Genomic DNA, 57671 nt, shown 5'->3' with positions numbered 1-57671 from the left:
CCTTGTAGACCACGTTGGAGGAGCAGTGCGGCACGTTGTGGTCGACGAGGAGGCGGTGCTCCTGGTGCTGTCCGGCGTCGGTGAAGTACAGCCCGAAGAGCTGGGCCTCGCCGCCGGGGCCGGCGTACCGGACGCGCGGGTGGAGCCGGACGAGGTCGCCGCCGAAGGTGACGACGACGGACTTGAAGGTGGCGTCGCGGCCGATGAGGGCGTTGTGCTGGGAGACGTGGACGGCCTTCTCGTCCCAGTCCTGGAGGGAGACGACGGTGAGCCGGGCCCCGTCGCCGACGACGAAGTCGACGTTGGAGGCGAGCACCGCGTCACCGGTGTGGTCGATGACCACGACGGCCTCGGCGAAGGCGCCCAGCTCCACCACCTGGTGGCCGTAGGCGACGCCGCCCTCGCCGTGCACGGCGATGCGGATGGGCTCGGTGAGCACCGTCTCCTTGGGGACGGTGACCACGCCGGCCTGTTCGAAGGCGGAGTACGCCTGGGCGGCGACCCGGTCCACCGGGATCCCGGCGGAGCCGAGCCGGGCGTCGTCGCGGCCGACGGTCTCGACGGTGACGCCCTCGGGGGCCTCGACGACGACCTTCACCCCGGTGCCGGTGGCGATGGCGGTGCCGTCGTGCAGCCCGCGCAGCCGCTCCAGCGGGGTGAACCGCCACTCCTCCTCGCGGCCGTGCGGGACCGGGAAGTCCGCCACGTCGAAGGAGGGGGGCGCGCTCATGCGCGTGGCGACGGTCGACAGGGCCTCGGCGGCCACCGCGATCGCACCGGCGGTGGTGGAGCCCACCGGGGGTCCTCCCGCTCGGCCGGAGGTGGGAGTGGAGGAGTTCTGAGCCTCAGCCATGGCTGTCGTGGTGCTCTCTTTCCGTACGTGAGGGGGCTGGGCGGTCGGTCCCGGTCGGGTCAGCCGACCGCGCCTTCCATCTGGAGCTCGATCAGCCGGTTGAGTTCGAGCGCGTACTCCATCGGCAGTTCCTTGGCGATGGGCTCGACGAAGCCGCGCACGATCATCGCCATCGCCTCGTCCTCGCTCAGGCCGCGGCTCATCAGGTAGAAGAGCTGGTCCTCGGAGACCTTGGAGACGGTCGCCTCGTGGCCCATGGACACGTCGTCCTCGCGGACGTCCACGTAGGGGTAGGTGTCCGAGCGGGAGATGGTGTCGACGAGGAGCGCGTCGCACAGGACGTTGGACTTGGAGCCCGGGGCGCCCTCGCCGATCTCGATGAGTCCGCGGTAGGAGGTGCGGCCGCCGCCGCGCGCCACGGACTTGGAGACGATGTTGGAGGACGTGTTCGGGGCCATGTGGACCATCTTGGCGCCGGCGTCCTGGTGCTGCCCCTCGCCCGCGAAGGCGATGGAGAGGGTCTCGCCCTTGGCGTGCTCGCCCATCAGGTAGACGGCCGGGTACTTCATCGTCACCTTGGAGCCGATGTTGCCGTCGACCCACTCCATGGTCGCGCCCTCGTAGGCCACCGCGCGCTTGGTGACCAGGTTGTAGACGTTGTTCGACCAGTTCTGGATGGTGGTGTAGCGGCAGCGGGCGTTCTTCTTGACGATGATCTCGACGACGGCGCTGTGCAGCGAGTCGGACTTGTAGATCGGGGCGGTGCAACCCTCGACGTAGTGCACGTAGGCGCCCTCGTCGACGATGATCAGGGTCCGCTCGAACTGGCCCATGTTCTCCGTGTTGATGCGGAAGTAGGCCTGGAGCGGGATCTCCACGTGCACGCCCTTCGGCACGTAGATGAAGGAGCCGCCGGACCAGACGGCCGTGTTCAGCGCGGCGAACTTGTTGTCACCGGCGGGGATGACGGTGCCGAAGTACTCCTTGAAGAGCTCGGGGTGCTCCTTGAGGGCGGTGTCGGTGTCGAGGAAGATGACGCCCTGCTCCTCCAGGTCCTCGCGGATCTGGTGGTAGACGACCTCCGACTCGTACTGGGCGGCGACGCCCGCGACCAGGCGCTGCTTCTCGGCCTCGGGGATGCCCAGCCGGTCGTAGGTGTTCTTGATGTCCTCGGGGAGGTCCTCCCAGGACTCCGCCTGCTTCTCGGTGGAGCGGACGAAGTACTTGATGTTGTCGAAGTCGATGCCCGAGAGGTCGGAGCCCCAGTTCGGCATGGGCTTCTTCTCGAAGAGGCGCAGCCCCTTGAGGCGGAGCTTGCTCATCCACTCCGGCTCGCTCTTCTTGCCGGAGATGTCCCGGACCACGTCCTCGTTCAGGCCGCGGCGCGCCGACGCACCGGCCTCGTCGGAGTCGGCCCAGCCGTACTCGTACTTGCCCAGGCCCTCGAGTTCGGGGTGGGCAGTCTCCGTGGGGAGAGTCATGCGGGGTTCCTCCCGGCCGTGTTGTGCGGGTGCGTAGGGGTCTGGGACATCGGGGTTCGGGGCATCGGGCCGGGACGGCTAGGCGGTCCGCGGGACCCCGCCGGGTCCGGCTGCGCGGGCGGGCCCGGCCGCCGGGGCGGGTTTCCCGGCCCTGGGCACGAAGGTGGTGCAGACGCCGTCCCCGTGGGCGATGGTGGCGAGCCGCTGCACATGGGTACCGAGCAGTTCGGCGAAGAACTCCGTCTCCGCCTCGCAGAGCTGCGGGAACCGCTCGGCGGCGTGCGCGACCGGGCAGTGGTGCTGGCACAGCTGCTCGCCCTGCTGGGGGTGGGGCGCGCTCCGCGACATGGCAGCGTACCCGTCCGCGCTCAGGGCTTTCGCCAGCGCTTCGGTCCGCCGTTCGGGTGCGACGCCGTCGAGCGCCTCGCGGTAGGCGCCCGCCTGGGCCGCGATGCGGGCGCGGGCGAAGGCCGTCACGGCCTGCTCCCCGCCCCCGTGCTCGGCGATCCAGCGCAGGGCGTCCAGCGCGAGCCGGTCGTACTCGTGGTGGAAGGCGTCGCGTCCGCAGTCGGTCAGCGCGAAGACCTTGGCCGGCCGCCCGCGCGTCCGCGTGCCGTAGACCCGCTGCTCACGGGCCTCCACCACGTCGTCGGCGGCGAGCGCGTCGAGGTGGCGCCGGACGGCGGCCTGGGTCAGGCCCAGGCGTCCGGCGAGATCCGCGACGGTCGACGGCCCGTGGTCCAGGATGGAGCGCGCGACCCGGTTGCGGGTGGACCGCTCCCCGGTCGCGAGTTCCTCCTGCGGAGCCTCGCCAACGTTTTTCACAACGCCATTGTTGCGTAATTCATCGGGGCCGGGCAAGCCGCCTCCGGATCACACGGGGTGCCCTGCATCACTTAGGCAAACCTAAGCTGACCTGCGGAAACGATCTACCGCCTCCGGGAGCGCGGAAACCGGGTGGCGCCCCCGGCGGGGCACCGGTCACACTCCGGTCCATGCCCGCACCCCCTCCCGCAGGCCCCCTCGCCACCCGCGGCACCCTCGCCGCCGACCTCCGCGAGCTGGGCGTCCGCCCCGGTGAGACACTCCTCACGCACTCCTCGCTCAGCTCCCTGGGCTGGGTCTGCGGAGGGCCGGTCGCGGTGGTGCGGGCCCTTCTCGACGCGCTCGGACCCGACGGCACCCTGGTCGTGCCCACCCACACCGGCGACCTCTCCGACCCGGCCGACTGGACCGCCCCTCCGGTGCTCGAGGAGTGGTGGGACACCATCCGCGCGGCGATGCCCCCCTACGATCCGCGGACCAGCCCCTCCCTCGGGGTCGGCGTGATCCCCGAGACGGTGCGCACCTGGCCCGGCGCCCTGCGCAGCGCGCACCCCCAGACCTCCTTCGCCGCCCTCGGCCCGCGCGCCGCCGAGGTGACCGACGGCCACGCCGCCGACTGCCGGCTCGGCGCCCGCAGCCCCCTGGGCGCGCTGGAGCGGATGGGCGCCCGGGTCCTGCTCCTGGGCACCGGCTACGACACCTGCACCTCCTTCCACCTGGCCGAGTACCGGATCCCGGGCCCCCTGGTGGAGGTCGGCCGCCCCGGGCCGGACGGCTGGGAGACCCCCGTCGAGGTGTCGGTCAGCGCCGAGCGCTTCGCCGAGCTGGGCCACGCCTTCGAACGGGACCGCCCGGTGACGCGCGGCACGGTCGGCGCGGCGGTGGCGCGGCTGTTCCCGGTGGCCGACGCGGTGGACTACGCCGAGCGGTGGCTGCCCGAGCACCGGCCCCGCGGCGAGGGGAGCGGGCACCCCCGCTCCTGAGCGCCCCGCCGCCTCCCTAGACTCGTGACCCATGCGAAGCGAGCCCGTGGTCCAGGTCCGGTCCCTGGTGAAGCGGTACGGCACCAGGACCGCGGTGGACGGCCTCGACCTGGAGGCCCGGCCGGGCGTCACCGCCGTCCTCGGCCCCAACGGGGCGGGGAAGACCACCACCGTCGAGACCTGCGAGGGATACCGCCGGCCCGACTCGGGGACGGTGCGCGTCCTCGGCCTCGACCCGGTCGCCCAGGGCGACGAGCTGCGCCCCCGCATCGGGGTGATGCTTCAGTCCGGCGGCGTCTACTCCGGCGCCCGCGCCGACGAGATGCTGCGGCACATCGCCGCGCTGCACGCCCATCCGCTGGACGTGGACGCCCTGATCGAACGGCTCGGGCTCGGCTCCTGCGGCCGGACCGGGTACCGGCGGCTCTCCGGCGGCCAGCAGCAGCGGCTGGCCCTGGCCATGGCCGTGGTCGGCCGCCCGGAGCTGGTCTTCCTCGACGAGCCCACCGCCGGCCTGGACCCGCAGGCCCGGCGCGCCACCTGGGACCTGGTCCGGGACCTGCGCGCCGACGGCGTCTCGGTGATCCTCACCACGCACCACATGGACGAGGCCGAGCGGCTCGCCGACGACGTCGCCGTGATCGACGCCGGGCGGGTCATCGCCCAGGGCTCCCCCGAGGAGCTGTGCCGCGGCGGTGCCGAGAACACCCTGCGCTTCACCGGCCGCCCCGGGCTCGACGTGGAGTCGCTGCTCAGGGCCCTGCCCCCGGGCAGCTCGGCCGCCGAGTCGGCGCCGGGCTCCTACCGCGTCGACGGCCTGGTCGACCCGCAGCTGCTGGCGACGGTGACCTCCTGGTGCGCCCAGCACGGGGTGATGCCGGACCGGATCTCGGTGGAGCGGCACACCCTGGAGGACGTCTTCCTGGAGCTGACAGGCAAGGAGCTGCGCTCATGACCACCACGACCCCCGGCGGGCCCGGCACCTACGCGCCGCGGCCCGGTGCCGCGCCGCTCGGCCGGATGATCGCCGCGCAGGCCGCGCTGGAGACGCGGATGCTGCTGCGCAACGGCGAGCAGCTGCTGCTGACGGTGATCATCCCGACGCTGCTGCTGGTGCTGTTCAGCTCCGTCGACATCATCGACACCGGCGCCGGGAAGTCCGTCGACTTCCTCGCCCCCGGCGTGCTGGCGCTGGCCGTGATGTCGACGGCGTTCACCGGACAGGCCATCGCCACCGGGTTCGAGCGCCGCTACGGGGTGCTGAAGCGGCTGGCCGCCTCTCCGCTGCCGCGCTGGGCGCTGATGACCGCCAAGACCCTGTCCGTCCTGGTCACCGAGGTCCTCCAGGTGGCGCTGCTGGCCGTGATCGCCCTCGCGCTGGGCTGGTCGCCGCGGGGCGGCCCGCTCGCCGTGCTGCTGCTCCTGGTGCTCGGCACGGCCGCCTTCTCCGGCCTCGGCCTGCTGATGGCGGGCACCCTCAAGGCCGAGGCCACCCTCGCCGCCGCCAACCTGGTCTTCCTGCTGCTGCTGGTGGGCGGCGGCGTGATCGTGCCGCTGGACCGGTTCCCGGACGCCGCGCAGCAGGTGCTGGGCCTGCTGCCCATCTCGGCGCTGTCGGACGGGCTGCGGGAGGTCCTCCAGCACGGCGCGGGCATGCCGTGGGGCGATCTGTCGATCCTGGCCGTGTGGGCGGTCGCGGGGCTGGCGGCGGCCGGCCGCTTCTTCCGCTGGGAGTAGCCCGGGAGAGCGGGCCGACGCCCGGCGCCCGAACGCCCGGCGTCGGCCGGGCCCGGCCCGGGAAGGGGCACGGGCCGGGCAGGGGTCACGGGACGGACAGAGGGCCCCGGGCCGGGAGCGGAGGCCGACCCGGGGGGGGGGGCACGGGCGTCCCGCTCGGGGAGGGTGCCGGGCCGGGAAGCGGCCCCCGCCGCACCGGAGGCCCCGGCGCACCGGGCGACCCCCTCGTGAACGCGTGCACAAGCGGCGGCCTACGATGGACGGCGTGCCCAACGTGACCCGTGCCGACGCCGCAGCCTTCGCGCGCAACCCCCTGGCCTTCATCGCCGCCCGCTGGACCCCGAGGCCCGTGACCGTGCGCCGGTCCGCGTTCGGCGCCCTGGCCATGACGGTGATCATCGTCGTCACCGGCGGCGCGGTCCGCCTGACCGGCTCCGGCCTGGGCTGCCCGACCTGGCCCAAGTGCACGGACGACTCGCTCACCGCCACCAGCGCCATGGGCGTCCACGGCGTCATCGAGTTCGGCAACCGCCTGCTGACGTACGTGCTGTGCGCCGCCGTCGGCTGGGCGATCGTCGCCGCGCGGTCGCAGAAGCCGTACCGGCGCGGGCCGGTCCTGCTGGGCTGGGCCCAGTTCTGGCTGGTCATGGGGAACGCGGTGCTCGGCGGCATCGTGGTCCTGGTCGGCCTCAACCCGTACACCGTCGCCGCCCACTTCCTGCTCTCCACGGCGCTGATCGCGGTCGCGACCGTCATGTGGCAGCGCACCCGGGAGGGCGACGGGGCACCGCGCCCGCTCGTCGGCACGTCGGTCGCGCAGCTCGTGTGGGTCATGGTCGGGGTCTCGGCCGTGCTGATCGCGGTCGGCACCGTGGTGACCGGGGCGGGGCCGCACGCGGGCGACTCCAGCGACGTGCCGCGGATGCCGCTGGACTGGGAGACGGTCAGCAAGCTGCACGCCGTGCTGGCGTGGATCGTGGTGTCGCTGACCTTCGCCACGTGGTTCGTCCTCAAGGCCGTCGACGCCCCCGCCGGCCCCCTGGCCCGCACCCGTGACCTGTTCGTGGTGCTGCTGCTCCAGGGCGCCGTCGGCTATGTGCAGTACTTCACCGACCTGCCCGAGATCCTGGTCGGCCTGCACATGTTCGGCTCCTGCGTCATGTGGATCGCGGTGCTGCGGCTGCTGCTGTCGCTGCGCGAGCGCCCCTCGGACGCGCCGGTGCCGCCCGCTCAGGAGTACGACTCCACCAGCCTGTCGATGGCCGGGCCCAAGTAGGCCCGGGTCAGCCCGGCGCGGCGGGCGGTGCCCGGACCCGCGTCCGTCCCGGGGGTGCCGTAGCGGCGCCGGACGATGTCCTCGACGACCTCGGCGGGCGCCCCGAGCCCCGGCAGTTCGTCCAGGGCCCGCCGCTTGGTGATGAGGCTGCCGTCGCGCAGGGTGGCCGTCGCGCGGGCGAAGGTGAGCAGCCCGAGGTCGACCCAGACGTCCTGGTGCCAGAGGTCGGGGCGGCGCACGGCGGGCCGCCAGAAGTCCCGCTGGTCCCGGACGACGGACGCGGCCAGCTCCGCCGGGTCCACCGGCGGCAGCAGCTCCCCCGGCTCCGCGCCGTGCAGAACGCGTCCGAAGGCGTGCAGCTCGGCCCGGGTGACGGGGCTGACGGGCCGGGTGAAGAGACCCCCGTGGGCCCAGGTGGCGTGGCGGCGCGCGGGGTCGTCCAGGCTGCCGGGCACCGGATAGCTGCAGTGCAGCAGCCCGGCGAGGGGCGCGGTGCGCAGCCGGGCGTGGAGCACCCCCAGCCGCCAGGCGGTGCGCGGGGTCAGGGGGCCGTCCAGCACGGCGATCAGGTCGAGATCGCTGCGCCCCTCCTGGTAGTCGCCTCCCGCCAGTGAGCCGTGCGCCCACACGGCGGCGGGGGTGAGGGGGGCCAGGGCGTCGAGGAAGCGGTCGAGCAGGACGTCGGTCTGCATCGGCCCAGTCTCCCCCGGCCCGGGCCGGGGGCGTAACCCCACGCGGCACCGGACACCCCGATCGCTCGCGGTCCCGGCGCCCGCCCGGTCCGGCGTCCCGCCGTCCGACGCCCCCGCCGTCCGGCACCCCGCCCGGTCCCGGCGTCCGCCCCCTCCCGGCGCCGCGGCCGACGGCTCAGGCGCCGCTCGCCCCGCCCAGTTGGAGCCCGGCCATCCGCGACCACTCGTAGGGCCCGGTGCGCACCTTGGCCGCCATCTCCCCGTCGAAGTCCTCGCGGAGGGTGATCCCGGCCTTCTCGACCGCCCGCCGGGCGTTGTCGTAGGAGGTGGCGACGAGGTCGCCCCAGATGCCGTCCGCGCCGACGAGGACGATCCGGGCGCCGCGCTGCCCGAGGTAGGCCACCTGGGCCTCGGCCCCGCCGTGCGCCCGGGAGAAGGCGCCGATCCACCGGGCGAGCCGCGTCACCTGGCGCCCGGCCTTCGCGTCAATCTGCTGCGTGTCTGCCATGGGCAGGATGCTACCGACGGGTAGAGCGGACGGCGACGGGCGGGGTCCGTGGCCCGGGCCACGCACTCCCGCCCGCAGGATGCCGGGGTGGGTCCGCTCAGCGCAGGAAGGGGTCGACCGCGACGGCGAGGAAGAGCACCGACACATAGGTGATCGACCAGTGGAACAGCCGCATCTCCTTGAGCCTGGAGCCCGTCACCTCGGCCTTGGCGCGGTTCTGCAGCCCGTGCGCCTCCCACAGCCACATGCCGCCGGCCAGCAGGGCGACGGCCGTGTAGAACCAGCCGGTGTAACCGAGCGGGGTGAGCAGCAGCGAGACGGCCACCATCACCCAGCTGTAGATCACGATCTGCCGGGCGACGACCTTGTTGGAGGCGACGACGGGGAGCATCGGGACGCCCACGCGCGCGTAGTCCTCCTTGACCTTCATGGACAGCGGCCAGTAGTGCGGCGGGGTCCAGAAGAACATCACCAGGAAGAGGACGACCGGGGCCCAGGACATCGAGTTGGTCACCGCGGACCAGCCGATCAGCACCGGCAGGCAGCCCGCGATGCCGCCCCAGACGATGTTCTGCGAGGTGCGGCGCTTGAGGATCATCGTGTAGACGACGACGTAGAAGAGGAGCGCGCCGAGCGACAGCCAGGCCGACAGCCAGTTGACCGTGAGGCCGAACAGCAGGGTGGAGACGACCGCCAGGGCGATGCCGAAGGCCAGGCACTCGCGCGGCCCGACCATGCCGGTGACCAGCGGGCGCTGCGAGGTCCGCTCCATCAGGGCGTCGATGTCGCGGTCGATGTACATGTTCAGCGCGTTGGCGCCGCCCGCGGACAGATAGCCGCCGAGGCAGGTCAGCAGCACCAGCCTCAGATCCGGCACGCCCTGTTCGGCGAGGAACATCACCGGAACGGTGGTGATCAGCAGAAGCTCGATGATCCGCGGCTTGGTCAGCGCCACGAACGCCTTGACACGGGCCCCGAACGGCCGGTGACTCGGGCTCTGGCTCGTCCCGATAACCCCCGCAGGACGGGATTCAACGGCCGTCACGCACACCCCTGACAGAGACATCCCAGCGAGCCACCCTGTGAAGTGCCGGTGAAGGCTCGCGCGTACCACGCCACTTTAGACGTTGCCCATACCCCGTTCTCCCCGGGGGTGGGGTCGTGTTGACGGGGGTGCTCCGACGTGCGCGGCGAAGATCGTTCGAGCGGTCAGATGAGCGGCTCCGCATTCACCTGCTGAACCGGCTTCCGCCCAGTCGGCAGGCGGTTTCCGAAGAGTCCCGTCAGTCTTGATTCCGGGGGAAAACGCACGTCCTCCCAAGGGTAGGCTCGGCAGCGGCCGGCCGACGCACGACCAGGCGCCGGCAGCCGGTGACGCGGCCACGCGCACCGGCATCCGACATGTGGAGAGGAGCCCTGACCCAGGGTGAGCATCAAGCCGACCACCACAGACCTCGACTGGACCGAGCTGGACCAGCGGGCCGTGGACACCGCTCGTGTCCTGGCCGCCGACGCCGTACAGAAGGTCGGGAACGGCCATCCGGGAACGGCGATGAGCCTGGCACCCGCGGCCTACACCCTCTTCCAGAAGGTGATGCGGCACGACCCGGCCGACGCGAACTGGGTCGGCCGCGACCGCTTCGTGCTGTCCGCCGGCCACTCGTCGCTGACCCTCTACACACAGCTCTACCTGGCCGGTTTCGGTCTGGAGCTGGACGATCTCAAGGCCTTCCGGACCTGGGGCTCCAAGACCCCCGGCCACCCGGAGTACGGCCACACCACGGGCGTGGAGACCACGACCGGGCCGCTCGGCCAGGGCGTCGCCAACGCGGTGGGCATGGCCATGGCCGCCCGCTACGAGCGCGGTCTGTTCGACCCGGAGGCCGCCGAGGGCGAGTCCCCCTTCGACCACTTCGTGTACTGCATCGCCGGTGACGGCTGCCTCCAGGAGGGCATCTCCGCGGAGGCGTCCTCCATGGCGGGCCACCAGAAGCTCGGCAACCTGGTCCTGCTGTGGGACGACAACCACATCTCGATCGAGGGCGACACCGAGACCGCCGTCTCCGAGGACACCGTCAAGCGCTACGAGGCCTACGGCTGGCACGTGCAGCGCGTGGAGCCCAAGGCGGACGGCGACCTGGACCCGGCGGCGATCCACGCGGCCGTCGAGGAGGCCCGGCGGGTCACCGACCGGCCGTCCTTCATCGCCATGCGCTCGATCATCGCCTGGCCCGCCCCGAACGCGCAGAACACCGAGGCCTCACACGGCTCGGCGCTCGGCGACGAGGAGGTCGCCGCCACCAAGCGCGTCCTGGGCTTCGACCCGGAGCGGACCTTCGAGGTCTCCGACGAGGTCATCGGCCACACCCGCGGCGCGCTGGAGCGCGGCCGGGCGGCCCGCGCGGTGTGGGAGAAGTCCTTCCGGCAGTGGCGGGACAACAACCCGGAGCGCGCCGCCGAGTACGACCGGGTGGCCGCGGGCGAGCTGCCCAAGGGCTGGGAGGAGAGGATCCCGGTCTTCGAGGCGGGCAAGGGCGTCGCCACCCGCGCCGCGTCCGGCAAGGTCCTCCAGGCCCTCGGCGCGGTGATCCCGGAGCTGTGGGGCGGCTCGGCCGACCTCGCGGGCTCCAACAACACCACCATCGACAAGACCTCGTCCTTCCTCCCGGCGGGCAACCCCCTGCCGGAGGCGGACCCCTACGGGCGCACCATCCACTACGGCATCCGCGAACACGCGATGGCCGCGGAGATGAACGGCATCGCCCTGCACGGCAACACGCGCATCTTCGGCGGCACCTTCCTGGTGTTCTCCGACTACATGCGCAACGCGGTGCGGCTGTCGGCCCTGATGCACCTGCCGGTGACGTACGTGTGGACCCACGACTCCATCGGCCTGGGCGAGGACGGCCCGACCCACCAGCCGGTCGAGCACCTGGCCTCGCTGCGCGCCATCCCGGGCTTGAACGTGGTCCGTCCGGCCGACGCCAACGAGACGGCCATCGCCTGGCGCGAGATCCTGCGCCGCTGGACCAAGGAGTACGGCAAGGGACAGCCGCACGGCCTGGCGCTGACCCGCCAGGGCGTGCCGACCTACGAGCCCGACGAGAACGCGGCCCGCGGCGGCTACGTCCTGTTCGAGGCCGAGGGCGGCGAGCCGCAGGTGCTGCTGATCGCCACCGGCTCCGAGGTGCACCTCGCCGTCGAGGCCCGGGAGCGGCTCCAGGCCGAGGGGGTGCCGACGCGGGTGGTGTCCATGCCGTCGGTGGAGTGGTTCGAACAGCAGGACCAGGGGTACCGGGACGGCGTCCTGCCCCCGTCCGTGAAGGCGCGCGTCGCGGTCGAGGCCGGGATCGGCCTGACCTGGCACAAGTACGTCGGGGACGCGGGCCGCATCGTCTCCCTGGAGCACTTCGGCGCGTCCGCGGACGGCAAGGTCCTCTTCCAGGAGTACGGCTTCACCGCCGGCAACGTGGCCGCCGCCGCGCGGGAATCCCTCGCCGCGGCTCAGCGCTGACGCCCGTATACGACACGTAGGAGATGCATTTTCCATGACAGACGCACTGAAGCGCCTTTCCGACGAAGGCGTCGCGATCTGGCTGGACGACCTGTCGCGCAAGCGGATCACGTCCGGCAACCTCGCCGAGCTGATCGACCAGCAGCACGTCGTGGGCGTCACCACCAACCCCTCGATCTTCCAGAAGGCCATCTCGCAGGGCGACGGCTACGACCGTCAGCTCGCCGACCTCGCCGCGCGCCGGGTCACCGTCGAGGAGGCCATCCGGATGATCACCACGGCGGACGTCCGCGACGCCGCCGACATCCTGCGACCGGTCTTCGACGCCACGGAGGGCAAGGACGGCCGGGTCTCCATCGAGGTGGACCCGCGCCTGGCGCACGACACCCGGGCGACGGTCGCGGAGGCCAAGCAGCTCGCCTGGCTGGTGGACCGGCCCAACACCCTGATCAAGATCCCCGCGACCGAGGCCGGGCTGCCGGCCATCGCGGAGACCATCGGCCTGGGCATCAGCGTCAACGTCACGCTGATCTTCTCGCTGGAGCGCTACCGCGCGGTCATGGACGCCTTCCTCACCGGTCTGGAGAAGGCCCGGGAGCGCGGCCTGGAGCTGTCGAAGATCCACTCGGTGGCGTCCTTCTTCGTGTCCCGCGTGGACACCGAGATCGACCGGCGGATCGACGAGCTGGGCACCGACGAGGCCAAGGCCCTGCGCGGCCGGGCCGCCGTCGCCAACGCCCGGCTCGCCTACCAGGCGTACGAGGAGGTCTTCTCCTCGGACCGCTGGAACGACCTGGAGAAGCTGGGCGCCAACCGCCAGCGTCCGCTGTGGGCGTCGACGGGCGTCAAGGACAAGGCGTACAGCGACACCATGTACGTCACCGACCTGGTCGCGCCCAACACGGTGAACACCATGCCGGAGGCGACCCTGGTGGCCACCGAGGACCACGGCGAGATCACCGGCGACACCGTCACCGGGACGTACGAGCGGGCCCGCGCCGACCTGGACGCGGTCGAGAAGCTGGGCATCTCCTACGACGAGGTCGTCCGGCTGCTCGAGGACGAGGGCGTCGAGAAGTTCGAGACGGCCTGGAACGACCTGCTGGAGTCCACGGAGGCGGAGCTGAAGCGCCTCGCTCCCTCGGAGGGCTAGAAATTGTCGAGCAGCAATCCGCTGCGTGACCCCGCAGACCGACGGCTCCCGCGCATCGCGGGGCCGTCGGGCCTGGTCATCTTCGGCGTCACCGGCGATCTGTCCCGCAAGAAGCTCATGCCCGCCGTGTACGACCTCGCCAACCGCGGTCTGCTGCCGCCGGGCTTCTCGCTCGTCGGGTTCGCCCGCCGGGACTGGGAGCACGAGGACTTCGCGCAGGTCGTGCACGACGCCGTCAAGGAGCACTCCCGCACGCCGTTCCGCGAGGAGGTCTGGCAGCAGCTCATCCAGGGGATGCGCTTCGTGCAGGGCACCTTCGACGACGACGACGCGTTCGAGCGGCTGCGCGCCACCATCGACGAGCTGGACAAGGCCCAGGGCACCAGCGGCAACTTCGCCTTCTACCTCTCGGTGCCGCCGAAGTCGTTCCCCGTGGTCATCCAGCAGCTCAAGAAGCACGGGCTCGCCGACCAGTCCGGCGGTTCGTGGCGGCGCGCGGTGATCGAGAAGCCGTTCGGCCACGACCTGCGGTCGGCCGAGGAGCTGAACGCCATCGTCCACGAGGTCTTCGCCTCGGACCAGGTGTTCCGCATCGACCACTACCTCGGCAAGGAGACCGTCCAGAACATCCTGGCGCTCCGCTTCGCCAACACGATGTTCGAGCCGGTCTGGAACCGCTCCTACGTCGACCACGTGCAGATCACCATGGCGGAGGACATCGGGATCGGCGGCCGGGCCGGGTACTACGACGGCATCGGCGCCGCCCGCGACGTCATCCAGAACCATCTGCTGCAACTGCTGGCGCTGACCGCCATGGAGGAGCCCGCCTCCTTCGGCGCGGACGCGCTGGCCGCCGAGAAGACCAAGGTGCTCGGCGCCGTCCGGCTCCCCAGGGACCTGGGCCGGGACACGGTGCGCGGGCAGTACGCGGCCGGGTGGCAGGGCGGCGCGAAGGCCGTCGGCTACCTGGAGGAGGAGGGCATCGACCCCGCCTCGAAGACCGACACCTACGCCGCGATCAAGGTCGGGATCGACAACCGCCGCTGGGCGGGCGTCCCCTTCTACCTGCGCACCGGCAAGCGGCTGGGCCGCCGGGTGACGGAGATCGCGGTGGTCTTCCAGCGGGCCCCGCACTCCCCCTTCGACACNACNGCNACNGAGGAGCTGGGCNNGAACGCNNTCGTNATCCGCGTCCAGCCCGACGAGGGCGTCACCGTCCGGTTCGGCTCCAAGGTGCCCGGCACCTCGATGGAGATCCGGGACGTGTCCATGGACTTCGCCTACGGGGAGTCCTTCACGGAGTCCAGCCCGGAGGCGTACGAGCGCCTCATCCTGGACGTGCTGCTCGGCGACGCCAACCTCTTCCCGCGCACCGAGGAGGTCGAGCTGTCCTGGAAGATCCTCGACCCGATCGAGCGGTACTGGGACGAGAACGGCACCCCCGCGCAGTACCCGGCGGGGACCTGGGGCCCCGTGGAGGCGGACGAGATGCTGGAGCGAGACGGACGGAGCTGGCGCCGGCCATGAAGACAGACCTCACGGACACCACGGCCAGCAAGATCAACAAGGCGCTGGTGCTCGGCCGCAGGGCCATCGGCACCCCGGCCGTCGGCATGGTGCTCACGCTGGTCATCGTCACGGACGAGGAGAACGCCTACGACGCGCTGAGGGCGGCGAGCGACGCCGCGCACGAGCACCCCTCGCGCACCCTCGTCGTCATCAAGCGGGTCTCGCGCTCCCCCCGGGACCGCACCCAGTCCCGGCTGGACGCCGAGGTCCGCCTCGGCACCGACGCCGGCACGGGGGAAACGATTGTCCTGCGGCTGTACGGCGATGTGGTGGACCACGCCCAGTCGGTGGTCCTGCCGCTGCTGCTGCCGGACGCCCCGGTGGTGGTCTGGTGGCCGGTGAACGCGCCGCTGCACCCCGCCCGGGACCCGCTGGGCGCGCTGGCCCAGCGCCGGGTCACCGACACCTACGCCTGCGAGGACCCGGTGGGCGAGCTGGTGGCCCGCGCCGACGCCTACACCCCGGGCGACACCGACCTGTCCTGGACCCGGATCACCCCGTGGCGCTCGATGCTGGCGGCGGCGCTGGACCAGGTCGACTGCACGGTGCAGGGCGTCGAGGTGGAGGGCGAGGAGTACAACCCGAGCTGCGAGCTGCTGGCCATGTGGCTCGCGGACCGGCTGGAGGTGCCGGTGCGGCGCACCGCCTCCGGGGGACCGGGGCTGACCGCCGTCCGGATGGAGACCGACTGCGGTCCGGTCGTGCTGGACCGGGCGGACGGCTCGCTGGCCACCCTGTCCATCAAGGGGCAGCCGGCCCGCGCGGTGGCGCTCAAGCGCCGCGAGACGGCCGAGCTGATCGCGGAGGAGCTGCGGCGCCTGGACCCGGACGACACCTACGCGTCGGCGCTGCGCTACGGCGTGGACCGGCTGGCCGCGCCGGACGCGCCCGGCGGGACGGACGCCGGGGACGGCTCCGGCTCCGCGGACGCGAGCGGTGACGGTGCCGGGGGCTCCGGCAGGTCCGGCGGGTCCGGGGACTCCGCGGACGACGCCGCGGCCGCCGAGGGAGCGGCCGGGGACGACGCGAAGGCGCCCGCGAAGGCCCGGAGGAAGACCCCGGCGAAGAGGACGGTGGCCAAGTGAGCACTCCCCAGGTGGTCGTGCACCGGGACAAGGAGCTGATGGCCGAGGCCGCGGCGGCCCGTCTGGTCACGAGGATCGTGGACGCCCAGGCGGCCCGGGGCTCGGCGTCCGTCGTGCTGACCGGCGGCCGCAACGGCAACGGGCTGCTGGCCGCCCTCGCCTCGTCCACGGCCCGGGACGCCGTCGACTGGACCCGCGTCGACCTCTGGTGGGGCGACGAGCGGTTCCTGCCGTCCGGCGACCCGGAGCGCAACCTCACGCAGGCCCGCGAGGCCCTGCTGGACGCGGTGCCGCTGACGCCGGAGCGGGTGCATCCGATGCCCGCCTCGGACGGCCCGTACGGCACCGACGTGGAGGCCGCCGCGGCGGCCTACGCGGCGGAGCTGGCCCGGGCGGCGCGGCCCGGGGACCCCGTCGCCGTGCCGTCCTTCGACGTGCTGCTGCTCGGGGTCGGCCCGGACACCCATGTGGCCTCGCTGTTCCCGGAGCACCCGGGGGTGCGGGAGACGGAGCGCACGGTGGTCGGGGTGCACGGCTCGCCGAAGCCGCCGCCCACCCGGATCTCGCTGACCCTGCCCGCCATCCGCGCCGCCCGCGAGGTGTGGCTGCTGGCGGCGGGCGAGGACAAGGCGAACGCGGTGGCGATGGCCCTCTCGGGCGCGGGCGAGGTCCAGGCCCCGGCGGCGGGCGCCCGGGGCGGCTCCCGCACTCTGTGGCTGCTGGACTCGGCGGCGGCCGCGCGGCTGCCGAGGTCCCTGTATCCGCCGGCGTCGGCGTAACCGGCCGCGTCGCGGCGAAGGGCCGGGGCACCGGGGTTCTCCCCCGGCGCCCCGGCCCTTCGCCGTTGGTCCCGCGTGCGGTCCGGGCCGCCCCGGCGCGGTCCCGTCCGGGGCCCGCCGCGTCCCGCGTCCCGCCGTCGTCGGGGCCGGCCCCGCTCAGGGCCCGCCGCCTCCGTGGGCCCGGGTGCCCCGCCGGGCCGGGGCCCGCTCCCGCCCGCTCCCCGGCCGGGTCACCGCCCGTACGGGTCGCGTCCGTAGGGGTTGCCGTGGGGCGGGACGCCGTAGGGATCGCCCTGCGGCGTCCCGTAGGGGTTGCCCGGGGGTGGAGCGTACGGATTGCCCCGGGGCCGGTGTCCGTAGGGGCTGCCCGGCGGCGGGACACCGTACGGCGGGGGCACGGGCGGCACCGGCGGGGGCATCGGAGCCGTCGGGGGCATCGGGGGCGGCATCGGCGGCATCCGCCCCGTGAGGGGCCCCGTCGGGGCCGGGTGGGCGGCGAGCCGGATGCCGTAGTGGCGCCGCAGCCGCCCCGCCTCCAGCAGCGCGATGCAGGTGACCGTCACGGGCGCGCCCAGGATGAAGACCACGCCCATCGTCAGGCTCAGCCCGTGCAGATCGCCCGTGACCAGGTCGGGAACGGCCATCAGCCAGGTCGTCACGGTGGCCAGCAGCGGCGGCAGGCAGCGGTGCACCCCCGCGGTGCCGAAGAAGTTGCCGGAGACGTGCACCGCGCCCCGGGCCACCACGACCAGCAGCCACAGGGCGAGCGGCCCGAGCAGCAGCGTGTAGAAGCCCATCGAGATCTGCAGCAGGAAGACCGTCAGCACGATCGAGCCCACGAAGAGCAGCAGCAGCTTCAGCGAGTTGAGCAGGGGCGTCCGGATGGAGCGGACGGTCCCGCCGCGCCGCCAGACGAGCACCATCACCCCCACGGTGAGCGGGGTGATGAAGAGCAGGACGACGGAGGCCGTCAGCATGTTCTCCAGGATCTCGTCGAACGAGAAGCCGCCCTCGACGAAGGTGTAGACGCCGACGGCGGCGACCAGCCCGGCGATGAGGCGGGCCCGTTTGAGCCGCTCCACGGCCGGGTCGATCGCGTCCGGTATCCAGGCCGGGTGGAAGGCCGCGCGCGCGGCGCGCTTGGGACGCAGCACGTCCCGTGCCCTCAGCCCGCCGCCCGTCCAACCGCCGGGCGAACCAGCCATGTCCTACTCCCCCGAGTCACCATGTCCTTGATCGCGGAGGAGTCTACGGGATGGGCCCGGCCGTCACTCCCGGCCGCGCGACTCCCGGTAGGCGGCCACGAGCGCGGCCGTGGAGGGGTCGAGGCCGGCGACGGTGCCGGTGCCGGTCAGGGCGGGTTCCAAGCGCCGGGCGAGGACCTTGCCCAGCTCCACGCCCCACTGGTCGAAGGAGTCGATGTCCCACACCGCGCCCTGCACGAACACCTTGTGCTCGTACAGCGCGATCAGCTGCCCCAGCACCGACGGCGTCAGCTCCGGTGCCAGCACCGTCGTCGTCGGACGCCCGCCCTCGAACGTCCGGGGCCCCACCAACTCCTCCGCCACCCCCTCCGCCCGCACCTCGGACGCCGTCCTGCCGAAGGCCAGCGCCTGGGTCTGCGCGAAGAAGTTCGCCATCAGCAGGTCGTGCTGCTCCGCCAGGACCGGCCCCAACTCCGGATGCGGACGGGCGAATCCGATGAAGTCCGCCGGGACCAGCTCCGTCCCCTGGTGCAGCAGCTGGAAGTACGCGTGCTGCCCGTTCGTCCCCGGCGTCCCCCACACCACCGGGCCCGTCGCCCACTCCACCGGCTCCCCGGCCCGGGTCACCGACTTCCCGTTCGACTCCATGTCCAGTTGCTGGAGATACGCCGTGAACCGCGACAGGTAGTGGCTGTACGGAAGCACCGCGTGCGACTGCGCGCCGAAGAAGTTCCGGTACCACACCCCCAGCAGCCCCATCAGCAGCGGCACGTTCTCCTCCGCCGGAGCCGACCGGAAGTGCTCGTCCACCGTCCGGAAGCCGTCCAGCAGTTCGCCGAACCGCTCCGCCCCGACCGCCACCATCAACGACAGGCCGACCGCGGAGTCGAAGGAGTAGCGGCCCCCCACCCAGTCCCAGAACCCGAACATGTTCGCCGTGTCGATGCCGAACCGCGCCACCTCCTCCGCGTTCGTCGACACCGCCACGAAGTGCCGGGCCACCGCCTCCTCGTCGCCCAGCCCGGCCAGCAGCCAGGACCGCGCCGACGACGCGTTGGTCACCGTCTCCACCGTCGTGAAGGTCTTCGACACCACCACGAACAGCGTCTCCGCGGGGTCCAGCCCCCACAGCGCCTCGTGGAGGTCCGCGCCGTCCACGTTGGAGACGAAACGGAACCCCAGCGAACGGTCCGAGAAGGCCCGCAGCGCCTCGAACGCCATCGCAGGACCCAGGTCCGACCCGCCGATCCCGATGTTCACCACGGTGCGGATCCGCCGCCCCGTGAATCCGCGCCACTCCCCGGACCGCACCCGCTCGGCGAACGCCCCCATCCGGTCGAGCACCTCGTGCACCGCCGGAACCACGTTCTCCCCGCCGGACTCCACCACGGCGCCCCGCGGCGCGCGCAACGCCGTGTGCAGCACCGCCCGGTCCTCGGTCACGTTGATCCGCTCACCGCGGAACATCGCGTCCCGCAGCCCCGCCACGTCCACCGCCGCGGCCAGCCCCCGCAGCAGCCGCAGCGTCTCGTCCGTCACCAGGTGCTTGGAGTGGTCCACGTACAGATCGCCCACCCGCAGCACCAGACGGGTGCCGCGCCCGGGATCGGCGTCGAACAGTTCGCGCAGTCGTACGTCACCGAGCTGCGCGCGGTGGTCGGCCAGCGCGGCCCATTCCGGCAGCCGGTCGAGCCGTGTACGGGCGTCTGCGTTCATGTCGGAGTCAGCCTTCTTCCTTGTCGCGGTTGCCCCTCTGCGATCAACCTAATTGATCGGCAGGACAGCCGTGCTCCACGGACCGGCCGGGTCCGGGATCAAGGGGAAGGAGGGCTCAGATCTCGCCCCGGAGCTTGGCGAGCGCCTCGGCGAGGATCGCCTCGCCGTCCGCGTCGCTGCGGCGCTCGCGCACGTACGCGAGGTGCGTCTTGTAGGGCTCGGTGCGCGGGGGGGCCGGCGGATTGTCCCGGTCCTGGCCGGCGGGGAAGCCGCAGCGCGGGCAGTCCCAGGTCTCCGGGACCTGGGCGTCGCTCGCGAAGCTCGGCTGGGTCTCGTGTCCGTTGGAGCACCAGAAGGAGATGCGCAGACGCGGGGCGGACTCGCCTCGCTCGGCCTCGCCCATCGGCCCCGCCCCGACCCGGCTCCCCCGGATCGCGTTGCCACTTGCCACGGTCGTAACTCCCTGCGTGATGGTGCCCGAAGCGAGTCGGCTTCGCTTCACTGCGAGCGCCTCAGTCTACGTAAGGCCCAACGCGCGTCCAGTGACGGGAGTTGCGAGTCCCGGACACAGACGCAAGCCCCATGATAGGCCGCGCCACGGGGCGCGTACCGAACATGGGGCTTTACGTGGAGAAGTGCGAAACGCGTTGACCGCGTCAGTTGTTGGCCTTCATGAGCAGGCCGAGCACCATGATGCAGGCGAACCAGAGCAGACCGACCACCACGGTGATCCGGTCGAGGTTGCGCTCGGCGACCGAGGAGCCGCCGACGGACGACTGCATGCCGCCACCGAACATGTCGGAGAGGCCGCCGCCCTTTCCCTTGTGCATCAGCACCAGCAGCATCAGCAGCAGGCTGAAGATGATCAGGGCGATCGAGAACCCCATAACCACGGCTGGACCAACTTCCTCGGATCTCTGACGGACGGCGGGGGCACGGTGGCAGCTCACCACCGCGCCCCCGCAAGGGTACGACGTATCGCCGCCCCCGCATACTCACTGATCGTGATGGCGGGCGGCGTACCGGTCCCTACTGGTCGCGGAAGCGCACGATCCCGACGAATTCGTCCGTGTCCAGCGAGGCGCCGCCGACCAGGGCGCCGTCGATGTCGGGCTGCGCCATGATCTCGGCGACGTTGCCCGACTTCACGGAGCCGCCGTACTGGATGCGGACCCCGTCGGCCAGCTCCTGGGAGTACAGCTCGGCGAGCCTGCCGCGGATGGCCGCGCAGACCTCCTGGGCGTCCTCGGCTCCGCAGACCTTGCCGGTGCCGATGGCCCACACGGGCTCGTAGGCGATGACGACGGTCTCGGCCTGCTCGGCGGGGACGTCCTTGAGGCCGCCCTCGACCTGGGCGAGGGTGTGGGCGACGTGCCGGCCCTCCTCGCGGACCTCCAGCTCCTCGCCGACACAGAGGATCGGGGTCAGACCGTGCTTGTAGGCGGCCTTGACCTTGGCGTTCACCAGCTCGTCGGTCTCGGCGTGGTACTGGCGGCGCTCCGAGTGGCCGACCGCGACGTAGGCGCAGCGGAGCTTGGCCAGCATGGCGCCGGAGATCTCGCCGGTGTAGGCGCCGCCGTCGTGGGCGGAGATGTCCTGGGCGCCGTACTTGATCTTCAGCTTGTCGTGCTCCACCAGGGTCTGCACGGAGCGCAGGTCGGTGAAGGGCGGCAGGACGGCGACCTCGACGGCGTCGTAGTCCTTGTCGGCCAGGGCGAAGGCGAGCTTCTGGACGTGGGCGATGGCCTCCAGGTGGTTGAGGTTCATCTTCCAGTTGCCCGCCATCAGCGGCGTGCGGGTGGTCATCGCGGTCAGTCCTCCAGTGCGGCGAGGCCGGGGAGCGTCTTGCCCTCGAGGTATTCGAGGGAGGCGCCGCCGCCGGTCGAGATGTGGTCGAATGCCTTTTCGTCGAAGCCGAGGGTGCGCACGGCCGCGGCCGAGTCCCCGCCGCCGACGACGGTGAAGCCGGGGGCGTCGACGAGGGCCTGGGCGACCGCCCTGGTGCCCTCGGCGTAGTCGGGGTGCTCGAAGACGCCCATGGGGCCGTTCCAGAAGACGGTGGCGGCGTCGGCGAGCTTCGAGGCGTACAGCGCGCGGGTCTCGGGACCGATGTCCAGGCCCATGCGGTCGGCGGGGACGGCGTCCGCGGCGACGGTCTCGGGGTGGGTCGGGGCCTTGGCCTTGAGGTCCGGGAATCCGCCGGCCACGACGAGGTCGACCGGCAGGACCAGCTCGACACCGCTCTTCTCGGCGCGCTCCAGGTACTCCCTGACGGCCGGGATCTGGTCCTCCTGGACGAGGGAGACGCCGATCTCGTGGCCCTGGGCCTTGAGGAAGGTGAAGACCATGCCGCCGCCGACGAGGATCCGGTCGGCCCGGCCGAGCAGTTCGTCGATGACGGCCAGCTTGTCGGAGACCTTGGCGCCACCGAGGGCGACCACGTAGGGCCGCGCCACGTCGTCGGTGAGCTTGCGCAGGACGCCGAGCTCGGTGGCGATGAGGTGTCCGGCGTAGTGCGGCAGCCGTGCGGGCAGGTCGAAGACCGAGGCGTGCCGACGGTGCACGGCGCCGAAGCCGTCGCCGACGTAGATGTCGGCGAGAGCGGCGAGGCGGTCGGCGAAGGCGGCGCGCTCGGCGTCGTCCTTGGCGGTCTCGCCGGGGTTGAAGCGGAGGTTCTCGATGACGGCGACGCTGCCGTCGGTGAGCGCGGCCACGGTGGACCCGGCGGAGGGGCCGACGGTGTCCTCGGCGAAGGCGACCTCGGTGCCGAGGAGTTCGCCGAGCCGGGCGGCGGCCGGGGCCAGGGAGAAGGCGGGGTCGGGGGCGCCCTTGGGGCGGCCCAGGTGCGAGGCGACGATGACCCGCGCGCCCGCGTCGGCCAGGGCCCGCACGGTGGGCACCACGGCGCGGATGCGGCCGTCGTCGGTGATGGTGGTGCCGTCCAGCGGCACGTTGAGGTCGGCGCGGACGAGGACACGCTTGCCCGCGACTCCTTCGGAGAGGAGTTCGTCGATCGTCTTCATGCAGGGGCTCCAGAGGCTCTGTGTCGCTCGTGATCCTACGAGGACTGGTCGTGCTGGACGCGAGTCAGGGCCCGGAGGGCGTGACAACAACCTCACGCCGTCCGGGCCCTGTCCTCACCGCGTCGGATGCCTGGGGAAGGCGATCAGAGCCGGTCGCCCACGAAGACCGTGAGGTCGACGAGGCGGTTGGAGTAGCCCCACTCGTTGTCGTACCAGCCGATGACCTTCACGCTCGTGCCCTCCTGGACCATGGTCAGGGAGGAGTCGAAGGTGCAGGACGCCGGGGAGTTGACGATGTCCGAGGAGACGATCGGGTCCTCGGTGTAGTAGAGGATGCCCTTCAGCTCGCCCTCGGCGGCCTTCTGGAAGGCGGCGTTGACCTCGTCCTCGGTGACCTCGCGGGAGAGTTCCAGGACCAGGTCGGTGACCGAGCCGGTGGGAACCGGGACGCGCATGGCCATGCCGTCCAGCTTGCCCTTGAGCTGCGGGAGGACCAGGGCGGTGGCCTTGGCGGCACCGGTGGTGGTCGGGATGATGTTCTCGGCGGCGGCGCGGGCGCGGCGCAGGTCCTTGTGCGGGAAGTCCAGGATGCGCTGGTCGTTGGTGTACGCGTGGACCGTCGTCATCAGGCCCTTGACGATGCCGAAGTTCTCGTCGAGCACCTTCGCCATCGGCGCCACGCAGTTGGTGGTGCAGGAGGCGTTGGAGATGACGTCGTGCTTCGCCGGGTCGTACGTCCCCTCGTTGACGCCCATGACGATGGTGACGTCCTCGTCCTTCGCCGGGGCGGAGATGATGACCTTCTTGGCGCCGCCGGCGATGTGCTTCCCGGCGTCGGCCTTCTTGGTGAAGATGCCGGTCGACTCGATGACGATGTCGACACCCAGCTCGCCCCAGGGGATGTCGGCGGGGTCGCGCTCGGAGAGGACCTTGATGGTCCGGTCGCCGACGGTGATGCTGTCCTCGGTGTGCGACACCTCCTGCTTGAGGCGGCCGAGGATGGTGTCGTACTTGAGCAGGTGGGCGGTGGTCGCGGTGTCACCCAGGTCGTTGACAGCCACGATCTCGATGTCCGCACCCTGCTCCAGCAGCGCGCGGAAGTAGTTGCGACCGATGCGGCCAAAGCCGTTGATGCCTACGCGGATCGTCACGAACCGATCTCCTCGTTGGTACGCCGGCCGATGTGCCGGCGAGCTGTATTTGGGATGTCCCCGACCACCTCCGACCCTACCTCTCCGGGACCCGGGGGGTGACATCGAGACAGGCCGCGCACGGCGCCGCGGCCCGTACCCCCCGATGGGGGTACGGGCCGCGGCCCGGGGCCGGATCACCCGGACGCCTTACGTCCTCTCAGTGCCCGTTGACGGCGATGTCACTCGTCCAGGGCACGCAGGGCGCGCCGGAGCAGAGCGGTCCGGTCGGCCGGCGCGGTGAGGTGCTCCAGGCCGAAGCCCAGCAGCACGGTGTCCTCGGTGGAGACGGCCGCGTGGGTGCCGAAGAGGGCGCCGGTGCGGGACCAGTCCTTCAGTGCGGCGGGGCTGCCGGGGGGCGGCCCGGTGACCCGCCAGGCGCCGAGCGAGGACTCGAAGCCCTCGGCCGCGTCCGGAGTGCCGCCGGTGACGAGGGAGATGTCGTCGGCGAGCAGGCCCCGGCCGCCGCTGCCGGGGTCGGAGACGTAGGCGAGGGAGACCTCGACGGAGCGTCCGGCGTAGGCACTCAGGTCGAACTCCGCCTGGCGCCAGCCGCCGGAGGAGCCGGTGAGGCTGTTCCAGGCGCCGCTGGTGCCGGTGGCGCCGCAGCCGGTGTCGGACTGGGTCAGGTAGTGGGAGAGCCAGGGGTGGTCGGCGAGGTAGAAGCCGGCCTCGCACTCCGCGGGCACGGCGGCCGAGGTGGCACCGCCGGCTTCGGGCAGGGTGGTCCAGTCGGCGGCGCCGGTGGTGTGCGCCTCGACCAGGGCGTGGTCGTAGCCGCGCTCGGTGTCCCACAGGAGCTGGGTGCGGAGCGTGGGCCGGTCGGCGGCACTGACGCCGGTGAGGTCGATGGTGCGGGTGAGGCGCTTGTAGGCGTCGTCGGTGTGGACGGCGGCGGCCATCCACGCACCGGCGTGGGGACCGTAGGGGTTGACGGCCCCGGTGTAGGTCCCGGCGCCCCGGCTAGCGAACCGCGGGTTGCCGTCGGCCTCGGAGGTGAGGCTGTAGGAACCGGGCCGGTCCAGCGGGTTGCCGGGTGCGTCGCCGAGCGCGCCGGTGGCTCCGGCGAGCGCTCCGGCGCCGGTGAAGCCCGCGGCCCCGGGGGCGGCACCGCGGGTGTGGGCGCCCAGGTAGTACTGGCTGAAGTCGTCGGAGAGGGCGCCGCCGCCCAGGTCGACGCTGCCGCCGGCCTGCTCGCCGGCCTCGATCAGCTTGCCGCCCTCGTTGAGGTGGGCCCGCAGTGCGAGCTGGGTGGCGCTGCCGGGCGCCGAGGCGCCGGTGTAGTGGACGACGGTCCCGAAGTGGCTGAGGACGCCGAGCGCGTCGGGGGCGCCCTGGGTGGCGACGTCCCAGACGGCGGCGCGCCGGCCGTTGGCCCGCAGCGCGGCCAGGTAGTCCCCGGCCCGGGTGGCCCGGGTGCCCTCCTCGGCGACGACGAGGGCGTCGGCGCGGGGCCGTTCGGCGACGGTGTAGGTGAAGTGGGTGCTCTCGGTGCGGCGGCCGTCCGCGCGCTCACCGGTGAACCAGACCTCCACCCGGTCCCCCCGGTCGCCGTCCTTGACCTTGGCCCGGTACTCGTCGAAGTGGAGGTTGTCCTCGCCGCCGTAGGTCTCGCCGCCGCGCCACGGCCGGAGCGCCATGTCGTGCGTGCGGCCCCCGTTGACGCGGTACTTCAGCTCCTTGTCGCGCACCGACTTCCGTACGACGACCGACACCTCCTGGTCGGCGCCGCGCGCGTAGGAGGTGGTGAAGGGCGCCGGGGTGAAGTCGGGCGCGTCCAGGCCGACGGAGGAGGCGGGCCGGTCCGGGTGGGCGGCGGTCTCGGCGACGGAGAGCGCGAAGGGGATGTTCTTGGCGAACTCCCCCTGGATCAGCTTCTCGTCGTCCGGGAAGGTGAAGCCGGAGCGGCAGTCGCGCGGGTCCCACGCGTCGTCGGGGTCCACCGCGGAGGCGGTCTGGCACGTCGACATCTCGGGGGTGAACATCGACAGGCCGTTGACGTTGGCGGCGTGTCCGTCCGCCTCGCCGTTGGTGGTGTACAACTCCGAGGAGACCTGCGGGCGGTAGCCGGGGATCGCGGAGTTCCCCGGTGTCCCGGCGAGCGCCCGGTAGGCGATGTCGTCGGGCGTGCCGGTGGCGACCTGCCAGCCGACGCCGTAGAGCAGGAGCTCGGCGGCGGAGTGGTAGTTGATGCCGTAGTCGAACCCGATGCGCTTCTGGAAGGCGTCGATCGCCCGGGTCTCGGGCTCGGAGGCGGGGCCGGGGCCGCGGTAGGTCTGGCTGCTGGGGCTCGGTGAGGAACCCTCGTCGTCGTAGCCCCACTTGTAGGAGAAGTTCCGGTTCAGGTCGACGCCGTCGCCGGTGCCGATGACGCCGTCGCCGTTGGTGTCGCGCAGGTTCTTGCGCCACAGCCGGTTGGCGGGGTCCTGGAAGGTGTAGTCGTAGCCGTCGGGGTTGGCCGACAGCACGAACCACAGCTCGGTGGAGTCGACGATCCTCCTGATCCGGCGGTCCGTGCGGTAGTTGTCCAGGTAGTGGTGCATCAGCCGCCGGGTCATCTCCGGGGTGATCCACTCGCGCGCGTGCTGGTTGGACATGTAGAGGACGGCGGGCCTGGAGCCGTCCCGGGACCTCTTCGCGCCGCCGGTCACCTTGAGCGCCAGGATCTCCTGGCCGCGGACGGTCCGGCCGATGGAGACGGCCTTGGTGAGCCCGGGGTTCTCCCGCGCGGTCCGCAGGATCTCCTCCTTCAGGCCGCCGCTGCCGCTGTACGGGCGGAAGACGCCCTCTCCGGCCCGGGCCACGCGCCGCTCGGCGCGGGCGGTCAGGGTGTGCTCGGTGAGGCCGACCCCCTGTTCGCGCAGGGTGTCCGCCTGCCGGTCGGTGAGGTACACCTCGACGGTGGCGCTGCCCCGGCCGGGGACCAGCTCGCCGAGTTCCCGGCCGTCCTGTCCGGCGGCGAGCAGCAGGGGCACCTGCTCGCGGGTGACCTCGGCGCGGAAGACCTTGACCCCGTCCGGGTCCGGGGTGGCGGCCTCCGCGGGGTGGGCGGGCGGCGCGGGCTGTGCGGGGCGGGCCTGGGCGACGGGCGCGATGGCCGCTCCGCCGATCAGGAGCGCGCCGGCAGCGAGGATCGATCTCGCTCTGAGTCTCATGAAGCCCCCTAGCGTGGGTCCGCCACGGCAGGCGAACAGATGCCAGGCTCATGACACCCCATGATCGAGTCAAGAGCGCGGAAGGGACACGCGGGGAGCGGCACGGGTCACTCAACTGGACGCGGGGGGAGGGGTGTTGGGTACGAACGGCGATGCTCGTCGAGCGGCGGCGGAGGGCGGCCGGGGCCGTCGCTGCGGATACGGAGGGGCTCCGGCGGCTCCGGAGGGGGCCGTTCCGGGCGGTCGGGCGGTCGGGCGGTGCCTTGGGCTGAGCGGGCGGCGCAGGCGGGCACGGGGTGGTCCGGGGCGCGGGGCGCTCCGGGGCGCGGGGCGGCGCTCCGGGGGCAGTGCTCCGGGAATGGTTCTCCGGGAACGGCAGGGCCGGCGCTCCGCGGCCGGGCGGGACGGCCTCCCCCTGGGTGACCCCGTGGCGGCCGCGCGGACGGGCCCTGCTGGATCGCGCGGACGGTCGGACCGGGATCGCGCGGAGAGGCGGACCGGGATCGCGCGGACGGTCGGGCCAGGGTCACGTGGAGAGGCGGGACGGGATCACGCGGAGGGTCGGGCCGGTGGTCACCCGAGCCGCCGGTGCGACGGACCACTCCACGTGACCCCGGTGCCGCTCCTCCCCGCCTCCCCGTACGGTGCTCCGGCTTCGGCGAGGCGTTCGGCATGTCGCCTCCGGCCATGTGCCCGCCTCTCGGACGGCCGAGCGGATCCGCGCGGACGGTCGGGCGGGCGTCGGGCGGCTTCCCGGCCGTGGGACGGAACCCGGTCCTGCGATCATGCGGAGTCCCCGTCCGGGGAACCGTTGTCGGCGTACCGGTCCGGCAGTGCCCCGGGCCACCCGCGCACTCCCCCGGCACGGCCGCCCGAGCCACCGGGACCCGTATGCGGCCGACCGGCCGGGCTGGTGCCCGCACGGGCGGGCGACCGGACAGGGGGGGGTGGCCCGGCGACGGACGCTCCGGGCCACCCGAGCGGCGCGGCGGCTCCGGCCGGTCGGCCGACAATCTGGTCGGCCGCCGGCTGACCGCTGACGGCCGTCAGCCGACCAGATTGTCGGCCATGTCCTCGCTGAGGTTCGCCTCCGTGCCCGGGATACCGAGGTCCGAGGCGCGCTTGTCGGCCATCGCCAGCAGCCGCCGGATGCGCCCGGCGACGGCGTCCTTGGTCAGCGGCGGGTCCGCGAGGGCGCCCAGTTCCTCCAGGGACGCCTGCTTGTGCTCCATGCGCAGCCGCCCGGCCGCCGCGAGATGCTCGGGCACGTCGTCGGCGAGGATCTCCAGGGCCCGCTGCACCCGGGCCCCCGCGGCGACGGCCGCGCGGGCCGAGCGGCGCAGGTTGGCGTCGTCGAAGTTGGCGAGGCGGTTGGCGGTCGCGCGCACCTCGCGGCGCATCCGCCGCTCCTCCCAGGCGAGCACCGACTCATGGGCGCCGAGCCGGGTCAGCAGCGCCCCGATGGCGTCGCCGTCGCGGACCACGACCCGGTCCACACCGCGCACCTCGCGGGCCTTGGCCGCGATGGAGAGCCTGCGGGCGGCGCCGACCAGGGCGAGCGCGGCCTCGGGACCGGGGCAGGTGACCTCCAGGGAGGAGGAGCGGCCCGGCTCGGTCAGCGAACCGTGCGCCAGGAAGGCACCGCGCCAGGCGGCCTCGGCGTCGCAGGTGGCCCCCGAGACCACCTGCGGCGGCAGACCCCGGATCGGGCGGCCCCGGCCGTCGACCAGTCCGGTCTGGCGGGCGAGCTGGTCACCGCCCGCGACCACCCGGACGACGTAGCGCGAGCCCCGGCGCAGTCCGCCCGGCGCCATCACGATCAGTTCCGAGGCGTGCCCGAAGATCTCCAGGATGTCCCGCTTGAGGCGGCGGGCCGCCATCGCGGTGTCCAGCTCCGCCTCGATCACGATGCGCCCGCTCACCAGGTGGAGGCCGCCGGCGAACCGCAGCACGGCGGAGACCTCCGCCTTTCTGCAGCAGGTCCGGGTGACGGGGAGCCGGGAGATCTCGTCCTTCACCGCTGCCGTCATCGCCATGGGCCGATCCTTCCATGCATCCGAAAAATACGGTCGTACGCGGCGGCCAGCAGCTCCGGGTCGTGCCTCGGGGTCCCGTCGGTCCGGGCGACCGGAGCCAGCTCGACCGCGGCGCCGAACCGTTTCGCGGCATCGGTGAGCGAGTCACGGTCGGGCACGGCGGCCTCGTCGGCCAGCACCACGTCCAGGGCGAGTTTAGGGGCGTGTCGTCCCAAAACCTCCAAATGACGCTGCGGGGAGAAGCCCTCGGTTTCTCCCGGCTGCGGGGCCAGGTTCAACGAGAGCACCCGGCGGGCCTTGGTCTGCGCGAGCGCGTCCAGCAGTTCGGGCACGAGCAGGTGCGGGATGACCGAGGAGAACCAGGAGCCGGGCCCGAGCACCACCCAGTCCGCGTCGAGCACCGCCTCGACCGCCTCGGGCACGGCGGGCGGGTCGGCGGGCACCAGGTGCACCGACTGCACGTCGCCGGGGGTCAGGGCGACGGTGGCCTGGCCCCGCACGGTGTCCACGTCCTCCGGACGGCCCGGGTCGTGGCCCCTGACCAGGGCCTGGAGCTCCAGCGGGACGGCGGACATGGGCAGCACCCGTCCGTGCGCCCCGAGGAGCTTGCCGACCAGGTCGAGCGCCTGGACGTGGTCGCCGAGCTGCTCCCAGAGGGCGACGATCAGCAGGTTGCCGACCGCGTGTTCGTGCAGGTCGCCCTTGGACTGGAAGCGGTGCTGGATGACCCGGGCCCAGGTCTGGCCCCAGTCGTCGTCGCCGCACAGCGCGGCCAGCGCCTTGCGCAGGTCACCGGGCGGCAGCACCCCCAGCTCGTCGCGCAGCCGCCCGCTGGAGCCGCCGTCGTCGGCCACGGTGACGACGGCGGTGAGGTCGCCGGTGATCCGGCGCAGCGCGGCGAGCGAGGCGGACAGGCCCATGCCGCCGCCGAGCGCGACGACCTTGGGCTGGGCGCCCCGGCGTCGCGGCCGGGCGCCGCGCGCCTGTTCGGGCCGGGCGGCCCGGGCGTCGGCGGGTCTGCCGCCGCGCCCTTCCGGAGCCACCCGGCGCAGCCTGCCCAGCCGCGGACTACGTCCTGTCATTCCCGTCCCATGTCCCGGTGGACGACCACCGTCTCCACGCCTTCGGCCGCGAGCCGTGCGGCGAGCTTCTCCGACATGGCCACGGACCGGTGTTTGCCGCCGGTGCAGCCGACGGCCACGGTCACGTAGCGCTTGCCCTCACGACGGTAGCCCGCGGCGATGAGCTGGAGCAGCTCGGTGTAGCGGTCGAGGAACTCCTTGGCGCCGGGCTGGCTGAGAACGTAGCCGGAGACCTCATCGTTGAGGCCGGTGAAGGGGCGCAGTTCGGGGACCCAGTGCGGGTTGGGCAGGAAGCGCATGTCCACCACGAGGTCGGCGTCGACGGGGAGCCCGTACTTGAAGCCGAAGGACATGACGGTGGCCCGCAGCTCGGGCTCCTCGTCACCGGCGAACTGGGCGTCCATCTTGGCGCGCAGCTCGTGCACGTTGAGGCTGGAGGTGTCGATCACGAGGTCCGCGTCACCGCGCAGCTCGCGCAGCAGCTCGCGTTCGGCGGCGATGCCGTCCACGATGCGGCCGTCGCCCTGGAGCGGGTGCGGGCGGCGCACCGACTCGAAGCGGCGGACCAGGGCCTCGTCGGAGGACTCCAGGAAGACGATCCGCCGGGTCACGCCCCGCGAGTCGAGGTCGGCGAGGGAGTCGCGCAGATTGTCGAAGAATCGCCGTCCGCGGACGTCGACGACGACGGCGATGCGGGCCACGTTGCCCTGGGAGCGGGCGCCCAGCTCCACCATGGTGGGGATCAGCGCCGGCGGCAGGTTGTCGACGACGAACCAGCCGAGGTCCTCCAGACACTTCGCCGCCGTCGAGCGGCCCGCCCCGGACATTCCGGAGATGATCACCAGCTCGGGGATGGCGGCGTCGTTGGCCGTCCCGGCTGTTTCCTTGCCCGTGCTCACTTCTGCTCCGTCGTTCTGGTGCTCGTCGGGGCGGTCCGTGTGGGGGTCCGCCTCCCCGGCGGTCGTGGGGTGGGACGGGGCCGCCCGGTCCGCTTCGGCCCCGGGATGGGGCTTCGCCGGTCCGCCGGCCGCACCGGGGGTGCGTCCGTCCCGTCCGGCGGGTCCGGTGGCGGTGTCCGCCGGCCCCGGTGCGGCGGCCCGTTCTCGTGCCGCCCCGGATCGTGCGTCGTGCTGCGTCATGGTTCCTGCCCCCGTCGTTCGTCAGGGGTGCCCGCGGATACGGGCTCCCCGGAGGCCTCGGTCGTCGTTCCCGTCGTTCCGAGTACCCCGTCGTCGTCTTCCATGATCTCCCCCGTCGCCGTGTTCACGGCGGGCGTGGCCGGGGTGGCCCGGGCGAGGGCCGCGGCGACGGTCTCGGCCGTCTTGCGGCCTATGCCGGGCACCTCGCAGATCTGGTCGATCGTCGCCGACCGGAGCCTCTTCAGCGAACCGAAGTGCTTGATCAGCGCCTGCTTGCGGGTCTCGCCCAGGCCGGGCACGTCGTCCAGGGGGCTGGAGCGGAAACGCTTGGCGCGCTTGCCGCGCTGGTAGGTGATGGCGAAGCGGTGCGCCTCGTCACGGACCCGCTGGAGCAGGTAGAGGCCCTCGCTGGTGCGGGGCAGGACGACCGGGTCGTCCTCGTGGGGCAGCCAGACCTCCTCCAGCCGCTTGGCGAGGCCGCACACCGCGATGTCGTCGATGCCCAGTTCGTCCAGGGCCCGCCGGGCCGCCGCGACCTGCGGCCGGCCGCCGTCGACGACGACCAGCTGCGGCGGGTAGGCGAACCGCCGGGGGCGGCCGTCCTCATCGGTGAGCGAGATGTCGAGGGGGGTGTCGGCGGACGCGTCCGCGCGGGAGTCCTCGGTGCGGTCGCCGCCGGGGCCGCTCTCCCCGGCCGGGGTGCCGGCGGCGGTGTCCCCGGGAGCACCGCTTCCAGGGGCGTCGCTCCCGGAAGCGCCCTCGGGGAGGTCGTCCCCGTCGACCCACTCGCCGGTCCGCTCCTTCTCGGCCAGGTAGCGGCGGAAGCGGCGGGTGATCACCTCGTGCATGGACCGGACGTCGTCCTGTCCGCTGAAGCCCTTGATCTGGAAGCGCCGGTACTCGCTCTTGCGGGCCAGCCCGTCCTCGAAGACGACCATGGACGCGACCACGTCGTCGCCCTGGAGGTGCGAGATGTCGTAGCACTCGATCCGCAGGGGCGCGCTGTCCAGACCGAGGGCGTCCGCGATCTCCTCCAGCGCGCGCGAGCGGGTGGTCAGGTCGGAGGCACGCTTGGTCTTGTGCAGGACGAGCGCCTGCTGGGCGTTGCGCTGCACGGTCTCCATGAGCGCCTTCTTGTCGCCGCGCTGCGGCACGCGCAGCGACACGCCCGAACCGCGGCGCCCGGTGAGCCACTCCTGCACCGGGTCCGCCGGTTCGGGCAGAGCCGGGACCAGGACCTCCTTGGGCACCGCGTCCCCGCTCTCCTCGCCGTAGAGCTGCTGGAGGGCGTGCTCGACGAGGGCGCCGGTGGTGATCTCCTCCACCTTGTCGGTGACCCAGCCGCGCTGGCCGCGCACCCGCCCGCCGCGCACGTGGAAGATCTGGACGGCGGCCTCCAGCTCGTCCTCGGCGACGGCGATCAGATCGGCGTCGGTCGCGTCGGCGAGCACGACCGCGCTCTTCTCCATGGCCTTCCTCAGGGCCCCGATGTCGTCGCGCAGGCGGGCGGCACGCTCGTACTCCATCTCCTCGGCGGCCTCGGTCATCCGCTTCTCCAGGCGCCGCAGATAGGCGCCGGTGCGGCCGGCCATGAAGTCGCAGAACTCCTCCGCGAGGGCGCGGTGGTCCTCCGGGGTGATGCGGTCCACGCAGGGCGCGGAGCACTTGTCGATGTAGCCGAGGAGACAGGGACGGCCGGTGCGGGCGGCGTTCCGGAAGACCCCGGCCGAGCAGGTGCGCACCGGGAAGACACGGAGCAGCAGGTCCACCGTGTCGCGGATCGCCCAGGCGTGCCCGTACGGCCCGAAGTAGCGCACGCCCTTCTTCTTGTGACCGCGCATGACCTGGACGCGGGGGAACTCCTCGTTCATCGTCACCGCGAGGTAGGGGTAGCTCTTGTCGTCGCGGTACTTGACGTTGAACCGGGGGTCGTACTCCTTGATCCAGGAGTACTCCAGCTGCAGGGCCTCGACCTCCGTGGACACGACCGTCCATTCCACGGAGGCGGCCGTGGTGACCATGGAGCGGGTGCGGGGGTGGAGGTGAGCCAGGTCCTGGAAGTAGTTGGCCAGGCGCTGGCGCAGGCTCTTCGCCTTTCCGACGTAGATCACCCTGCGGCGCTCGTCTCGGAACCTGTACACCCCCGGGGAGTCCGGGATCTCACCCGGCCTGGGGCGGTAGCTGGAGGGGTCGGCCATGAGTCACACCCTACTGGCGTGGACCGACAGTCCGTCCGGCCTGTGGACAACCGTCCGCGGAGCGGGCCGGGCGGAACGACGGCGCCCTCCGCGAGGGGCGCGGCCGGGGGCCGCGGGGCGCGGCGCGGACGCCGGGGAGCGGGCCGGTCGCGCACCGTGCCCGTCGTGCGGGCCGGGCGGGGCATCTCGGCCAGGTGCGTGCGGGGCCCTGTCACGGGTGTTGTCGCGGCAGGGCCGACACGCTTCAATGCGGGGAAAACCCGGGGCCCCGGGACCGCTGCGCACGGATGCGGGGACCTCCCCTGCGCCGCGACGGGGACGGCCTCGACGAATCCGCGCCGCACGGTCCGGCCGTCCGTTGCGCCCCCTCACAGAGAGGCCCTGCATGCAGCACGCCACACAGCACGCGGACGCCGCCACCGAGGTACTCGACTCGGCCCTGCGCGGTGGCCCCTTCCACGTCGCCCTGCGGGCCGCCATCGCCGCGCGCGGACTGCCGCTCCAGCGGGTGCAGCACCATCTCTCACGGCACGGGGTCAAGGTCGGCGTCACCAGCCTCAGCTACTGGCAGCAGGGCGCGCGCCGTCCCCAGCGTCCGGAGTCCCTGCGGGCCGTGCGGGCGCTGGAGGAGATACTCCAGCTGCCCGAGGAGTCGCTGATACGGCTCCTGGGCGAGCCCTGCGGACCGTGCGGTGACCGCCCGTCGGCGGCCCGCTCGTACCGGGCGCAGATGGAGGCGTCCGGTGTGCTGGACCGGCTGCTGGCCGATCTCGGCCAGGCGGCGCCGGGCGGCGGGCTGCTCACCCTGGCGCACCACGAGCGGGTCCGTGTCGGGGCCCGGCGGGAGCTGGCCGGGCGGGACTCGCAGCACATCGTCCGCGCCCAGCGCGACGGCGTCGACCGCTTCCTCGCCGTCCACCACGGCGACCCGGGCTGCGATCCGGCCCGGATGACCGTCCGGGCGCTGGAGAACTGCCGCACCGGACGGGTCCGGTCGCACCACGACACCGGGGTGCTGGTGACCGAACTGCTCTTCGACACCCGGCTCGGCAGCGGCGACACCCATCTCTTCCGCTACGCCGTGGAGGACGGCACGGCGCTGGCGTCGCGCGAGTACCTCCGCGACTTCGAGGCGGCGGGCGGGCAGTACGCGCTCCAGGTGCGGTTCGATCCGGCTGCGCTGCCGGTGCGCTGCCACCGGTTCACCCAGCCCTCGGCGGCGGCCCCGCGCGGCGGTCGCCGGGACCTGCCGCTCAGCGGGCTGCACCGCTCGGTGCATCTGGTGGAGCCCCGGGTGCGCGCCGGGATCGTGGGGATCGGCTGGGACTGGGAGTGACGGGGCCGGGCCCGCCGTACGCCCCGGCGCGGCCCACCGGTGATGCGCCCGCCGCGTGGTCCGCTCACGGACGGGTCCAGCGCCTCCCCGGTGTGCCCCGCCGCAGACCCGCTTCCCGGGCGCGCCTCCCGTGGGTCCGCTCCTCGCGGGACGGCGCGCCCGCGGACCGCTCAGGTTCTGGGGACGGCGACGATCCTGCCCTGCTCGACCTCGGCCGTCAGCTCGACGAGCTCCACGGAGGCCGGGGAGCGCAGCACCTCGCCGGTGCGGGCGTCGAACTCGCTGCCGTGGCAGGGGCAGACGAGCTTGGTGCCGTCCAGCTTCTTGATCACGCACGCCTGGTGCGTGCAGATCGTGCTGAACGCCCTCAGGGTGCCGTCCTCCGCGCGGCTGACCACGACCCTCTGGTCCCCGTAGAGCTTGGTCTCCCCCTTGCCGACCTCGCTGTCCGCGCCGAGTTCGACGGGTGCGGTGGGCTGCGCGGACACCCCGCGGCCACCCGGGGAGCACGCGGCCAGGCCGAGTCCGGCGACGGGTGTGAGGGCCGCCGACCGCAGGACGGTACGACGGCTCGGGGCGGGGCGGCCGGACATGTGCTCTCCACGGGTCGGGGGGTGTACGGACCGACGATATCGGGCGTCTCGGACCGGTCCCGGGGTGGGTCGTCCCGGTCGGACGGGTGCGGACGGGGACAGGGACGGGGACGACGGGTGCGGGGCGGTGGCCCTCCGGCCTGGGCGCTGGGTTCCGGGGCGGTCGGCACGATCGGTGCGGCCGTGCGCGCGTGTGCGCGTGCTCCCGGGGGTGGGATAGCCTCCGGGGCCGGGCGCTCGTGGGGGCGGTGTGCCGTCGTGGTCCCGTGCGGGTCCGCGGAGGAACCGTCACGGCCGCCGCACGGCCCGGTCCCGGGGTGGCGCCGAGACGGACGGGGCCGGAGCGGCGGTGCCGACGCGCCCCCGACCGTCCCGCTGCCCGGAGAGGAACCGCCCGTGATCGTCGTCGCCGGTGAGGCACTGATCGACCTGGTACCGCAGGGCCCGGGGGCCCTCGCCCCGCTGCGTCCGGCGCCCGGCGGCGGTCCGTACAACACGGCGGTGGCCCTGGGGCGGCTCGGCTCCCCCACCGCCTTCTGCTCCCGCGTCTCCCTGGACGCCTTCGGTGAGGCGCTGCTGGAGCGGCTGCGCGTGGCCGGGGTGGACGTGTCGACGGTGCGGCGCGGTGCCGAGCCGACGACGCTCGCGGTGGCCTCGCTGGGCGCGGACGGCTCGGCCGCCTACGGCTTCTACGTGGAGGGGACCGCCGACCGGCTGTTCACCGCGCCGGCCGAGCTGCCGCCCGGCACCCGCGCGGTGGCCTTCGGCACCTGCTCGCTGGTGCTGGAGCCGGGGGCGAGCGCGTACGAGGAGCTGTTGGGGACGGCGTCGGCCCGCGGCGTGTTCACCACCCTGGACCCGAACATCCGGGCCGGGCTGATCGCGGACCCGGACGCCCACCGGGCTCGGCTCCTCGCCCGGCTGCCGCAGGTGTCGCTGCTGAAACTGTCGGAGCAGGACGCCGAGTGGCTCGGCGGTACGCCCCGGGAGTGGCTGGCGGCCGGTCCGGCGGCGGTGGTGCTCACCCGGGGCGCCGGGGGGATGACCGCCTTCACCCGCGACGGCCCCGCCCACACGGTGCCGGGTGAGCGGGTCGCCGTGGTGGACACCATCGGCGCCGGCGACACCGTGAACGCCGCCCTGCTGCACAGTCTCGCGGCCCGCGACGCCCTCAGCCACGCCGGGGTGGCCGCGCTGGGCCCCGGGGAGTGGGCGGAACTGCTGGGCTTCGCCGCCCGTGCCGCGGCGGTCACCTGCTCCCGCGCGGGGGCGGAGCCGCCGTACGCGCACGAGGTGCCTGACCCCGTGACGGACTGACCGGGGCCGGGGCCGACCCCGGGGCCCGGTCCGGAGCACAGCACCGGGCCGCGCCCCGGGGGCCGCCCACCGTGCCCCCGGACACACCCGGGGCACGGTGGGGGGGAGACCGCGCGGCGTCAGGACTTGCGGGCCCGCGTCGCCGTCTTCTTCGCGGCGGCCTTGGCGGCGGTGCGGCCCGCGGCGGCCTTGGCCGGGGTGGCCTTGGCCGCCTTCGCCGCCGTTCTGCGCGGGGCCTTGACCGGCGCGGCGTCGCTGATCCGGTCGGCGCCCAGGATGTCCCGCAGGAACTTGCCGGTGTGGCTGGCCGGCTCCCCCGCGACCTGCTCGGGAGTGCCCTCCGCGACCACCAGTCCGCCCCCCGCGCCGCCCTCGGGACCCATGTCGACGACCCAGTCGGCGGTCTTGATCACATCGAGGTTGTGCTCGATGACGATCACCGAGTTGCCCTTGTCGACCAGTCCGGACAACACGGTGAGCAGCTTGCTGATGTCCTCGAAGTGGAGCCCGGTGGTGGGCTCGTCCAGGACGTACACCGTGCGCCCGGTGGAGCGGCGCTGGAGCTCGCTGGCGAGCTTGACGCGCTGGGCCTCGCCGCCGGAGAGGGTGGTCGCGGACTGGCCGAGCCGGACGTAGCCGAGGCCGACGTCCTTGAGCGTCCTCATGTGCCGGGCGATGGCGGGGACCGCCTCGAAGAACTCGGTCGCCTCCTCGATCGGCATGTTGAGGACGTCCGCGATGGACTTGCCCTTGTAGTGGACCTCCAGGGTCTCCCGGTTGTACCGGGCACCGTGGCAGACCTCGCACGGGACGTAGACGTCCGGGAGGAAGTTCATCTCGATCTTGATGGTGCCGTCGCCCGCGCAGTTCTCGCAGCGGCCGCCCTTGACGTTGAAGGAGAACCGGCCCGGCATGTAGCCCCGGACCTTCGCCTCGGTCGTCTCCGCGAACAGCTTGCGGATGTGGTCGAAGACACCGGTGTAGGTCGCCGGGTTGGAGCGCGGGGTGCGGCCGATGGGCGACTGGTCGACGTGGACGACCTTGTCGACGAGATTGTCGCCGTCCACCCGGGTGTGCCGTCCGGGCACGCCCCTCGCGCCGTTCAGCTCGCGCGCCAGGTGGGTGTAGAGGATGTCGTTGACCAGGGTCGACTTGCCCGAGCCGGAGACACCGGTGACGGCGGTGAAGAGACCGAGCGGGAAGGAGACGTCGATGTCCTGGAGGTTGTTCTCCCGGGCGCCGTGCACCGTGAGCTGCCGGGACGGGTCGCGCGGGCGGCGGGTGTCCGGCAGCGGGATGGCCTTCCTGCCGGACAGGTAGAGCCCGGTCTGCGACTCGGCGTTGTCGAGCAGTTCCTTGACGGAGCCGCTGTGCACCACCTTGCCGCCGTGCTCACCGGCGCCGGGGCCGATGTCGACGATCCAGTCGGCGACCTTGATGGTGTCCTCGTCGTGCTCCACGACGATGAGCGTGTTGCCCATGTCGCGCAGCCGCACCAGGGTCTCGATCAGCCGGTGGTTGTCGCGCTGGTGCAGGCCGATGGACGGCTCGTCCAGGACGTAGAGGACGCCGACGAGTCCGGAGCCGATCTGGGTGGCCAGCCGGATGCGCTGGGCCTCTCCGCCGGAGAGGGTGCCAGCCGCGCGGTTGAGCGAGAGGTAGTCCAGGCCGACGTCGACCAGGAAGCGCAGCCGCTCGTTGACCTCCTTGAGCACGCGCTCGGCGATCTTCTTGTCCCGGGCGCTGAGCTTCAGCTCGCCCAGGAAGTCCGCGCAGTCGCTGATGGACATCGCGGAGACCTCGGCGATGGACCGGCCCATGACCGTGACCGCGAGGACGACGGGCTTGAGGCGGGTGCCCTGGCAACTGGGGCAGGGCACCTCCCGCATGTAGCCCTCGAAGCGCTCGCGGCTGGCGTCGCTCTCGGCCTCGCTGTGCCTGCGCTTGACGAAGGGGACGGCGCCCTCGAAGGCCGTGGTGTAGCGGCGCTCGCGCCCGTACCGGTTGCGGTAGCGGACCTCCACCTGGGTCTTGTGCCCGTTGAGCAGGGCCTTCTTCGCCCGCTGCGGCAGCCCCGCGAAGGGGATGTCGGTGCGGAAGCCCAGCGCCTCCGCCAGGGCCCCGATGAGGCGGCCGAAGTAGTCCTTGGTGTGGCCGTGCGACCAGGGGTGGATCGCGCCCTCGTCCAGGGACTTGTCCGGGTCGGGGACGATCAGCTCCGGGTCGACCTCCATCCGCGTGCCGATGCCGGTGCAGTCGGGGCAGGCGCCGAAGGGCGAGTTGAAGGAGAAGGAGCGGGGCTCCAGCTCCTCGAAGGAGAGGTCGTCGTAGGCGCAGTACAGGTGCTCGGAGTACATGCGCTCGCGCTCGGGGTCGTCCTCGGGGAGGTCGACGAAGTCGAGCACGACCATGCCGCCGGAGAGGCCGAGCGCGGTCTCGACGGAGTCGGTGAGGCGGCGCTTCGCGGAGTCCTTCACGGTGAGGCGGTCGACGACCACCTCGATGGTGTGCTTCTCCTGCTTCTTCAGCGCGGGCGGCTCGGAGAGCTGGACGGTCTCGCCGTCGACCCGGGCGCGGGAGTAGCCCTTGGTCTGCAGGTCGGAGAAGAGATCGGCGAACTCGCCCTTGCGCTCGCGCACCAGCGGCGAGAGCACCTGGAACCGGCTGCCCTCGGGCAGCTCCAGCACCTTGTCGACGATGGCCTGCGGTGACTGCCGCGAGATCGGCCGGCCGCACTCGGGGCAGTGCGGCTTGCCGATGCGGGCGAAGAGCAGCCGCAGGTAGTCGTAGACCTCGGTGATGGTGCCGACGGTGGAGCGCGGGTTGCGCGAGGTCGACTTCTGGTCGATGGAGACCGCCGGGGAGAGCCCCTCGATGAAGTCGACGTCCGGCTTGTCCATCTGGCCGAGGAACTGCCGGGCGTAGGAGGAGAGCGACTCCACGTAGCGCCGCTGGCCCTCGGCGAAGATCGTGTCGAAGGCCAGGGAGGACTTGCCCGACCCGGACAGGCCCGTGAAGACGATGAGCGAGTCACGAGGCAGGTCGAGCGAGACGTTCTTCAGGTTGTGCTCGCGCGCGCCACGGACGATGAGACGGTCGGCCACGCCGGTCCGCACCTTTCTTTGGAAGAGTGACAGGGGCGGGGCCCCGTCTTTTCTCAGACTAGGGGGAGCCACTGACAACGCCGGTCGGATTCATGGTTGTCAACAACTGCCGACTCTCCAGCATGCCCGACGCCGCACTCGACCATATAGCACGTACATTCGATTCATGGCCGTCATCCCTCTGCTTCACCCGAAGGAGTGGCGCGGACTAGGGTCGGCCCATGATTGATCACGCGCACGATCTGGCGGCCGTCCACAAGGCCACCGAGCGGCTCCTCGCCTCGGTCGGCACCCTGGACAACGCCTCCGTGAACGAGCCGTCACGGCTTCCGGGCTGGACCCGCGGACATGTTCTCGCCCATCTCGCCCGCAACGCGGAGGCGCTCACCAACGCCCTCGAGGCCCGCCCCATGTACGCCTCCGACGGTGCCCGGGACGCCGACATCGAGCAGGGCGCCGCACGTCCCGTCGACGTCCACCTCGCCGACCTGCGCGAGAGCGCCGCCGGGCTGCGGGCGGCAGCGGAGGCGCCCGCCGACTGGTCGCGCACCGTGGAGCTGCGCAACGGGGTCACCGACTCGGCGTCCCGGATTCCCTTCCGCCGCTGGATCGAGCTGGAGCTGCACCACGTGGACCTGGGGGTCGGCTACGAGCTGGAGGACCTCCCGGCGGACTTCACGGAGCGGGAGATCGACTTCCTCACCGACCGGTTCGACGGCAACCCGGGCGTGCCGCCCACCCGGATCACCGACGGCGTCCGCTCCTGGCGCACGGGCCGCGAGGGCGAGCCGGAGGTGACGGTCACCGGCGCCCCGGCCGAGCTCGTCGGCTGGCTGGCCGGCCGCCGCGACGGCTCCGCGCTGACCGCCGAGGGCGGCCCGCTGCCCGCGCCGCCCGCGCTGTAGCCGGCCGCCACCGCGGGGACGCGGGGACGCGGCGGGCCCGGGCGGCCGACGGCGGGCGCCCGGCACCGCGGGCACCCGCCGGACACCCCTAAGCTGGCTGCCATGACGTACAGCGGAGAGGTGAGGGTCGGCGGACCCGCCGACGTGCATGAGCTCAAGGACCTGATGATCACCAAGATCGCGGTCGGCCCGATGGACAACAACGCCTACCTGCTGCGCTGCCGGGCCACCGACGAGCAGGTGCTCATCGACGCCGCCGCCGACGCGGGGACGCTCCTCGGCACGATCGGTGACGACGGCATCACCGCCGTCGTCACCACCCACCGGCACGCCGACCACTGGCAGGCCCTCGCCGAGGTCGTCGCGGCCACCGGCGCCCGCACCCTCGCGGGCCGGTTCGACGCCGAGGGCATCCCCGTCCCGACCGACGTCCTGGTGGACGACGGCGACACCGTCCGGGTGGGCCGGGTGGAGCTCACCGCGCGCCATCTGGTCGGCCACACCCCGGGCTCGATCGCCCTCGTCTACGACGACCCCCACGGCCACCCCCACGTCTTCACGGGGGACTGCCTCTTCCCGGGGGGCGTGGGGAACACGCACGACGACCCGGAGGCGTTCGCCCGCCTGATCCACGACGTCGAGACCAGGATCTTCGCTCCGTTGTCCGACGAGACGTGGGTCTACCCGGGCCACGGCAACGACACGACGCTCGGGGCCGAGCGCCCGCATCTGGCGGAGTGGCGCGCCCGGGGCTGGTGAGCGCCGGGCGCGCGGACGGTGCCCGGGGCGTTCAGGCCCCGGCCCGGCCGGTCCCGGCCAGCGCGGCGACCCGTTCCACGCCGAAGGCGTAGCCCTGCGCTCCGCACCCGGCGATCACGCCGTCGGCCCGGCGGGACACGTAGGAGTGGTGGCGGAACTCCTCGCGCCGGTGGATGTTGGAGAGGTGGACCTCCACCACGGGGAGCCCGTCGCAGGTGTTGAGGGCGTCCAGGATCGCCACGGAGGTGTGCGAGTAGGCGGCGGGGTTGATCACGATGCCGCAGTGGCCGAGCCGGGCCTCGTGGATCCAGTCGACCAGTTCCCCCTCGTGGTTGGACTGACGGAAGTCCACGGTGCCGCCGTGCGCGGCGGCGGCCTTAGCGCACAGGGCCTCGATGTCGGCGAGGGTGTCGTGGCCGTAGATCTCCGGCTGCCGTCGGCCGAGCAGGTTCAGGTTGGGTCCGTTGAGGATCATGATCGGGGCGTTGGCCAGGGTGCGGGGCACGGTTCCTCCGGTCCGTTCGGGTGCGGCGGTGCCGGCGCGGGACGCCGCTCGGGCCCCGGTCTATCACGGCGCCCTTTGCGGGCTGACGGCCGCTCCCCCACCGCCCGTTCCGGTCCCCGTCCGGCGGCTACGGGTTGACGGCGAGTTCCAGGTAGGCCGCGAACAGCACCAGGTGGACGCCGCCCTGCAGGGGCGTGGCCCGGCCGGGGACGACCGTCAGGGAGGAGACCACGACGGTGAGGGCGAACAGCACCATGTGGGTGGGGCTGAGGCCGAGGACGAGCGGTCCGGAGAGCCAGACGGAGGCCAGGGCGACCGCCGGGATGGTCAGGCCGATGCTGGCCATGGCCGAGCCCAGGGCCAGGTTCAGACTGGTCTGCACCCGGTCGCGGCGGGCCGAGCGCACCGCGGCGATGGTCTCGGGGAGCAGCACCAGCAGGGCGATGATCACACCGACGACGGCGTGGGGCAGTCCGGCGGCCTCCACTCCGCTCTCGATGGTGGGCGAGACCCCCTTGGCGAGGCCGACGACGCCGATCAGGGCCAGGCCCAGCAGCCCGAGGCTGATCAGGGCGGCGCGGACGGTCGGGGCGTCGGCGTGGTCCTCCCAGGAGATGACCTCGCCCTGCCGGGTGATGGGCAGGAAGTAGTCGCGGTGCCGCACGGTCAGCGTGGCGACGAAAAGGCCGTAGAGGATCAGTGAGGAGACGGCGGCGAAGCTGAGCTGGACCGTGGAGAACTCCGGCCCCCGGGCGCTGGTGGTGAACGGCGGCAGGACCAGGCTGAGGGTCGTCAGGGTCGCGACGGTGGCGAGGGCGGCGCCGGTGCCCTCGGGGTTGAACACGGCCGTGCCATGGCGCAGGGAGCCGACGAGGAGACTGAGTCCGACGACGCCGTTGCAGGTGATCATCACGGCGGCGAAGACGGTGTCCCGGGCGAGGGAGGCGCTCTTGTCGCCGCCGTCGATCATCAGGGTCACGATGAGGGCGACCTCGATGACGGTGACCGCCACTGCCAGGACGAGGGAGCCGAAGGGTTCGCCGACGCGGTGCGCCACCACCTCGGCGTGGTGCACGGCGGCCAGGACGGACGCCGCGAGGACGACCGTGAGCAGGGCGACGATCACCCCCGGCATGTGGCGTCCCCAGGTGAGGAGCAGCAGCACGACCGCGGTCACCGGCACGATGGTCGTCCACTGTGTCAGGAGCGCCCTTGGCCGACTGGTCATGCGTCGATCGTCGCAGAGGAGAACAGGGCGCGCACGCTCGGTCACATGGGCCGGGGCGGGTGCCGCGCGCGGGCCGGGGCGGGCGCCCCCCCTCCGCCGCGCACCGGCGACCGATGGCGCGGCGGAGGGGGGCGTCGGCGGGGCGCGACGGCCCCCGCGCGGGGGTGATGTGGTGCGCGGGGGCCGCGGCCGAGTCAGCGGCCGGTGCCGTCCTTCACGGTGCTTGCCTCCCGCTCGTCCTCCGCGTCCGCGGCGGCCCGCGCCGCCTCCTTCCGGGAGGCCCGGAGGCTGGTGAGCGTGGTGACGATCAGGACGGAGCAGATCACGCCGAGCGAGACCGGGATGCTGATCTCGGGGACGGGCACCCCGGACTCGTGCAGGGCGTGGAGCACCAGCTTCACGCCGATGAAGCCCAGGATGACCGACAGGCCGTAGGAGAGGTGGACCAGCTTCTTGAGCAGGCCGCCGATGAGGAAGTAGAGCTGGCGCAGGCCCATCAGGGCGAAGGCGTTGGCGGTGAAGACGATGTACGGGTCCTGGGTCAGGCCGAAGATCGCCGGGATGGAGTCGAGCGCGAAGAGGATGTCGGTGGTGCCGATGGCGAGCATCACGACGAGCATCGGGGTCATGACCCGCTTGCCGTTCTCCTCGATCCACAGCCGGGTGCCGTGGTAGCGGTCGGCGACGCCGAAGCGGCGCTCGGCCGCCTTGAGCAGCTTGTTCTCCTCGAACTCCTCGTCCTCCTCCTCGGCCTGGGCCTCCTGGATCAGCTTCCAAGCGGTCCAGATCAGGAAGGCTCCGAAGAGGTAGAACATCCAGGAGAAGCTGGCGAGGATCGCGGCGCCCGCCACGATGAATCCGGCCCGCAGGACCAGTGCTATGAGGACACCGAAGAGCAGCACGCGCTGCTGGTACTGCGAGGGCACCGCGAACTTCGCCATGATCAGGACGAAGACGAAGAGGTTGTCCACGCTCAGGGACTTCTCGGTGACGAAGCCCGCGAAGAACTCGCCCGCGGGCTGTCCGCCCGCGAAGAGCAGGAGGCCGAGCCCGAAAAGGGCGGCCAGGGCGATCCAGACGACCGTCCAGATGCCCGCTTCCTTGATCGACACGTCGTGCGGTTTGCGGCCGATGAAGAAATCGACCGAGATGAGGGCGGCGAGGCCCACGATGGTCAGGACCCACAGGGTCACGGAAACTTCCACTGCGCCTCCGGCAGTACGTCACTCGGCGGATGTCAGCGTCATCGCTGCCGGAGGTCTCTTCCACCCGGGGCCACCGAGGCGCGTGATGCGCCCGGCCGCCCGCGGGCCGACGTCCCGGGATCTGGCCTGATCCGTATTGACGGGTGCGCCGCAGCAGACAGGGAGTACTCCCCTCCGTACGGAAAACAGTACCCTCTTCCCCAAGGGAAGGTAAAGAGCTAGGTAAAGAGAAATACAAAATGCCTGGCCAGCTACCCTTTACTTCCCCTTGACGTGACGGTGCGGGCTCATCGGCCCCACGAGCGGCGGGCCTCCGCGAGGCGGGTGAGCACCTGCTGGATCACCTGGCTGCCCGGCGGCACCCGCGACGGCTCGTACGTCCACGCGTGGCCCACCCAGGGGTCCGCCAGATGGTCGTCGGCCACCGGGGTCAGCCGCAGCAGCGAGCGCCACAGCGGGTCGAGCAGCGGCCCGTACCCCGCGGAGTCCTCGCGGTCCGCGACCATCATCAGATGCACGCCGACGGCGGGCCCCTCGTCCCCGAGGTAGCGGAGCTGGTTCACCGCCCGGTCGTCGAACCCGTGCGGGAAGTCGTTGACGATCAGCAACTGCTGGGAGGTGTCGAGGTCCGGCGGCAGCGCGTCGGCGGCCCCGCCGCGCAGCGCCATCTGCACCAGGTCGACCCGCTGCGTGAGCCGGGCCAGGACGTCCGTCACCCCCGCCGCGCCGTGGCCGGGCGGGCCCGCGAGCACACCGGTGCGCACCAGCGGCTCCAGCGCCCGCGTGCCCGAACCGGCGGGATCGATGACGTGCACGGTGAAGTCGCCCGCCGGGTGGACGGCCAGCAGCCGGGCGGCGTGCGTGACGGCCGCCTCCATCGCGAGGTGCCGCAGTTCGTGGGAGTCGGCGAAGGCGCCCTCGGACGATCCGGGCCGCCCGCTGTCGATCCAGAGCCCGCGCTCCAGCGGCAGCCGGATCAGCATGGGGATGCGTATCGCGTCGGCCTCGGGTAGTCGCAGATCGCCCAGGCGCAGGGCCATCGGGGTCTCCATGGGCACCCGGTGGGCCTGCCAGACGGGGTTGTCCCAGCGGGCAAAGGCGGCGGGGAGGGCGGGTTCGACGACATCGGCCTCGGCGGCGAGCTGGGCGAGGTCGCGGTCGAGGACCTCCCTCGCCCGGGCGACGAGCTGGCCGTGCCTGGCGCGCGCCGCTTCCCGCGCGGCGTCGCCCTGTCCGCCGATCCGGCTGCGCGGGTCGGACAGGGCGTGGTCCAGCTCCTTCTCCATGCGGGAGTCCGCGAAGTCGACGGCGCTGCGGTAGGCGGCGGCGGAGCGGGCCAGGTCCTCGAACATGCCCCACACCTGGTTGTAGAGCCGCTCGTCCATGGACCAGCCGGTGGCATCCCCCGCGACGGGCCGGGCGGGCTCTCCGGGGGCCGCCGGAGGCACCGTCGGAGGCGGCGGGGGCGGTGCGGCGTTCTGCCGTCGCGGATGCGTGTAGTCGACCGGGCCGCCGCCGGAAGGCGCCACGCCCGGGACCGCGTCGGCCGGCCCGTCCGTGCCGCCGGAGGCGTCGTACGGGGAGGCCGCCGGAGCGGGTCCGGGAACCCCCTGGGGCGCGGTGGCGCCGTTCTCCGGGCCCTGGGCCGGGGCGGTGGTGGGCAGCGGGGCGCGGTCGGCGTCCGGGGTGCGCGGCGGGGGTGCGGGCACCGAGCGGGCGAGGCCCCGGGCGACGGCCTCCTGGATGGTGCCGGCGAGCGGCGCCGCCTCGACGAGCCCCTGGTCGGCGAGGAGTTCGGCGAGGCCGCCCGCGTAGCCCTGGCCCACGGCACGAACCTTCCAGGCGCCCTGGCGGCGGTACAGTTCCAGGGCGATCAGGGCGGTCTCGGTCCCCAGGCCGGTGATGGTGTAGCTGGCGATCCCGGTGCCGTCGAGACCGGTGACGGCGACGAAGGGGGCGGCGACGGAGCCGAAACCGGCGTGGCCCCGCCCGTCGGCGGGCAGGGCCAGCAGCACGCTGACGCGGTGCACGGCGTCCGGCACGGCGTCGAGGTCCACCGCGAGGCGGTGGTCGGCGGCGGCCTGCCGGGAGACCTCCAGACCCGGCAGGGTGGGCGCGCCCGGGTGGGCCACCCCTCCGGCGCCGTGGACCGTGCCGTTCTCGTCGCCGAGTGTGGCCGCCGCCGCGACCGGCGTACCGGCCGAGACGCGGATCTCCAGGCGGGCCTGGGCAAGCGGGTGGTTCTGCCCCCGCACCAGCTCGGCCGTCATCGCCCATCCCCCTGTGTCGTTCGTCTGTCACTGGTGCCGTGCCGCCGCTCGCGCGACTGCCGTCCGGGCGGCCCCGGCCCGCCTCCCCGGCGGGACCGACCGCCCGGACGGCGGTAGCGCGCGGTCCCTACAGGACCGGCAGGATCGCGGGCATGAGGTCCTGGAAGGTGCGGCCGTTGGCGGCGCTGCCGAGCGCGGTCATCGCCCAGCCCTGGCCCGAACGGTGGACCTTGGCCATGATCTGGGCGGTGTAGGCACCGCCGCCCGCCAGCGTGTAGCGGGCCAGTTCCTGGCCGTTGGTCTCGTCGACCAGTCGGCAGAACGCGTTCTGCACCTCCTGGAAGGTCTGGCCCGTGAAGCTGTTCACGGTGAAGACGATCTGGTCGATGTGGACCGGGACGCGCTGGAGGTCGACGAGGATGGACTCGTCGTCGCCGCCCTGGCCCGCACCGCCGACGAGGTTGTCCCCGGTGTGGCGCACCGAGCCGTCGTCGCTCACGAGGTGGCGGAAGAAGACGACGTCGACGGGCTGCTTGTCCGCGAACAGCACCGCGGAGGCGTCGAGGTCGATCTCCCGGGTGCGCGAGCCGAACAGGCCGCGTCGGGGGGCGGCCTGCCAGCCGAGACCCATGCGCACGGCCGTCAGGCTGCCGCCGTCGTTCTTCTGCAGACTGATGGCCTGACCCTTGGTCATGTTGACGGTCACGCGCTGCTTCCCCTCTTCGTACTTCCCCGGTCGCCGCGGAGGCCCGCGGTGCGGTCAACCGCGGACACCGCGGTTGACCGAAACCCTACGCAGGGGCACTGACAGTGACGTACCCCGAGCCCTACTTTGTGTCGTTCTTGCAACACTGCGCCTTCCCCCGTGCGCCGTCAGGCCAGTCCGGCCTCCTTCATCTGGCGCAGTTCCTTCTTCATCTCGGAGACCTCGTCGCGCAGCCGGGCCGCGATCTCGAACTGGAGGTCCGCGGCGGCAGCCCGCATGCGAGTGGTCATCTCCTCGATCTGCCCGGCGAGTTCGGCAGCGGGACGGTCCGTGGGCACCTCGGCGCGGTCCTTGCCCCTGCCCCTGGCCGCACCGTTGGCCGCCACCTTGCCGAGGGCGGGCACCGGGGCCTTGGCGGCCTTGCCGTCCGTGGTCCGGCGGTAGCCCGAGCCGAGGAGCTGTTCCGTGTCGACGTCCTCGCGGGCGATCTGGGCGACGATGTCGTTGATCTTCTTGCGCAGCGGCTGCGGGTCGATGCCGTTGGCCTTGTTGTAGGCGACCTGCTTCTCGCGGCGGCGGTTCGTCTCGTCGATGGCCTTCTCCATCGCCGGGGTGATCCGGTCGGCGTACATGTGGACTTCACCGGAGACGTTGCGGGCCGCGCGGCCGATGGTCTGGATCAGGGAGGTGCCGGAGCGCAGGAAGCCCTCCTTGTCGGCGTCGAGGATCGCCACCAGGGACACCTCGGGCAGGTCGAGGCCCTCGCGCAGCAGGTTGATGCCGACGAGGACGTCGTACTCGCCGGCCCGCAGCTCCCGCAGCAGCTCGACCCGGCGCAGGGTGTCGACGTCGCTGTGCAGATAGCGCACCTGGATGCCGAGTTCCAGGAAGTAGTCGGTGAGGTCCTCGGCCATCTTCTTGGTGAGGGTGGTGACGAGGACGCGTTCGTCCTTCTCGGTGCGGGAGCGGATCTCGTGCACCAGGTCGTCGATCTGGCCCTCGGTGGGCTTGACGACGACCTGGGGGTCGACGAGGCCGGTGGGGCGGATGATCTGCTCCACCGCGCCGTCCGACCGGGAGAGCTCGTAGGCGCCCGGGGTCGCGGACAGGTAGACCGTCTGCCCGATGCGCTCCTGGAACTCCTCCCACTTCAGCGGCCGGTTGTCCAGGGCGGAGGGCAGCCGGAAGCCGTGGTCGACGAGGGTGCGCTTGCGGGAGGCGTCACCCTCGTACATGGCGCCGATCTGGGGCACGGTGACATGAGACTCGTCGATGACGAGGAGGAAGTCGTCCGGGAAGTAGTCCAGCAGGGTGTTCGGCGGTGAGCCGGGCAGGCGGCCGTCGAAGTGCATCGAGTAGTTCTCCACGCCGGAGCAGGTGCCGATCTGGCGGAGCATCTCCAGGTCGTAGGTGGTGCGCATGCGCAGCCGCTGGGCCTCCAGGAGCTTGCCCTGCTTCTCCAGCTCGGCCAGGCGGCCGGTCAGCTCCTTCTCGATGTCGTTGACGGCCCGCTCCATGCGCTCGGGGCCGGCGACGTAGTGGGAGGCGGGGAAGACGTACAGCTGCCGGTCGTCGCTGATGATCTCGCCGGTGACCGGGTGGAGGGTGGAGAGGGCCTCGATCTCGTCGCCGAACATCTCGATGCGGACGGCGAGCTCCTCGTAGACCGGGAAGATCTCGATGGTGTCGCCGCGCACGCGGAAGGTGCCGCGGGTGAACGCCGTGTCGTTGCGCGTGTACTGGATGTCGACAAAGCGGCGCAGCAGTTCGTCCCGGTCGTGCTCGTCACCGACGCGGAGGGGGACCATGCGGTCCACGTACTCCTGCGGGGTGCCGAGGCCGTAGATGCAGGAGACGGAGGCGACCACCACGACGTCCCGGCGGGTGAGCAGGGAGTTCGTCGCGGAGTGGCGCAGGCGCTCCACCTCCTCGTTGATCGAGGAGTCCTTCTCGATATAGGTGTCCGACTGCGGAACGTACGCCTCGGGCTGGTAGTAGTCGTAGTACGAGACGAAGTACTCGACCGCGTTGTTCGGCAGCAGCTCGCGGAACTCGTTGGCCAGCTGGGCGGCGAGCGTCTTGTTCGGAGCCATCACGAGGGTGGGCCGCTGGAGCTTCTCGATCATCCACGCGGTGGTGGCGGACTTGCCGGTGCCGGTCGCGCCGAGCAGGACGACGTCCTTCTCGCCCGCTTCGATGCGCCGGGCGAGGTCGGCGATGGCCGTCGGCTGGTCGCCGCTGGGCTGGTAGGGGCTGACGACCTCGAAGGGCGCCACCGTGCGTTCGATCTGGGAAACGGGCCGCATGGGTTCCACGGTACGACTCCGCACTGACAACGGGCTCCGGTCAGCGGTTCTGGGGGGCGCGCGGGCGCCGGTGGGCGAGCCGACGGCGCGGGTGGTGCGGGTGGTGGCGGGGCCGGTGGTGGACGGCGCGGGCGCCCTGCGGACGGGCGGGGACGCCGGGTTCCCGGCCGGGGTGGGCGGGCCCGCCCATGACCATCAGCGGGTCGGACATCACCACGACGGCGGCCAGGAGGAGGAAGGCGAGGGGGCCGATCAGCAGGGGTGCCAGCGGTTCGGCCGGGGAGTCGCCGGCGGCGGGACCGGCCGTGCCGTGGGCGTGCACCCGGAGGGCGGCCATGCCCGTGTAGTGCATGCCGGTGACGGCGAGCCCCATCACCAGGCTCGCGCCGGTGCTCCAGGCGAAGCCGCGGTCCTGACCCGCCGCCCAGAGGGCCGTGGTGGCGGCGGCCGTGGCGATGGCGACGGAGAGGGCCACGGTGGGCGTGTCGTACTCCAGCCGCCCGTTCATCCGCATGCCCGCCATGCCCAGGTAGTGCATCGAGGCGATGCCGAGCCCCGTCAGGGTGCCGCCGGTGAACAGGGCGGTCCCGCGGGCGCCGCGGTGGCCCACGATGAAGATGCCCACCCCGACCATGACGACGGCGACGGCGAGGCTCGCGAAGGTCGTCGCCCGGTCGTAGCGGATCGGCGTCCCCTCGATGGTGAAGCCCATCATGGCGATGAAGTGCGTGGTCCATATGCCGGAGCCGATCGCGCCGGAGCCGAGGGCGAGCCAGAGGGCGCGCCGGGATCCGCCGGCCCGCAGTGATCTGGTGGTGCAGCGCAGCCCCAGGGCGCCGCCGAGCAGGGCCATGAGGTAGGCCACCAGGGGGGTGACCAGTCCGTAGCTGAATCCGTCGACCGTGTCCCGCATCCGCGGCTGCCTTCCGCCGTCTCACATTCCGGTGGGATTCCGGAATGGCCCGGTACGCACCCCGTCCCGGCGCCGCGCGGGGCGGTCCGGGTCTGGCAGAGGATATGGCCCCCACCGGAACGGCCGAACGATGCTGCGGCAAAGAATCACGGCTTCGACCCAGTTGTGGGGCCCCGGTGTGCGGAATTGAGCGACGTTGTTCAGCCCGTGGTCACGCCGCACCCCTTTGCCGTTGACTCTCCGCTGCCACAGTGATGCTGTCAGTGATCGCACGACGCGAGGAGACCGGATGCACGCGCGCGCAGTGGCCGTCACGATCACCGCTCTGCTGGGGATCGCCCTCCTGGCCCCCAGTTCCCGGGCCCGCACCGACGACGGCGCGGCGGGTCCCACGGTCGTGGCCCACCGGGGTGCCAGCGCCTACGCGCCCGAGAACACCCTGGCGGCCGTCGACCGGGCGGCGGGGCTGGGCGTCGACTGGGTGGAGAACGACGTCCAGCGGACCAGCGACGGCGAGCTGGTCGTCCTGCACGACGAGACCCTGAAGCGCACCACCGACGCCGAGGAGGTCTTCCCCGACCGGTCGCCCTGGCGGGTGAGGGACTTCACCGCGGCGGAGGTCGCGCGGCTGGACGCGGGCTCCTGGTTCTCCCCCGGGTACGCCGGTACGCGCGTGCCCACGCTGACGCAGTACCTGCGGCGCGTCGAGCGGAACCACCAGAGGCTGCTCCTGGAGCTGAAGAGCCCCGAGCTGTACCCGGGCGTCGAGGAGCAGACCCTCCGGGTGCTGGACGACGAGGGGTGGCTGGACGACGCGCACCTGGAGGGGCGGCTGGTGGTGCAGAGTTTCAGCGCGGACAGCGTCCGGACCGTGCACGAACTGGAGCCCGCCGTGCGGACCGGGTTCCTCGGCGCGCCGCAGGTGCCCGACCTGGCTCGGTACGCGGAGTTCGCCGACCAGGTCAACCCCGCGCACGGCTCCCTGTCCCGGCCCTACGTCTCCGCCGTGCACGCCCATCGGGGGCCGCACGGCGACCCGCTGCGGGTCTTCGCCTGGACGGTCGACGACGCGGACACCGCGCGGAAGGTCGCCGGGTACGGGGTGGACGGCGTGATCAGCAACCGGCCCGACGTGGTGCGCGACGCCGTGCGCGAACCGGTGGGCGCCTCCGTCCGCTGATCCGGGCGGTGTCCGGGTCCCCGGTGGTGTCGGTGCCGCGCCGTACGGTGGGGCGCATGGAGGTCGAGGAGCAGGACGAGCAAGAGGCCGTGTGGACCGTCATGGCCACCGGCATCGGTCCGCTGTTGTTGGCCGCGACCCGTAAGGGCCTGGTCAACGTGGTGTTCCACGCCACGGACGCGGTGCGCGACCGGGCGCTGGACCGGCTGGCGTCGCGGCTGGGCGTCCGGCCCGTCGAGGCGCCCGGCTCTCCCCTGCTGACCGAGGCGGTAGCGCAGGTCGAGGCGTACTTCGCGGGCCGTCGGCGGGATTTCGACCTGCCGTTGGACTGGTCGCTGATCTCGGGCTTCAACCGCCGGGTCCTGCGGGAGCTGGCGTCCGGCGTCCCCTGCGGTTCGGTCGTCGGGTACGGCGACCTGGCCCACAGGGTGGGGCAGCCGGGCGCAGCCCAGGCGGTGGGGGCGGCGATGGGGGCCAATCCGCTGCCGGTGGTCGTGCCCTGTCACCGGGTGGTGGAGAGCGGCGGGGGCATGGGCGGCTTCGGGGGCGGGCTGGAGACCAAGCGGAAACTGCTGGCGCTGGAGGGCGTGCTGCCCGAGCCATTGTTCTGACCGGGCCGGTGGCCGGGGTGCCGCGCCGGGCGGCCGGTGCCGGACGGCCCTTCCGGCGGAGCGGAACGCCGCCCGTGAGGGGACGGGTCGGCGGGTCGTACCTGGGCCGGGACCGCGCCCTGCCCGCGCACGTGCCCACGTCGGCTTCGGCTCTCGCCGTGCCGGGTCCGGAAGGACGGCGGGCGGGTGTCCCCGGCGGGGCCCGCAGCGGTGCCCAGTCGTAGGGCCGGGCCCCGATGACGTTGCCGTCCGGGGCACTGAAGCGGAAGGCGCGCGGCGCCCGACCTCCGGCCCGTAGGAGTCGTGGGTGATCTCCGGCATCGGCGCGGCCTGCTCCCCCAGCCGGACGCGCGCGGGGCGTCGAAGGCGTTCCGTCGGCAGGGCCGGACGCCCATGGCTGACGGGACGGCCCGGAACGTCGGCGGCCCCGGGCAGCGTCCGCCCTGCCATGGCGTGCGGCGCCGGACCGGGGACCACCTCGACGTCCGGCTGTACGGAGAGGAACCCACGGCCCCCTCGGTGTACCGCGACCCGTAGGGGTTCGAGGCCGACCGACCGCTCGGAGCGGTCCGCCGCGGACACAGGGGCGCGCACCCGGAGGACGACGTGGCTGCGGACGTGCCCGCGGGGTCCGTCATGGGCCCCGGGCCCGGGTTCCGTCTCAGGGTGACGCCAGGGCCGGCTCCGGGTCGGGTCGGGGTTTCCGGCAGGCCGTCCTTCGCAAGGATTCAGGGGGACGGCGAGGAACAGGGGCGAGGTCATGGTGCTGGTGGTGGCTGGACGGGGCGGTACGAACGCCGGGGGTGCCCGCCGGCACCCGGCGGCCACCGGGCGGCGAGGCGGGGACCGACGGGGCGGACGAGATGTCCCGGCGGAGTGTGGGAGGGCGGGGAAGGGATCTTCGCCGGGCGTGGGAGAGGGGCGCGGCATGGAGGCGAGGGGCGTGGCTCCGGGCAGGGCGGTGGGCGGTGGTGCCCGTCCCGCGGACGGCCGAGGGCGGCTACGGCTTGCGGCCCCAGGCCGAGATCATCGGAGCCGTAGCCAGGTCCATGGCGCCGCAGGCCACGTTGGCGAGGTGGCGTTCGATGTCCTCGTCCGTGGCCGCCCCGGCGGCGACCAGCTCGTCGCGGACGTGGCGGACGGTGGCGGACTCCAGGGCGGCGCAGGCGTCCGAGGCGACCGGGAAGAAGGCGTCGGCCTCCACGCGGCGGAGTCCGGCCTCGCGCAGCAGCCGGGGCAGTCGGCGGCCGTAGGAGAGGTCGGCGCCGCGCTCGGCGAGCAGATCGCGGAAGCCCTGCCGCAGCCGGTTGGCGAGCCGCTGCTCGGGACCGTGCTCGTCGGGGCAGGGCAGGGGCTGCAGGGCGGGGTCGGCGTCCTCGACGAGGAGGCGTCCGCCGGGCCGCAGGGCCCTGATCATCGAGCGGAGGGCGCGGTCCCGGTCCGGCACATGGACGAGGAGGAGACGGGCGTGCACGAGGTCGAACCCGTCCCCGGGCGGCTCGTCGGCGCCCACGTCGTGCCGGTGCACCTCGACGGGCGGGCGGGCGGCCGGGGCGAGGCGGGAGGTGTCGATGTCGGTGGCGACGACGTGGCCGGTCGGCCCGACCCTCTTGGCCAGCCAGGACACCACGGAGGTACCACCGGCCCCGGCCTCCCAGCAGCGCCAGCCGGGGCCGACGCCGAGCGCCTCCAGGTGCCGGAAGGTGGTGGGGTCGAAGAGCGTGGCGAAGGCGTCGAAGCGCTCCGCCGCCTCGGAGCGGCGGTTGTCGAGGAGGTATCCGTCGGTTCGCGTCATGCGGCGATCATCCCAGTTGCCCGGCTTGTCGGAAGCGGGCGACGCACCGGGCGGCCCGGGGGCGGCGGGGCACGCCCCATGGGGCCCGGCATGGTCCGCCCGGGGTGCCGGCAGGGGGGCGGCCGGCGGTCCCGAGGGGCCCGGGTACCGCGTGTCTCACCCGTTCCACGCGGGGTGCCGCGGATCGTCGGCGCGGACCAGGACGTCGGCGTGGGCGGCGGGTTCGGCCTCCCGCTCGTAGCGCGCGAAGGCGGGAAGGGTCCAGTGGTCGGACTCGGGGGTGCGGCGGCGCAGGGCGCCGGGCCCGAGGGTGAGGTGGACGCCGAGGTCGAAGGGGAACCAGTGGCGCAGCAGGAACGGCCCGTGCAGCAGCAGGACCCCGCCGGGCGGCAGGGAGACGTAGGGGCTGCGCGTGGCCCGGTCGGTGACGGGGTCCCGGAGGTCGGGCAGGACGCGTCCGTCGCCGTCCGGTCCGAGAGGGTCGAAGACCTCCCGCCACAGGGCACCGGTGTCGTACCAGCCGTTGTAGTAGGACTCGACGTCCCGGTGCCCGTACTCCAGGCGCAGCGAGGCGGGCCGGAGGAAGCCCTCCGTGCCGACGACGAGGGAGGGGCGGCCGAGCGGGCGCAGCGCCTCGGCGATGCGTTCGGCGAGATCGCCGGGGCGGGCGGCCGGGGCGCCGTCGAGGGCGACGCGGGTCCAGCGGGCGCCGTCCGCGGGCTCCAGGCCGAGCAGGCGCTCCGCCAGCAGGCCGCCGAGCCGGTCCCAGGTGATCGGTTCGAGTCGCACGGGCCCATGATGCGCCAGGCGCGGCCCGGTCCGCAGGGCACCCTTCCGGTACCGTCCGCACCCGACGCCGTGCGCACATCGCCCGGACGGGCGTACCGTGACGAGACGGGCACCTTCGCACGGGGGCCACGGGGCGCCGGCCGTCGGCGGCCGGTGACACCCCGGGCGGCGGTCCCGTCCGGTGGCCCTGTCCGGCCCGCCCGGTTCCCCACCGGGAGCACGGTGCGGGGTGACCGGCAGCACCGCGCGGGTCCTCGCACGAGCCGGAGCAGCACGGTCCGGAACGCGCCGGCCCACACCACAACCCCACGCAGCGCACGAGCCGGTCACCCGACGGCCCCGCGTCCGGCGCCGCACCCGCAAGGCCGCGTCCGCACCGCCCGCTCCGACCGTCCCGCCCGGCCCGTCACCCCGTACGCAAGGAAGACGGCCATGGCCGATCCCCACGGATTCCTGACCACGCCCCGCGAGGAGCGACCGCGTCGGCCGGTCGGAGAACGGGTCCGGGACTGGAACGAGGTGGGAGCGCCGGGGGCGCCGCTCCCCCTGGCCGAGCGGCAGGCCGACCGCTGCATGGACTGCGGGGTGCCGTTCTGCCACGAGGCGTGCCCACTCGGCAACCTCATCCCCGAGTGGAACGAGTTGGTCTCCCGCGCGGACTGGCGGGCGGCGAGCGAGCGGCTGCACGCCACGAACAACTTCCCGGAGTTCACGGGCAGGTTGTGCCCCGCGCCGTGCGAGGCGGGCTGCGTGCTGGCGATCAACAGGCCGGCGGTCACCATCGAGGACGTCGAGTGCGCGGTGGCGGACCGGGCCTGGGAGGAGGGTTTCGTCGCGCCGCTGCCGCCCGGGCGGCTCTCCGGGCGGACGGTGGCGGTGATCGGCTCGGGTCCCGCCGGGCTGGCGGCGGCCCAGCAGCTCACCCGGGCCGGGCACACGGTGGCGGTCTACGAGCGGGACGACCGGCCGGGCGGGCTGCTGAGGTACGGCATTCCCGAGTTCAAGCTGGAGAAGTGGCGGCTGGACCGGCGGATCGGGCAGATGCGGGCGGAGGGGACGAGGTTCCGCACCTCGGTCGCGGTCGGCCGGGACATCGACGCCGACGAACTGCGGGCCCGCTACGACGCGGTGGTGATCACCACCGGGGCGACCGCCTGGCGGGAGGCGGACGTGCCGGGCCGGGAGCTGGCGGGGGTGCACCAGGCGATGGAGTACCTGCCGTCGGCCAACCGGGTGAGCGCGGGCGATCTGGAGGTCTCGCCGCTGTCGGCCGCCGGGAGGCACGTCGTCATCGTCGGCGGCGGCGACACCGGCGCGGACTGCCTGGGGACGGCGGTGCGGGAGGGCGCGGCCTCCGTGACCCAGCTCGACATCCGCCCCCGGCCGGGCACGGCGCGGGACGAGAAGGCCGAGCCCTGGCCAACGTATCCGCGGCTGTACCGGGTGTCGGCGGCGCACGAGGAGGCGCGGGAGCTGCGGTCGGCGCCGGTGTCGGACGCGGACGCACGGCTGTTCGCGTCGTGCGCGCTGCGCTTCATGGGGGACGCGGAGGGCCATGTGCGGTGGCTGCGCCTGACCGGGGTGGACACGGAGCGGCGGCCGCAGCCGGGTACCGGGCGGACGCTGCCCGCCGATCTGGTGCTGCTCGCCCTCGGCTTCTCGGGACCGGACCGGGAGGACGGGCTGATCGGGCAGTTGGGGCTGGCACTGGACGACGACGGCACCCTCGCCCGGGACGAGGACTTCGCGACCGGGGTCCCGGGGGTGTTCGCCGCCGGGGACGCCGCACGGGGGCAGTCGTCGATCGTGTGGGCGGTCGCGGAGGGGCGATCGGTGGCGGCGGCCGTGGACCGCCTGCTGTCGGGCGGCGAGGGGAGCCTGCCGTCGCCGATCGGTTCCCGTGACCGGCCGATGACCGCGTGACCGGCGCCCGCGGCCGTCCGGCCCCCGGCCCCCGGCCCCCGGCGACCGAGTGACCGGGTGACCGGGTGACCGGGTGACCGATGCCCGTGGTATCCGGTCGGCGCCGACGGCCGCCTGATCGGTGCCGGCTGACTGGCGCCATGGCCGCCTGGTGTTCGGTTCCCATGGCCCACGACCGGCGCCGGTGACGGCGTGCCCGGCGCGGGAACCGTGACCAGCGAGAGTCGGCCGGCCCGGGCCCGTGCCCAGCGCGCCCGCCCCGGCACCCGGCACCCGGCACCCGGCACCCGGCACCCATATCCGTGGCCGGCCCGCACACGCGTACGCCGGACGGCACCCCCGCCCCGCGCGGCTCCCGGCCGCACCGCCGCCCCCGCCCCTGGACCGGCCGGACCGGAACACCGCCGGAGCGAGGGCCGAACCGGACGGATACCAGAGGGCGGCCGGACAGCCCGCTCCGACCGGACCACGACGGCAACCGGCCGCACAGCGGTGGCAGCGGGGCCATCGACGGGCACGGCGGCACGACAGCCATCGGTGGCGCGGCGGCGCCCTACGGCGCGGCGGCACCGCCGGAAAACACGTGTCACCCGCGCGAACGCGGGTGACACATGGGAATTCTCCTGGCCGCCGCCCTTTGGGTCACGGCGAGCGGAACGCCACCGCGGCGGGTGACCGGATCAATGCCAAGCCTTAGCAGCAATCATCAACAGGATGCAGCATTTTCGTTCCTTCAGGAGAGCAGGAAGTCCGCCTCCCCGGCCTTGGCGCCCTGGATGAAGGCGGTCATCTCGGCGGAGGTGTAGATCAGGGCCGGACCGTCGGGATCGGTGGACTGGCGCACGGCTATCCGGCCGTCGGCGAGCTTCATGGCCTCCAGGCAGTTGCCGCCGTTGCCGCCGCTCCAGGGTTTGTGCCAGCCCTCGCTGCCCAGGTCACGGGCGGGCATCCCGTTGTAGATCCGCTGCCCGAGCCTGAGGGGCCCGGGGTGGGACGTCATACGATCCATTCACAGCTCCTTGCGGAG

General features: G+C 73.0%; 47 protein-coding genes (2 of these 47 cut by a window edge). 16 read left to right on the top strand and 31 right to left on the bottom strand.

Annotation, left to right across the window (positions count from 1 at the left end):
• From sufD to GTY84_RS07405, 3 genes are all read right to left on the bottom strand, one after another.
• Positions 1 to 853 carry the 5' portion of a Fe-S cluster assembly protein SufD gene (sufD, locus tag GTY84_RS07415; protein ID WP_161225294.1) on the bottom strand. It extends 371 nt beyond the left edge of the window, so the window shows 853 of its 1224 coding nt (coding positions 1-853); it begins with the start codon at positions 851 to 853; the stop codon falls past the left edge of the window.
• 59 nt (positions 854 to 912) lie between these two features.
• Positions 913 to 2334, bottom strand: coding sequence for a Fe-S cluster assembly protein SufB (gene sufB / locus GTY84_RS07410; protein ID WP_161225293.1), 1422 nt, complete (start codon positions 2332 to 2334; stop codon positions 913 to 915).
• 78 nt (positions 2335 to 2412) lie between these two features.
• Positions 2413 to 3159 (bottom strand): metalloregulator ArsR/SmtB family transcription factor, encoded by a 747-nt coding sequence (locus tag GTY84_RS07405; protein ID WP_161225292.1) that lies wholly within the window; start codon positions 3157 to 3159, stop codon positions 2413 to 2415.
• A gap of 170 nt (positions 3160 to 3329) precedes the next feature.
• On the opposite strand from GTY84_RS07405, the gene GTY84_RS07400 reads away from it, so the two are divergent.
• The 4 genes from GTY84_RS07400 (at position 3330) to GTY84_RS07385 (ending at position 7155) form a co-directional block, all read left to right on the top strand.
• Positions 3330 to 4142 (top strand): AAC(3) family N-acetyltransferase, encoded by an 813-nt coding sequence (locus GTY84_RS07400; protein WP_161225291.1) that lies wholly within the window; start codon positions 3330 to 3332, stop codon positions 4140 to 4142.
• A 31-nt stretch (positions 4143 to 4173) separates the two neighbouring features.
• Positions 4174 to 5097, top strand: coding sequence for an ABC transporter ATP-binding protein (locus GTY84_RS07395; protein ID WP_161225290.1), 924 nt, complete (start codon positions 4174 to 4176; stop codon positions 5095 to 5097).
• Positions 5094 to 5879 carry an ABC transporter permease gene (locus tag GTY84_RS07390; RefSeq protein ID WP_161225289.1) on the top strand — a complete coding sequence of 262 codons (786 nt, stop codon included), beginning with the start codon at positions 5094 to 5096 and terminating at the stop codon, positions 5877 to 5879. Before GTY84_RS07395 ends, GTY84_RS07390 begins: the two co-directional genes overlap by 4 nt.
• A 256-nt stretch (positions 5880 to 6135) precedes the next feature.
• On the top strand, positions 6136 to 7155 hold the full coding sequence (locus GTY84_RS07385; RefSeq protein ID WP_161225288.1) for a COX15/CtaA family protein: 1020 nt from the start codon (positions 6136 to 6138) through the stop codon (positions 7153 to 7155).
• On the opposite strand, the gene GTY84_RS07380 is transcribed toward GTY84_RS07385, so the two are convergent.
• The 3 genes from GTY84_RS07380 to GTY84_RS07370 form a co-directional block, all read right to left on the bottom strand.
• Positions 7110 to 7847: a nucleotidyltransferase domain-containing protein gene (locus GTY84_RS07380; RefSeq protein WP_161225287.1), complete on the bottom strand. Its 738-nt coding sequence runs from the start codon at positions 7845 to 7847 to the stop codon at positions 7110 to 7112. The two genes, GTY84_RS07385 and GTY84_RS07380, sit on opposite strands and share 46 nt — an antisense overlap.
• A gap of 175 nt (positions 7848 to 8022) precedes the next feature.
• Positions 8023 to 8355, bottom strand: a complete 333-nt coding sequence (locus GTY84_RS07375) for a hypothetical protein (protein WP_161225286.1) — start codon at positions 8353 to 8355, stop codon at positions 8023 to 8025.
• Between the two features lie 97 nt (positions 8356 to 8452).
• Entirely contained in the window at positions 8453 to 9406 is a 954-nt protein-coding gene (locus GTY84_RS07370; protein WP_161225414.1) for a heme o synthase, read from the bottom strand.
• Positions 9407 to 9781: 375 nt separating this feature from the next.
• Between GTY84_RS07370 and tkt the strand changes: the two genes are divergently transcribed.
• From tkt to pgl, 5 genes are all read left to right on the top strand, one after another.
• Positions 9782 to 11869, top strand: coding sequence for a transketolase (tkt, locus tag GTY84_RS07365; protein WP_161225285.1), 2088 nt, complete (start codon positions 9782 to 9784; stop codon positions 11867 to 11869).
• Between the two features lie 34 nt (positions 11870 to 11903).
• On the top strand, positions 11904 to 13022 hold the full coding sequence (gene tal / locus GTY84_RS07360; RefSeq protein ID WP_161225284.1) for a transaldolase: 1119 nt from the start codon (positions 11904 to 11906) through the stop codon (positions 13020 to 13022).
• Positions 13023 to 13025: 3 nt separating this feature from the next.
• On the top strand, positions 13026 to 14549 hold the full coding sequence (gene zwf, locus GTY84_RS07355; protein ID WP_161225283.1) for a glucose-6-phosphate dehydrogenase: 1524 nt from the start codon (positions 13026 to 13028) through the stop codon (positions 14547 to 14549).
• Positions 14546 to 15676 (top strand): glucose-6-phosphate dehydrogenase assembly protein OpcA, encoded by a 1131-nt coding sequence (gene opcA, locus GTY84_RS07350; RefSeq protein WP_161225282.1) that lies wholly within the window; start codon positions 14546 to 14548, stop codon positions 15674 to 15676. The genes zwf and opcA overlap by 4 nt, the downstream gene beginning before the upstream one ends.
• On the top strand, positions 15673 to 16455 hold the full coding sequence (gene pgl, locus GTY84_RS07345) for a 6-phosphogluconolactonase (RefSeq protein WP_161225281.1): 783 nt from the start codon (positions 15673 to 15675) through the stop codon (positions 16453 to 16455). Before opcA ends, pgl begins: the two co-directional genes overlap by 4 nt.
• 230 nt (positions 16456 to 16685) lie before the next feature.
• Here the strand turns inward: pgl and GTY84_RS07340 are convergent, their stop codons facing one another.
• From GTY84_RS07340 to uvrC, 12 genes are all read right to left on the bottom strand, one after another.
• Positions 16686 to 17660 carry a hypothetical protein gene (locus GTY84_RS07340; RefSeq protein WP_161225280.1) on the bottom strand — a complete coding sequence of 325 codons (975 nt, stop codon included), beginning with the start codon at positions 17658 to 17660 and terminating at the stop codon, positions 16686 to 16688.
• A gap of 63 nt (positions 17661 to 17723) precedes the next feature.
• Entirely contained in the window at positions 17724 to 19376 is a 1653-nt protein-coding gene (gene pgi / locus GTY84_RS07335; RefSeq protein ID WP_161225279.1) for a glucose-6-phosphate isomerase, read from the bottom strand.
• A gap of 115 nt (positions 19377 to 19491) precedes the next feature.
• Positions 19492 to 19779, bottom strand: coding sequence for an RNA polymerase-binding protein RbpA (locus tag GTY84_RS07330; RefSeq protein ID WP_030605095.1), 288 nt, complete (start codon positions 19777 to 19779; stop codon positions 19492 to 19494).
• A gap of 253 nt (positions 19780 to 20032) precedes the next feature.
• Positions 20033 to 20263, bottom strand: coding sequence for a preprotein translocase subunit SecG (secG, locus tag GTY84_RS07325; RefSeq protein ID WP_202550002.1), 231 nt, complete (start codon positions 20261 to 20263; stop codon positions 20033 to 20035).
• A gap of 142 nt (positions 20264 to 20405) precedes the next feature.
• Positions 20406 to 21182 (bottom strand): triose-phosphate isomerase, encoded by a 777-nt coding sequence (gene tpiA, locus GTY84_RS07320; protein ID WP_161225277.1) that lies wholly within the window; start codon positions 21180 to 21182, stop codon positions 20406 to 20408.
• Positions 21183 to 21187: 5 nt separating this feature from the next.
• Entirely contained in the window at positions 21188 to 22399 is a 1212-nt protein-coding gene (locus tag GTY84_RS07315) for a phosphoglycerate kinase (RefSeq protein ID WP_161225276.1), read from the bottom strand.
• A gap of 143 nt (positions 22400 to 22542) precedes the next feature.
• Complete coding sequence (gene gap, locus GTY84_RS07310) at positions 22543 to 23550, bottom strand: type I glyceraldehyde-3-phosphate dehydrogenase (RefSeq protein WP_161225275.1); 1008 nt, start codon at positions 23548 to 23550, stop codon at positions 22543 to 22545.
• 221 nt (positions 23551 to 23771) lie between these two features.
• A complete protein-coding gene (locus GTY84_RS07305) occupies positions 23772 to 26744 on the bottom strand; it encodes a M14 family metallopeptidase (protein ID WP_161225274.1) in 2973 nt (990 codons plus the stop codon).
• A gap of 1046 nt (positions 26745 to 27790) precedes the next feature.
• Entirely contained in the window at positions 27791 to 28780 is a 990-nt protein-coding gene (gene whiA, locus GTY84_RS07300) for a DNA-binding protein WhiA (RefSeq protein ID WP_161225273.1), read from the bottom strand.
• Positions 28771 to 29862, bottom strand: a complete 1092-nt coding sequence (yvcK, locus tag GTY84_RS07295) for a uridine diphosphate-N-acetylglucosamine-binding protein YvcK (RefSeq protein ID WP_161225272.1) — start codon at positions 29860 to 29862, stop codon at positions 28771 to 28773. The genes whiA and yvcK overlap by 10 nt, the downstream gene beginning before the upstream one ends.
• Entirely contained in the window at positions 29859 to 31001 is a 1143-nt protein-coding gene (gene rapZ / locus GTY84_RS07290) for an RNase adapter RapZ (RefSeq protein ID WP_202550001.1), read from the bottom strand. Before rapZ ends, yvcK begins: the two co-directional genes overlap by 4 nt.
• Positions 30998 to 33199 carry an excinuclease ABC subunit UvrC gene (gene uvrC, locus GTY84_RS07285; RefSeq protein ID WP_161225270.1) on the bottom strand — a complete coding sequence of 734 codons (2202 nt, stop codon included), beginning with the start codon at positions 33197 to 33199 and terminating at the stop codon, positions 30998 to 31000. Before uvrC ends, rapZ begins: the two co-directional genes overlap by 4 nt.
• 385 nt (positions 33200 to 33584) lie before the next feature.
• Here uvrC and GTY84_RS07280 point away from each other — a divergent pair, with 385 nt between their 5' ends.
• On the top strand, positions 33585 to 34535 hold the full coding sequence (locus GTY84_RS07280; protein WP_161225269.1) for a hypothetical protein: 951 nt from the start codon (positions 33585 to 33587) through the stop codon (positions 34533 to 34535).
• 170 nt (positions 34536 to 34705) lie between these two features.
• Here GTY84_RS07280 and GTY84_RS07275 read toward each other — a convergent pair whose 3' ends face one another.
• A complete protein-coding gene (locus GTY84_RS07275) occupies positions 34706 to 35128 on the bottom strand; it encodes a Rieske (2Fe-2S) protein (protein ID WP_161225268.1) in 423 nt (140 codons plus the stop codon).
• A gap of 396 nt (positions 35129 to 35524) precedes the next feature.
• Between GTY84_RS07275 and GTY84_RS07270 the strand changes: the two genes are divergently transcribed.
• Entirely contained in the window at positions 35525 to 36445 is a 921-nt protein-coding gene (locus tag GTY84_RS07270; protein WP_161225267.1) for a carbohydrate kinase, read from the top strand.
• 119 nt (positions 36446 to 36564) lie between these two features.
• Here GTY84_RS07270 and uvrA read toward each other — a convergent pair whose 3' ends face one another.
• Complete coding sequence (gene uvrA / locus GTY84_RS07265; protein ID WP_161225266.1) at positions 36565 to 39549, bottom strand: excinuclease ABC subunit UvrA; 2985 nt, start codon at positions 39547 to 39549, stop codon at positions 36565 to 36567.
• Between the two features lie 221 nt (positions 39550 to 39770).
• Between uvrA and GTY84_RS07260 the strand changes: the two genes are divergently transcribed.
• Positions 39771 to 40454 (top strand): maleylpyruvate isomerase family mycothiol-dependent enzyme, encoded by a 684-nt coding sequence (locus GTY84_RS07260; RefSeq protein ID WP_161225265.1) that lies wholly within the window; start codon positions 39771 to 39773, stop codon positions 40452 to 40454.
• A gap of 102 nt (positions 40455 to 40556) precedes the next feature.
• Positions 40557 to 41213, top strand: a complete 657-nt coding sequence (locus GTY84_RS07255) for an MBL fold metallo-hydrolase (RefSeq protein ID WP_161225264.1) — start codon at positions 40557 to 40559, stop codon at positions 41211 to 41213.
• A gap of 31 nt (positions 41214 to 41244) precedes the next feature.
• Here GTY84_RS07255 and aroQ read toward each other — a convergent pair whose 3' ends face one another.
• From aroQ to GTY84_RS07220, 7 genes are all read right to left on the bottom strand, one after another.
• Positions 41245 to 41718 carry a type II 3-dehydroquinate dehydratase gene (gene aroQ, locus GTY84_RS07250; protein ID WP_161225263.1) on the bottom strand — a complete coding sequence of 158 codons (474 nt, stop codon included), beginning with the start codon at positions 41716 to 41718 and terminating at the stop codon, positions 41245 to 41247.
• A 127-nt stretch (positions 41719 to 41845) separates the two neighbouring features.
• Positions 41846 to 42946 (bottom strand): ionic transporter y4hA, encoded by a 1101-nt coding sequence (locus GTY84_RS07245; RefSeq protein WP_161225262.1) that lies wholly within the window; start codon positions 42944 to 42946, stop codon positions 41846 to 41848.
• A 194-nt stretch (positions 42947 to 43140) separates the two neighbouring features.
• Entirely contained in the window at positions 43141 to 44151 is a 1011-nt protein-coding gene (locus tag GTY84_RS07240) for a TerC/Alx family metal homeostasis membrane protein (RefSeq protein ID WP_161225261.1), read from the bottom strand.
• A 287-nt stretch (positions 44152 to 44438) separates the two neighbouring features.
• Positions 44439 to 46421, bottom strand: coding sequence for a TerD family protein (locus GTY84_RS07235; protein WP_161225260.1), 1983 nt, complete (start codon positions 46419 to 46421; stop codon positions 44439 to 44441).
• 127 nt (positions 46422 to 46548) lie between these two features.
• Positions 46549 to 47127 carry a TerD family protein gene (locus tag GTY84_RS07230; protein ID WP_161225259.1) on the bottom strand — a complete coding sequence of 193 codons (579 nt, stop codon included), beginning with the start codon at positions 47125 to 47127 and terminating at the stop codon, positions 46549 to 46551.
• A 167-nt stretch (positions 47128 to 47294) separates the two neighbouring features.
• Positions 47295 to 49433 carry an excinuclease ABC subunit UvrB gene (uvrB, locus tag GTY84_RS07225; protein ID WP_161225258.1) on the bottom strand — a complete coding sequence of 713 codons (2139 nt, stop codon included), beginning with the start codon at positions 49431 to 49433 and terminating at the stop codon, positions 47295 to 47297.
• A gap of 40 nt (positions 49434 to 49473) precedes the next feature.
• Positions 49474 to 50346: an MHYT domain-containing protein gene (locus GTY84_RS07220; protein ID WP_161225257.1), complete on the bottom strand. Its 873-nt coding sequence runs from the start codon at positions 50344 to 50346 to the stop codon at positions 49474 to 49476.
• Positions 50347 to 50635: 289 nt separating this feature from the next.
• Here GTY84_RS07220 and GTY84_RS07215 point away from each other — a divergent pair, with 289 nt between their 5' ends.
• Both GTY84_RS07215 and GTY84_RS07210 read left to right on the top strand, forming a co-directional pair.
• Complete coding sequence (locus GTY84_RS07215) at positions 50636 to 51526, top strand: glycerophosphodiester phosphodiesterase family protein (protein ID WP_161225256.1); 891 nt, start codon at positions 50636 to 50638, stop codon at positions 51524 to 51526.
• Between the two features lie 56 nt (positions 51527 to 51582).
• On the top strand, positions 51583 to 52137 hold the full coding sequence (locus tag GTY84_RS07210; protein WP_161225255.1) for a methylated-DNA--[protein]-cysteine S-methyltransferase: 555 nt from the start codon (positions 51583 to 51585) through the stop codon (positions 52135 to 52137).
• Positions 52138 to 53137: 1000 nt separating this feature from the next.
• Here the strand turns inward: GTY84_RS07210 and GTY84_RS07205 are convergent.
• Complete coding sequence (locus GTY84_RS07205; RefSeq protein WP_161225254.1) at positions 53138 to 53932, bottom strand: methyltransferase domain-containing protein; 795 nt, start codon at positions 53930 to 53932, stop codon at positions 53138 to 53140.
• A 156-nt stretch (positions 53933 to 54088) separates the two neighbouring features.
• Entirely contained in the window at positions 54089 to 54721 is a 633-nt protein-coding gene (locus tag GTY84_RS07200; RefSeq protein ID WP_161225253.1) for a uridine kinase, read from the bottom strand.
• Positions 54722 to 55153: 432 nt separating this feature from the next.
• Here GTY84_RS07200 and GTY84_RS07195 point away from each other — a divergent pair, with 432 nt between their 5' ends.
• Positions 55154 to 56644, top strand: a complete 1491-nt coding sequence (locus GTY84_RS07195) for a glutamate synthase subunit beta (RefSeq protein ID WP_161225252.1) — start codon at positions 55154 to 55156, stop codon at positions 56642 to 56644.
• Positions 56645 to 57377: 733 nt separating this feature from the next.
• Here GTY84_RS07195 and GTY84_RS07190 read toward each other — a convergent pair.
• A complete protein-coding gene (locus tag GTY84_RS07190) occupies positions 57378 to 57653 on the bottom strand; it encodes a DUF397 domain-containing protein (RefSeq protein WP_161225251.1) in 276 nt (91 codons plus the stop codon).
• On the bottom strand, positions 57654 to 57671 hold the end of the coding sequence (locus tag GTY84_RS07185; RefSeq protein ID WP_161225250.1) for a helix-turn-helix transcriptional regulator. It continues 843 nt past the right edge of the window; the window shows 18 of its 861 coding nt (coding positions 844-861); the start codon falls outside the window, past its right edge — the gene reads right to left on this strand; it ends in the stop codon at positions 57654 to 57656.

Origin of the sequence: Streptomyces sp. SID8352, assembly GCF_009862265.1 — a bacterium.
Taxonomy (GTDB): Bacteria; Actinomycetota; Actinomycetes; order Streptomycetales; family Streptomycetaceae; genus Streptomyces.
Note: the sequence above shows the minus strand (reverse complement) of the source record. Positions and strands in the feature narration are given on the sequence as shown.

Excerpts from the sequence above, each read along its gene's own strand:
- sufB (WP_161225293.1), bottom strand. The coding sequence starts at position 2,334 with ATGACTCTCCCCACGGAGACTGCCCACCCCGAACTCGAGGGCCTGGGC.
- GTY84_RS07400 (WP_161225291.1), top strand. The coding sequence starts at position 3,330 with ATGCCCGCACCCCCTCCCGCAGGCCCCCTCGCCACCCGCGGCACCCTC.
- GTY84_RS07395 (WP_161225290.1), top strand. The coding sequence starts at position 4,174 with ATGCGAAGCGAGCCCGTGGTCCAGGTCCGGTCCCTGGTGAAGCGGTAC.
- GTY84_RS07390 (WP_161225289.1), top strand. The coding sequence starts at position 5,094 with ATGACCACCACGACCCCCGGCGGGCCCGGCACCTACGCGCCGCGGCCC.
- GTY84_RS07385 (WP_161225288.1), top strand. The coding sequence starts at position 6,136 with ATGGACGGCGTGCCCAACGTGACCCGTGCCGACGCCGCAGCCTTCGCG.
- GTY84_RS07380 (WP_161225287.1), bottom strand. The coding sequence starts at position 7,847 with ATGCAGACCGACGTCCTGCTCGACCGCTTCCTCGACGCCCTGGCCCCC.
- GTY84_RS07375 (WP_161225286.1), bottom strand. The coding sequence starts at position 8,355 with ATGGCAGACACGCAGCAGATTGACGCGAAGGCCGGGCGCCAGGTGACG.
- tal (WP_161225284.1), top strand. The coding sequence starts at position 11,904 with ATGACAGACGCACTGAAGCGCCTTTCCGACGAAGGCGTCGCGATCTGG.
- opcA (WP_161225282.1), top strand. The coding sequence starts at position 14,546 with ATGAAGACAGACCTCACGGACACCACGGCCAGCAAGATCAACAAGGCG.
- GTY84_RS07340 (WP_161225280.1), bottom strand. The coding sequence starts at position 17,660 with ATGGCTGGTTCGCCCGGCGGTTGGACGGGCGGCGGGCTGAGGGCACGG.
- pgi (WP_161225279.1), bottom strand. The coding sequence starts at position 19,376 with ATGAACGCAGACGCCCGTACACGGCTCGACCGGCTGCCGGAATGGGCC.
- GTY84_RS07330 (WP_030605095.1), bottom strand. The coding sequence starts at position 19,779 with ATGGGCGAGGCCGAGCGAGGCGAGTCCGCCCCGCGTCTGCGCATCTCC.
- secG (WP_202550002.1), bottom strand. The coding sequence starts at position 20,263 with ATGGGGTTCTCGATCGCCCTGATCATCTTCAGCCTGCTGCTGATGCTG.
- tpiA (WP_161225277.1), bottom strand. The coding sequence starts at position 21,182 with ATGACCACCCGCACGCCGCTGATGGCGGGCAACTGGAAGATGAACCTC.
- GTY84_RS07315 (WP_161225276.1), bottom strand. The coding sequence starts at position 22,399 with ATGAAGACGATCGACGAACTCCTCTCCGAAGGAGTCGCGGGCAAGCGT.
- GTY84_RS07305 (WP_161225274.1), bottom strand. The coding sequence starts at position 26,744 with ATGAGACTCAGAGCGAGATCGATCCTCGCTGCCGGCGCGCTCCTGATC.
- whiA (WP_161225273.1), bottom strand. The coding sequence starts at position 28,780 with ATGGCGATGACGGCAGCGGTGAAGGACGAGATCTCCCGGCTCCCCGTC.
- yvcK (WP_161225272.1), bottom strand. The coding sequence starts at position 29,862 with ATGACAGGACGTAGTCCGCGGCTGGGCAGGCTGCGCCGGGTGGCTCCG.
- rapZ (WP_202550001.1), bottom strand. The coding sequence starts at position 31,001 with ATGACGCAGCACGACGCACGATCCGGGGCGGCACGAGAACGGGCCGCC.
- uvrC (WP_161225270.1), bottom strand. The coding sequence starts at position 33,199 with ATGGCCGACCCCTCCAGCTACCGCCCCAGGCCGGGTGAGATCCCGGAC.
- GTY84_RS07280 (WP_161225269.1), top strand. The coding sequence starts at position 33,585 with ATGCAGCACGCCACACAGCACGCGGACGCCGCCACCGAGGTACTCGAC.
- GTY84_RS07275 (WP_161225268.1), bottom strand. The coding sequence starts at position 35,128 with ATGTCCGGCCGCCCCGCCCCGAGCCGTCGTACCGTCCTGCGGTCGGCG.
- GTY84_RS07260 (WP_161225265.1), top strand. The coding sequence starts at position 39,771 with ATGATTGATCACGCGCACGATCTGGCGGCCGTCCACAAGGCCACCGAG.
- GTY84_RS07255 (WP_161225264.1), top strand. The coding sequence starts at position 40,557 with ATGACGTACAGCGGAGAGGTGAGGGTCGGCGGACCCGCCGACGTGCAT.
- GTY84_RS07245 (WP_161225262.1), bottom strand. The coding sequence starts at position 42,946 with ATGACCAGTCGGCCAAGGGCGCTCCTGACACAGTGGACGACCATCGTG.
- GTY84_RS07235 (WP_161225260.1), bottom strand. The coding sequence starts at position 46,421 with ATGACGGCCGAGCTGGTGCGGGGGCAGAACCACCCGCTTGCCCAGGCC.
- uvrB (WP_161225258.1), bottom strand. The coding sequence starts at position 49,433 with ATGCGGCCCGTTTCCCAGATCGAACGCACGGTGGCGCCCTTCGAGGTC.
- GTY84_RS07220 (WP_161225257.1), bottom strand. The coding sequence starts at position 50,346 with ATGCGGGACACGGTCGACGGATTCAGCTACGGACTGGTCACCCCCCTG.
- GTY84_RS07215 (WP_161225256.1), top strand. The coding sequence starts at position 50,636 with ATGCACGCGCGCGCAGTGGCCGTCACGATCACCGCTCTGCTGGGGATC.
- GTY84_RS07210 (WP_161225255.1), top strand. The coding sequence starts at position 51,583 with ATGGAGGTCGAGGAGCAGGACGAGCAAGAGGCCGTGTGGACCGTCATG.
- GTY84_RS07205 (WP_161225254.1), bottom strand. The coding sequence starts at position 53,932 with ATGACGCGAACCGACGGATACCTCCTCGACAACCGCCGCTCCGAGGCG.
- GTY84_RS07195 (WP_161225252.1), top strand. The coding sequence starts at position 55,154 with ATGGCCGATCCCCACGGATTCCTGACCACGCCCCGCGAGGAGCGACCG.
- GTY84_RS07190 (WP_161225251.1), bottom strand. The coding sequence starts at position 57,653 with ATGGATCGTATGACGTCCCACCCCGGGCCCCTCAGGCTCGGGCAGCGG.